Genomic DNA, 57,671 nt, shown 5'->3' with positions numbered 1-57,671 from the left:
TATTAAGTATTGATGAGCCTAATAAAATGGCAGATGAGGCAGAAGAGAAAGTAAAAGAAGGCTATCGATCCTTTAAGATGAAAGTTGGTAGAGAGGTAGAAAGTGATGTAGAAAGAATTAAAGCTGTAAGACAACGGGTTGGAGAACAAATTGCCATTCGCATTGATGTAAACCAAGGATGGGTGAATAGCGCAAATACTTTAAAAGCATTGCGATATTTGAAATCCATGGGCATCGATTGGATTGAACAGCCAGTCGTTGCAGATGATATTGATGCAATGGTTGAAATTAAATCAAAATCCAACATACCTCTTATGATTGATGAAGGCCTTTGCAATGTTCGTGATATGAGGGAAATTATTGCAAAAAAAGCGGCAGATAAAGTGAATATTAAGCTAATGAAATGCGGAGGAATTTATCCTGCGGTGAAACTAGCGACAATGGCGGAAATGGCCGGAATTGAATGTCAAATTGGTTCGATGGTGGAGTCATCCATTGGATCAGCTGCTGGTTTTCATGTAGCCTTTTCGAAAAAAATTATTACGAGTGTGGAATTAACGGGGCCACTTAAATTTAAAACGGATATTGGGGATTTAAAGGAAAGCTATAAAATTCCATTTATCGAGTTGAATGAAAAAGCAGGTTTAGGTGTAACAATTGATGAAGAGGTTTTATCTCAATTAACAACAGATTCTTGCATTATTGAATAAAGGTGGAAGACATGTCTGAAGTGTTAGAACAAGGTGTTTTAGGGGATATTCCCTATTATGTCAGAAGATTAACGGTAGAGGATTTACAACGGATTTTAGATCTCCAACAAGAAGTTGTTAAAGCACTGCCAAATCAAGAAACGTTAGAGCCTCTTTCTGCTGAGGAATTTTTATTTATTCTAAAGGGCAATGGATTAATGATTGGAATTTTCAATCATGATCGACTCATTGCTTTTCGTGCGCTCTTAATCCCAATTGTAGATGATCAGAGTCTGGGAAGAGATATTGGATTGACGGATGAAGCAGATTTGAAAAGAATATTATATCAAGAAATTTCAAATGTGCATCCTGATTTCCGTGGATATGGATTACAAAAAAAGATGGCAACGATTATCATGAACCAAATTGATACATCGAAATTCGATTATGTGCTAGCAACCGTAATGCCTTATAATATCCCGAGCATAAAAGATAAATTTCATCAAGGAATGCATATTGCTGCATTGAAGGCAAAGTACGGCGGGAAAATGCGATATATTTTCGTGAAATATTTGCACAAACACCTGCAATTGAGAGATGAATCAGTGTTCATTTCAATGGGGAATATTGAAGGACAGCAGAACCTATTACATAGTGGATATGTTGGAGTTGCATACAAAAAACAAGATGACGATTGGTTGATTGAATATAAAAAAGTTTCAAACGAGGGCTTGGAATAGACCAAGCCTTTTTAATTTTCATATATTTCTAGTATAAGGGTGAAAAGGATATCCAAACTAAGTGAAAAAGGAAGATGGATATGGAATTTCACGAGTTTGGGAATCTCCGAAACCCGAAGTTACTATTAATCCACGGAATGGCCGTTACTTGGGAAAGTTTTCATCCACTCATTGATGAATTATCAAAGCATTATTATTTAATTATTCCTTCTCTGGATGGACATAATGGAGATTCGTCATCTCATTTTGAATGTATTGATCAAGAAACAGAACAAATTGAAAATTATATATTAAGTCGATATACGGATTATGTACATGGGGCATACGGTTTTTCGATGGGTGGAACCATTTTATTAAAGTTGTTAGCGAATCAAAAAATACAAATAACAAAAGTGATTTTAGATGCAGCCTACTATCTTCCTTTAGGGATTTATTCGAAAACGGCAGCGATGATTTTATCAAAAATCCTGTTAGACTTACGAAATAATCAATTACATCCTAAAATGCGCTCGTTATTAAGTTATTACGATGTGGATGTTGAAAGCTTAAAGAAGGCTTTATATCCTCAAATTTCTCTCAAAAGTATTGAAAATTGCTTTCTAGAGTTATTTAAATTTTCTTTACAACAATCCCTTCCGAACTCGCCAGAGATGTATTATTGGTACGGCAGTAATGAAATCATCCCTGAAAAATCCATCAAATACTTAAAACAAGTTGTTCCAAACATAAAAGAAAAGGTTTTGAAGGATTTAGGTCATGGGGAATTTATTACAAAGTATTCAACTGAAGCGGTGAAAGAGATGAGAACAATATATGGGTGAGTATTTGTAAAAAAGAAAAAACAACAAAGTGTTGAAACTTGTTGTTTTTTCTTTGGAATCTATTTTTTTGGTGTAGATTAATGGATATTTTTTTTCTTGAAATTGCCGCCACGAACTTCTGCAATATCATTGAAAGTAATAAATGCATTTGGATCTTTCTGTCTGACAATGGTTCTTAATTTACTTTCTTCCATTCGGTTGATGACGCAATAAACAATTTCAACTGGCTCGTTGGCATATCCACCAATCCCATTTAAATAAGTAACGCTACGACCTAATCGATTGATAATCGCTTCTCCGATTTCTCGGGAATTTTTGCTTATAATTGTAACGGATTTCGCATCTTCAAGACCATTTTCGATGATGCTAATAACTTTTGAAGCGATATAATAGGCGATTGCTGAAGAAAGAGCTCCTTCAACGCCAAATACAAAACCGACGAAAATGAAAATAAATACATTGATAACTAAAATGATTTCACCAGTTGAAAAAGGTACTTTTCTACTAATTAATACAGCAAGCATATCCGTACCGTCTAAGGCACCGCCGTTACGTAATGCTAGACCCATACCAATCCCGAGTAATATACCACCTGAAATCGTGACTAATAAAGAATCCTGATTAATAATAGTTGGGATATGATGCATAATCGAAGTAGCAAATGATAATGTACCGATACCAATAACGGAATTAATCGCAAATGTTTTTCCGATTAATTTATAACCTAAATAAATAAATGGGATGTTTAAAATTGCTAAGAAAAGACCTAACGGAAGTGGGGTAAGCGTCGAGAGAATAATGGATATTCCGGTAATTCCACCATCAGATACGCTGTTTGGAATTAATACAGCTTCAAGACCATAGGCAGCAATAAATGCACCGATAACAATAAAGGCAATACTTACAATTCTATTCAATAAGGTAGGTTCATGACTTTCTTCATGCATATGTATAGGTTCCAATCCTTTCTCCTAAGAGTGCTTTTTAATTTTATCAAAATTTTGAAAGTCTTGCATCTACTAGCTCTAATAAATTTTTGATTAATTGAGAAGAAAATGTTATAAAAAAGAAAAAGATTTCCTATTTACTCTATCAAAGTAACTACCTTTGATAAGCAGGAAATCTCTTAACATTATTTTATTGGACAATAAGTGCAAGCGTTTAATCCAGGAATATCCTTTGTAAAGCAGCAACTTTTTCGCACTGGCGAATTGACGAGTTCCATCGGATTTTTTCCTTTTGTATATTCATAAAACCAAGATTTATTTGAAAAACGTTGCCATACTTTTGTATCCTCAAGTATTTCGATATCTTCAAAAGCTCGGTCTGCCAGCAGAGGATTTTGTAGCAATACATTATAATTCCACAACATATACCCGAAGATGTTCTCCCAAAGAGTAAGAGGAGAGATGGTTGTTGTTTGGCGAAGTTGTACAATAATTTGATGGGCTTGATACAGGATTTTTGAAATGACATATTCCCTTTCATTTTCTTCTACATAGCGGAAGTCTGTAGGAGTAATGTATGTTCCGAGCGTATCCATACCATATTCATGTACATGGAAGTAACGAACATCTTCTAATTTTCCGTCCCAAATTTCATCATAAGCAGTGAGAAAATAAAATTGGGTAGCAACGAATAATCCATAGCGACAGCTGAAATGGGATATAGCTGCAGCCTCTGTACTTGCTTGAGTAATTTCCATCATGAGCTTCAGAAAATCTTTTAGAAAAAATTCTTTATGTATATTTTCCAATGTAAATAAAGGGTTTTTCGGCTCTTCTGTAACAATACTATAGGAATTTAGGAAAGTAAGTTGTTCATATGTTAAAACGGGCATCGTATCACCTCTATGTTATTTCACTGTGTTTAACATAACATGTTTTTGCTGATTTTGTTTGGAGATGATATAGAAGGGGAAAGCCAAACGTCATTGGAGAAGTTTGGCTTTTTCTGATAGGTCTGATTTTTTTCCGATAATCGCTGTGTGATAGCTATGAAGTAGCATGCCTACGATAATAACCGCAAGACCGAAAAGTGCAATTGGATCTGGTAGAGGAACTCCAAGTATTATCATTTCTCCGATAATGACAAATACGACTTCCATCGATTGAGTGGCTTCAACTGCAGCAAGTTTTCCTTGATGATTTCGCACACGGTCTGTGGCAATAAAGAACAACGTCGTGGCGATTACACCGGAACTAACAGCGACAATTAAGGATTGTATGACTTGGTTCATGGAAGGGAGCCCCACTGTACAAATCGCAATAACAGCTAAAATAAACCAAGCTGGCAGCGATGCAATGGTCATACCAAGCACACGTTCAAACGTATCGATTCGACTGCCGCATAACTCCATCATTTTTCGATTACCAAGCGGATAACTAAAGGCAGCGATGACTACCGGAATCATTCCAAGCAGTAAGTGATTGAAAGTTACCTCTTTTCCTTGTGGTATTTGAATAAGCATAATACCGACTAGAATAATGCATGAAATGAATAAGGAAGTGAGCGGTATTTTTTGACGTATGATTTTGTTATCTACGACGGTTACAAATAACGGTGCAAGAATTACACCGGCAACAATCGTAAACTGCCACGTTCCCGACACAAGCCAACCAGGTCCATAAGCTGCTGCAAAGGTGAGTGGTGCGTAAAAAAGAACAAAGCCCACGAAACTCCAGAGCAACCATTTTGAAGTATTTTCTCTCATTTCTCTACGTAAATTTTCAAAACCAGTTCGGTAAGAAACAATGGCAATAAGGAAGGGAAGCATAAAGAAAAATCTTAGTGAAGAACTCCACAGCCAACTTCCTCCACTTAACTCCATGGACCGATTTAAAATAAAAGTAACCGCAAAAAATAAGGCTGCAAATATGCCAAGAGTGATTTCTTTCATTTTATTAATACCTACTTTCTTAGAGAAAACATCGAAAAATTCTATACTACAAATATATTAACAGAATATTCAAACATGATTTATTTCGTTTCTGCCTCAAAGAGTTTGACGATTTCGATGATAACTCTTGCAGCGAGTTCCATCGTTTCGGCAGACACAAATTCGTATTTACCGTGCATGTATTCTCCGCCAGCAAAAATATTTGGAGTTGGCAGACCCATATAGGACAACTGAGAACCGTCAGTTCCTCCACGGATCGGTTCGACGATTGGTTGAATATTTAAATTTTCCATTGCTCGTTTTGCAATGTCTACGATTTCTTTTACAGGCTCGATTTTTTCTTTCATGTTGTAATACTGGTCTTCTAATTCGACAGTGATGGCATTGTCACCGTATTCTTCTTTTATTCGCTGTTCAACCATTCGGAAGTATTCTTTTTTCGCTTCAAATTTGTTGCGGTCGTGGTCGCGAATAATATAAGAAAGAGTTGCTTCCTCAATAGTTCCATTAAAATTCATCAAGTGAATAAATCCTTCATAGCCTTCTGTTTTTTCAGGAACTGCTTCTTGAGGCATGAAATTATGGAATTTTATCGCCATCGTGATAGCATTGACCATTTTTCCTTTTGCAGTACCAGGATGAACACTGATTCCGCGAGTTGTTACTTTTGCAGCTGCCGCATTAAAGCTTTCGTACTGTAATTCTCCTAGTGGACCACCATCCATCGTATAAGCAAAATCCGCACCGAAAGCTTTGACATCAAATTTATGTGGCCCACGACCGATTTCTTCATCAGGAGTAAAGGCAACTCGAATTTTTCCGTGTTTAATTTCAGGATGATTTACTAAATATTCCATTGCCGTCATAATCTCTGCAATTCCAGCTTTATCATCTGCTCCCAGTAACGTCGTGCCGTCTGTTGTAATCAATGTTTGTCCGACATAATTTTTTAAATTTGGGAATTGGTTAGGGGATAGAGTGCATTCATCGTTTAATTGAATTTCTCCGCCGTCATAATTGTCAATTCGTTTCGGTTGGACATTTGTTCCAGAAAAATCTGGTGATGTATCAACATGAGCTAAAAAACCAATAGTTGGTACAGGCTTGTCTGTATTGGCTGGTAATGTGGCAAATAAGTAGCCATTCTCGTCCAATGTGATGTCTGTAAGTCCAATCTCTGCTAGTTCATCTTTTAGTACATTTAATAGATCCCATTGTTTTTTCGTAGAAGGGGTTGTAGAGCTTTCCGGATCAGATTGTGTGTCGATTTTAGCGTATCGAATCAATCGTTCAATAACCTTTTCTTTCATGACGCTGCCTCCTTATTAATACTGCCTCTATTGTATCATTTTTCCTTTTTTATGATGAGAAAAATGCTGTGTCAAAAATTACTTGTGTCAAAAATTACTATTGAAATTATTGAAACTATTTATAGCTACCCACCGTAGAATAGAAGAAGGATGGTGAATAGGATGACACAATTACTCATCACGACTCTAATATTTTCTATTATTACAACGATTCTTATCGTTCCAATTACTAGAAGATTGCCGAAAGAAGCTACATTATCATTTAAACAATTCTTGCAATCATTATTATTTGTATTCATCGGTAGTTGGATTATTTATTTTCTATTCGTATATTTGACGAAAATTGATGTGCATTGGACAATTTTCATTTATGCATTACCTGTTATATTGCTAATGGGTATATTGGCATCTGGTGGAGCAGAACGAAATATTAAAGGGATTCTGTTTTTAGCTAGTTTAATTGGATTAATATATATGCTTACAGCACCCATTTTTAATGCGGATGAAAAGTATGAGTCTGCAAAAATGGAGCAAAAAGTCGAAATTGAACCTTTTGATGAAACAAAAACACCTGCCAGCGTACCGCCGCATTTTGCGGAAAATAAAATGAAAAAAGCATTCGGACAGGTGCCTAATACAAGTTACTATGAGCTTGGGAACTTGCAAATTCAAAAAGTAAACGGTGAATTTGTTTATATTGCTCCCGTTGAGTTTTCAGGATTTTTCAAATGGTTAAATGGGGATACAACGCCCGGCTATTTTAAAATGAGTGCAACGGATTCCAATGATAATCCAGTATTTGTTGCGAAAGAAATGGTCTATGTACCGTCTGCCTTTTTCAATAAAAATTTAGAGCGCCATATACGTTTACAATATCCAACACTTATTTTCTACGGTGAGCCTCAGCTTGAGGTGGATGATGATGGTACACCTTATTATATCCGTTCCTATGGTGAATTCATTTCTGCCCGAAATGGATTTGATGTAAAAGGGATCGTCATGGTTGATGCTTATTCAGGAGAGACGAAAAAAATTCCTTTAGAAGAAGTGCCGAAATTTATTGATGGTGCTGTATCACCTGAAGCAGTGAGCCTTCAAAATAGTTATTTCGGAAAATATGTGCATGGATTTTGGAATAGTCTCTTTGGAAAAAAAGATGTGAAATTGCCTTCTGATGAAGGAACAGAAGCGAATGTGAGTCCAGTCTTTAATCAAGATGGAGAAATGTATTATTTTACTGATTTTACAAGTCCGAAAGAAGGCGTTGATTCGATGCTCGGTTATTCATTGACTCACGCGCGAACAGGTGAAGCGGTGTATTATACAGGGAATTTAGAAGAATCATACATGGATTCTCAAGGGGCATTAGCTATTATAGAGAAGAAGTTTATTGAAAAAGAGTGGCAAGGAGTAATGCCTATTCTTTATAACTTCTACGGTGAAGCAAGTTGGCTTGCTCCTGTGCTTGATTCAAACGGCTTCTTGCAAAATTACTTTATTGTATCTGCAGCGAATCCGGAAATATCCGTTTATGGGTCAACACCAAGTGAAGCACTAAGACAATACAAAACTGCTTTAACAAGAGGAGCAAGTACGGTGGAAGGATCGAGTAATGCAGAACAAAAAACGATTAAAGGGAATGTCCTTCGCGTCTATAAAGAGCGAGTAGGGGATTACACAATTGTGTCCTTCTTACTGCATAATGGTCAAAACTTTGTTGTCAGTTCTCAAAATGAACCGCTTTCCATTTACTTAAAAGAAGGGGACGAAGTGGTCATTCGGTATTTTGAAACTGGAGAAATGTTTTTACCGGTGAAAGAGTTGAAAATTGAAGGTGTAGTCAATATTGGCCAATAATAAAAATCCCGAGGCATTTGCTTCGGGAAATTTTATTGTTCAAGTTTTTCGTTTTTAGTTGATTTTTTTGAACGCTCCTTTATAAATTTGAGCATTTGTTGTTTTCTTAATTGTATTTGTTCTTCTTTAAATGGGTTCACTGTTGAAAAGAGCTTTCTTTGTTCTTCGAGCTGAAGGCGTTCTGATTTAAAACGATTTTTTGGTTCATGCTCAAAAATGTAGTCTAAATGAAAAAACTGCAGTAGTGCCACTTCTGGATTTTCTAAATTATATACGAATTTGATATTCCAGACGCTTGTGTAGGAAATATATTGATTTACATATTCCGTTGCATAGCGATATTTTTGTTTTTGGATTCTTCGTTCGATATTACGATGAATATTCCCTAAGCATAAGTTAATTTCTGCTAATGTACGATAGTAACTTTTTACATGTTTGATATGCTGTTGTTCAAGGGATAAAGTGACTTGTTTATCGTGTTTCATGAGCATCTTTCCTTTTAAATTACCTTAATCCTTTATGGAAAGAGTTTTTTTAAATTTGGATTGAAATGATTCAATGGGTTATTTCCAAGTAAATCCTTTAGAAGCTAAAAATTCTTTAATATGAGGGCGTCGCTGTTCGATTAAGAAATCCGCCATTTGTTTCGTCCAGTTTGCCAATTTTTGATTCGAACTTCTAGAAGCATAATATTTTTCCATGATTGCATCGTATTCATCTAACAGTTCATCATATTTTTCAACATTATATTCATTTTCGTGTAATACAGCTTCTACTGGTAATCTCGGTTTCGTTTCATTAACTTTCGTTGGTTTACCAATCGTCATTGCAAAGAGAGGGAAGACGTAATCAGGCAAGTTAAATAATTCGCTGATTTCTTTCGGATTGTTTCGTGCTCCTCCGATATAACAAATTCCATAACCTTCTGCTTCTGCGGCGATGACAAAGTTTTGAGCAAAAATTGATACATCGGCCACTCCAACTAATACATTTTCCGCTGTGTCCACAGTGATATCAACACCATGTTTTTTTCCAGCCGCTTCTAAACGTTTAAAATCTACGCAGAATAGAAAAGCGGCGCCTGCTGTTTGAAATTGAAATTCATTGTTTGATAGTTTCGCAAGCTTTTGCTTCTTTTCTTCATCTGTTACCCAAATTACGCTGTAAGCCTGTACAAAATGAGAAGATGCAGCCATTTGAGCAGTTTGAATTAAGTCAATAACCGTCTCTCTTGGAATTTCTTCTCCTGTATATTTACGAACAGAAGTATGGCTGCGTAATAACTCTTTTACACTCATGTTTTACACCCCTTATGTATTCATCAATAATAGCGTGAATTTCATCCTTTAAGGCTATATTAGTACACTTTCTTCTAGATGACAAAAATTTGAATTATAGAAGCCCCAATCGATTTACAGTACGTTGTTGAAAAAGAGTACTAGAAGATAAGCTCATTCATTAAGGTATTCCAAATTTTAAAGAAAAAGCACCTGTACCGTAAGCCGACGTGTTCTGTGGGGCACTTAATGATAGTAAGAAATAGATCGATTATTCATTCCTTTATTTTACCAGTTAATATATGGTTAATACTTTACAGTAATTGAACAATTATTGAACTTGTATCAATACATAAAATGTATTCATTATTGAAAAATGAATATCCTATATTGAAATAACGTTCCTAAAGAAGCGAGGTGGTATACATGAAAAGACGTATTTTCATCGTACTTCTCGTGTTATTGTTGGTAGCTTTCCATTTCAAACCAATTGTTGCAGAAGAAGAAATTGTTCAAGCGGATTTAGTAATTGAAAATGTTGAAGTATTTACTGTCGACAAAGTAAACGAGAAAGCAGAAGCCATTGCGGTGAAAAATGGAAAGTTTGTTTATGTAGGAGATCGGGAGGGCGTACAAGCCTATAAAGGTCCAAAAACGAAAGTAATGCATTTAGATAATCAGCTGTTATTGCCAGGATTTGTTGACGGTCATAATTATGCATATTTAAAAGCCGAGAAACTGTATTTATTGGACTTAACCCCTTACTCAAATTTTGAACAATATAAAAGAGCGATTTTAACGTATCGTTCACAAAATCCACAATTAAGGCAGCTTCGTGCTGTTGGATGGAATCAAAATGTGACGGAAGAAGCGAGTCAAAAGAGTGGACAAACTCCGAGAGAATTAATTGATCAACTTGTTTCAGATATCCCGTTTGTAGCTTTTTCAAATCATCGAGACGAGCTTTGGGTTAACTCAAAAGCAATCGAAATTTCAGGATTGGATGTAGAAACAGAAAAACAGGAACAAGGACAAATTGACCTTTTAGAAAAAGGCGAGTTGGGAGTAGTTCAAGGACAGTTCATTAAAGTAGTTATCCAATCTTTGCCTCAACCGGATTTTACAGTAGAACAATATAAGATAGCATTGTTGGAATTTCAAAAAGAAGCGGCAACATATGGAATTACGGCAGTATTTATTCCGTTCCGATACCATTCGGAAAATTTATTAAAAGCTATTGATGAACTTGATCAACAAGGTAAGCTGACGCTTTCCTATGAGTTAGGGTTATACGTAGATCCTTTTAAAGGATTAGAACAAATTGATTCGTTAAAGGAATGGAGAGATAAGTATCAGGGAGAGAATTATAGTTACCAAACGGTGAAATTGTATGGTGCAGAAGTTTTATCAAAAGATGGTTCATGGAATAGGGACAAGTTTTATCAACTGTTGGAATTGTTAGATCGGGAAGGTTTTCGAATACATGTGCAAGCAGATGGGGAATTAGATGAAATTGTAAAGGTGTTTGAATATGTTCGAGAGCATAATGGAAAACAGAATTTCAAGCATACTATTACCAATATCCCTTTTATGACGAGGGAAAATTTAACCCAATTTCGAAAGTTTGGTCTGATTCCATCTGTTCAGCCATCTCTCTTTTATCACACAATGGGAGTTAAAGAAAAGGTGGAAGAATTAAAAGATTTGCATCGAATGAAAAGCTATTTTGAGCGGGGATTACCAGTTGCATCTTCGAGTAATTATCCTTTTGGCGAGTTGAATCCACTATACGGAATTGAAACGGGAATGACTAGACTTCATGCAAAAGAAGAAAAAAATCTTAAACCATTATGGCCAAAAGAAAGTGCTACGTTGAAACAAATGCTTCGTAGTTACACCATCTATGCGGCAAGACAAATAGGAAAAGAAGAATGGATTGGGAAGATTCGTGTGGGGAAACAAGCAGACTTTATCATATTAGATAAAAATATCTTTAAAATACCTCCTAGTGAGATAAGTGAAGCGAAAGTCGTGTTAACTTATTTTAAGGGAAAAGAAATATATCGTGATAATTCTCATATCGATGAATGAAATAAAAAGAACCTCCCGTAGTTGTTAGGTGTATTACCTTTACGGGAGATTTTTTTATGCGGTTTCATCTTTCTCTCTTTTAAAAGCTGCGTTGATGGTTGGTTCTGTCCCGAGTTTAATGCGTTTAATGTTTTCTAAATGTAAAATCGTTGCAACCAATAACAGCAATATTACGATGATAAATGGCCAAATAGTTGGTTCAAACAGCAAAGAGTTTATAGCAAAAACGATATACAAAAAGAATACACCGATAATTAAATAGTTGGATAATAAGGAAACTATGACAAGAGCTATCATAGAAAGTAGACCAAATTTCCAATTGATTGCAAGGAAAATTCCGATGAGGGAAGCAGTTCCTTTACCGCCTCTGAAATGCATATGAATGGGAAAATTATGACCTAGAATTACTGCGGCACCTGTCAAATAGAGCAATATTGAGATTTGTTCAGTTTCAAATAGTGTATAGTGATCTAAAAAATATCTTGTTAAGATAATCGCAAAAACTCCTTTTCCGATATCAATGAATCCAACAAGTATGCCGTATTTCCAGCCCAGCGTAAGGGTAGCGTTGGAAGCTCCTGCATTGCCGAGTCCAGCTTCTTTTAAATTCACACCGGAAAGTAATTGTGCTGCATTTGACCCATGAATACATCCAATAAAATAGCCGACAATAAGAAATGTAATCACTGCAGTTATCATTCTATTGGACTCCTTTATAGAAAAGTGCATTTTAATATATTATACTCAATAAAATAAAAAATAGTTTCAAATTTTTTAAAAAATTAGTTGACAGAGTGGCATACTATGTTTTATAGTTAATCCAACGATGGAAATCAAATCAATACTCTTATCAAGAGAGGCGGAGGGACTAGGCCCTATGATGCCCGGCAACCGGCAAGAAAATTGCAAAGGTGCTAAATCCTACAGATCATATTGATCTGAAAGATAAGAGGAGGAAATGTACGTGCATACAACACCCTCTTCTTATATAAGAAGAGGGTTTTTGTTTTACTTCAATGCCTCCTCAAGAAATCCATCAATTATTTATTTAGGAGGAGAAAACGATGTCCGAATTCAAGCCAGAAACGTTATTACTTCACGGTGGCCAACAACCTGACCCTACTACAGGTGCTATTGCTGTTCCTATTTATCGCACAACAGCATATGCATTCAAAGACACAGAACATGCGCGCAAATTATTCGCTCTTGAAGAAGTGGGTAATATTTATTCTCGCATTATGAATCCAACTGTAGATGTATTTGAAAAGCGTGTTGCTTTACTAGAAGGTGGTACTGCAGCTGTTGCTTTATCTTCCGGTCAGGCGGCGATTGCATTTTCCATTTTAAACATCGCTAATGCAGGAGATGAAATTGTTTCAGCTGGTTCCTTATATGGTGGAACATACAACTTATTTGCAAACACATTGCCGCGCTGGGGAATTACTACAAAATTTGTAGATGAAAGAGATCCAGAAAACTTCCGCAAAGCGATTACGGACAAAACAAAAGCGATTTTTGCTGAAACGGTAGGAAACCCTAGTTTAAATATTTTAGATATTGAAGCGGTGGCAAAGATCGCTCACGATAATGGCATACCATTAATTATTGACAATACGTTCCCATCTCCATATGGATGCACCCCAATTGAATTTGGAGCAGACGTCGTAATACACTCGGCAACAAAATGGATTGGGGGACACGGTACAACAATCGGAGGAATTGTTGTAGATGGGGGTAAATTTGACTGGACACAAGGTCGATTCCCAGGATTCACTGAGCCCGATCTCACATATCACGGAATTCGTTACGGCATCGATACAGCAGGAGCTGCTTTTGCAACAAAATTACGTGTTCAATTATTACGTGACTTAGGTCCAACTTTAGGTCCAGATGCAGCATTTAGCTTCCTGCAAGGATTGGAAACTCTTCACCTTCGCTACGTGAGACACGGTGAAAACGCAGAAAGAATTGTGGAATTCTTGAAAAACCATCCATACGTAGAATATGTGAATTATCCAGGGGATGAAAACTTCCCATCTCACCACCTTGCGAAGAAATATTTAAAAAACGGTTACGGATCAATGGTAACATTCGGAATTAAAGGTGGTCGTGAAGCAGGTCGAGTGGTAATTGACAACGTGAAATTATTCTCTCACGTAGCGAATGTTGGAGATGCAAGATCGCTCATTATTCATCCTGCATCAACAACTCACCAACAATTATCTGCTGAGGAATTAAAAATTGCTGGAGTAGGGGAAGAACTCATTCGCTTATCCATCGGCTTAGAAAATGTAGATGACATTATTGCAGATTTAGATCAAGCTTTAGCAAAAGCTGAGGCAGAATTTAGTGTAAATAAGGCTTAATCATTCGTTCAAGCCCTCTAAGAACCGCTATTGAATCGCTAATAATAGCTGCTCATTTGCGGCTGTTAAAAAATAAAGCATTAAACGCTCCCCATAATAGTCATTAAGAGAAGAGGTTGCTCATGTGCAACATTAAAATCCTCTATGGTCCAAAAGATAAAATGCTCATTTGCAGTGAAAATTTAATAGGAAAGTGCTGCTCATTCGCAGCTGATCCAATTATTCAAAGTTTCTTAAAATAATTGATTGAGTAAGGCTGCTCATTTGCAGTAGATAATTCAAATTTTTCTCAAAGGCGTTTAATCGAAAGGCTACTCATTTGTAGCAAAAATAATTTAATACGATGTGAGTTGTATTCCCATTCGAATACAATTCACATTAATAAATAGGCTGATCTGTCATTTTGGTAGAACCAATCGTTCTCAATTCTAGACACCCCATTTTCGATATATAAAATTAATTCCTAGTAAATTAATTAGGTTACTTGAATTTTTTCGTTTAATCATTTATAGTGTATATAAGAGTTGATTGAATGCTATTGTATTTGGTATTTTCAATAATTCCCCCTAAATGTTTAAGGAAAGCCTTTAATGGCTTTCCCCTTTAAAAGGAGTTGAATCCTATGAAAAAGATTTATAGTGCCCAAAATTTTGCGGCTTATATCATATACGAATTAAATGACATGAATACTTTTGTAAATGCAAAATCATTGCAACATTTGCTTGAAATAGTAAAAAAACAGTGGGAAAGTGTTTTTGGATACAGCCCGTATAAAGAGCAAACCTATACGCTTTTAGCACACGGGTATATAGTAAAAGAAGTATACGATGCATATAAAGAATTGGGTGAACAACCAATTTTAGAACCTGCAAAAGAATGGTTTTTAACATATGGGGATTTCCAATTGATAAGAAGACCTTTTGCTGTTCCTGCCTTTTCAGCGGAAGAAGAACGATTGATGAGAAAGATTTTACGTAACTATCAAACTGCATTATTAGTGCATGCATCGTGATAAGATGAATGACTGGTCAGTACAATAATATAGTACTGGCTTTTTTATTTTAACGAAAAATGAATCAGTTATGCATTTATATGCCCTTCTGAAGAAAACAATTGTCCATCTTGGGTAGAATTCCCTTGAGTTCCTTTGAAATATACGTTAAAATTTCTGTATGTTTCAAAAAATATTGAATTTTTTATTATTTTCATCCGCTGAAGAAAGTGTTTGTGTAGTACGAATTCGCTGCACTCACTATTCAACAATGTAATTTCATGGAAAGAAAGATGGAGGCGAAAAGGAAATGGCAACAATCAAGGCGGCCATCTTAGGATTTGGCACAGTAGGTCAAGGCATTTATCATATATTGAATGAAAAGCGAGAAGATTTACGTAATAAATTAGGTGTCGAACTAGAAGTGGCAAAAATTTTAGTGCGTGACACTACAAAGGAGCGAGTTCCAGGAACGCGACATCTATTGACGGATAGTATTGATGATTGCTTATCTGTTAAGGGGTTGCAAGTTGTTTTTGAAGCCATTGTAGGAGAAGAACCCGCATACACATATTTGAAAAAAGCGGTTATGAATAAATGCCATGTTATAACAGCGAATAAAGTCATGTTTGCAAAATATGGACTTGAATTGCAGGAACTTGCGAAACAAAATGGCGTCTTTGTTGGATTTGAAGCAACAGTAGCAGGCGGAGTACCTGTAATTAAAACTATGAAAAATATTTTGCTTGTGAATGATGTTTCAAAAATACAGGGTATTTTAAACGGTACTTCCAATTATATTTTAACAAAAATGCGTGCGGAAGGATGGTCTTTCGAAGAAGCGTTGAAAGAAGCACAAGCACTTGGATATGCAGAGGCGGATCCATTTATGGATATTTCAGGTCAAGATGCTTTTAAAAAGCTCATGGTTTTATCTGCCCTGGCTTTTGGTGAGCAGCCGAACTGGAATGATGTAAAAGTAATAGGAATCGATGACATTACGCCGGAACAAGTGAAAGAGGCAACTGAAAAAGGACTAAGGTATCGTCACGTCGCAGAAGTGGAAAAGTTAGCAGACGGTACAATTTTTGCCCAAGTTGGACCAATGCTAGTTGATAAAGAACACCCACTTTATCCAATTGACGATGTATTTAATGCGGTTACGATGGAAACAAACTATATCGGAACGCTGACTCTTGTTGGCCCAGGTGCTGGAATGTATCCAACTGCAAGTGTGATGGTAGAAGATTACGCTGAAATTATCGGAAAACGTGCTGGTTTTGTGGTAACAATATAAATTAGTTGCTTCTGGAAATGCTTCTGAAAAACTTTCGGTTTAAGAGGCATTTTATTTTCTATAAATCTTAAAGATTATATTCAAAAATTCATATGATGAACTTCATCGTAAGAATCAACATTTATATTTTATTTTAAGCATTGAGAATTGTGCTATCTGAAATGATGTCTTAATTTTATGGTAGGGGATGAAGCCATTGAAAGGAAATATAATTGGAGAAAAAATGATCATCCATGTGGGGTTGGATGATCATTTTTTAATATGCTGCATTGACAACCCTTGTTAATCTTCATCTTTGACGTCAATATCTTCTGGTATCGGCGTGTTCCGCCAAAGTTCAATCTCTTCCTTTATTTGCTTTAATTGTTCGTGGTATGTTTCAAATTGAGCGCTATTGATGAGAAATTGTTCTCCATCATGAACTGCTTTAATACGCCCTTCATAAATGTAACGCAGGACCATTTCTTCAGGCATTGAAATATCTTTTGCCGTCTCGCTCACTGTTTTGTACACAACATGACCCGCCTTTCATTTATGATTTCCCTTAAAGAAAATTTCTGACTAATGGTAAGTTTATTTTACAATATTATTATGGGAATCGGAGAGTTTTTTAAATCAAAATTCCGATGTTGCCAATTAAAAATTATGATAGCATTACAGTAAATTGTATTTTGAGTGGGAGGATATGCAATGAACATATTGCCATATATCTTTGTATTGCTTGCAGCGATGTTTTGGGGAACCGTTGGGACAACCCAAACTTTTTTACAGGAAGGCATTTCACCGATTGCTGTTGCTGGAGTACGATCAGCGATTGGAGGAGGGGTATTACTCATTGCAGTCCTCGGGATGCGAAAAATCAACTTAAAAAAATGGTCTTGGAAATGGACGATTTTAGCTGCATTGACAATTGCTTTATTCCAAAGTTTATTTTTTACGTCTGTTCGTTACACAGGAGTTGCTGTTGGGACGGTCGTTACGATTGGAAGTTCGCCGGTGTTTGCAGGAATTATTGAATGGTTGATTTTTAAACGTCGCCCAAGTCGAGTTTGGGGAATTGCCACGTTGCTGGCGATTATCGGTTGCATCCTGTTATTTGTTAATCGTGGAGAAACGACGATTCATCCTCTAGGAATCTTACTTGCCCTATGTGCTGGGTCGATGTTTGCACTTTATACGAATAGCAGCAAGCAATTAACTGAAAGGGAAGAGACGTTACCGAGTGTTGCGTTAACCTTTACGTTATCCGCTATATTTTTACTGCCTTTTTCTCAAAATGGTGTTTCGTGGGTGTTAAATACGCAAAATCTTTGGCCTATGCTCTTTATGGGGCTCTTTGCCACGAGTTTAGCTTACATATTGTATTTAGCAGGTCTTGAGAAAATCAGTTCTTCTTCTGCGGTGACGTTATCGTTAGCGGAGCCTTTAACGGCAGCGTTACTCGGTGTGTTTTTAGTTGGAGAATATTTAAGCCCTACTAGTTGGATTGGCGTAATGTTACTGCTTGGGGGTATATTGGTGCTGACTCTTGGTAGTAGAAAATCGATTAAACAGATGAAAGAAGTAAATTTACAACAGCAAAATGATGTTGTATCTAAAGAGACTACTTAAGGGGGACCTTGAGTAGTTTTTCTTTTCTTTTTGTTGTTCTTCAGAAATTCTTAAGATTTTCCCTAGCAATTTTGTAAGAAACATACTTTATGATAAAACTATAAGAAAAAGAGATGAGGAGATGCGAATGCAACTTACTGTACTTGTAACAGACGATGATCAGGACATTCGTGACGGCATCGAAATTTATTTAAAAAACGAAGGATACAATGTGTTGAAGGCAAAAGACGGAAAAGAGGCTCTCGAAATTCTTTCCAAAAATGAAGTGCATCTGATTATCCTTGATATCATGATGCCGAATTTAGATGGCATTCAAGCAACGTTTAGGATTCGGGAGGAACGAAATATCCCGATTATTATGCTCAGTGCGAAAGCGGAAGACACAGATAAAATACATGGACTTTCAATTGGTGCAGATGACTACATTACAAAACCTTTTCATCCGTTAGAGCTGATAGCTAGAGTAAAATCTCAATTAAGACGATATACCCAACTTGGTACGTACAATGGAGCAACCAATTCGAAAATCGAAGTAAATGGTTTATCAATCGATCGTGAAGCAAAAGAAGTTCGACTCAATGGAGAAATTGTCAAGCTCACCCCGATTGAATATAAAATTACCGAGCTATTGCTCACGAATGCTGGTCGCGTCTTTTCTATACAAGAAATATATGAACGGGTTTGGAACGAAGAGGCGTACAATGCGGAAAATGTCGTTGCTGTACACATTCGAAAAATACGGGAGAAAATTGAAGCAGATCCAAAAAATCCGAGATATTTAAAGGTTGTGTGGGGCATTGGTTACAAAATTGAAAAATAAGTTAGAAGTCGGTTTGATGGGAGCAAGTCTCATTGCATCGATTATCGGCATCATATTGATTATTAGCTTTACGATTCGATTTTTAACAAAAGAATGGAACAACATTATCACGTTCTTTGTCAAGATCTTTTGAGGAGGAAATGTTATGAAAGAAAAAAGTAAAATACTCCTCTCTCTTTTTCTTATATCTTGGACTCTTTTTTCAGTTTTCTTATTAATTACTTATGGATCGCAATATATCGGAAAATCTTACTTTGATTCGAATTCCTTTAAAGGAAATTTAGAAAATTTTAAAAGTGAAATAGGGCGATATGTATTAGATCCGTTTGATGTGGAAGAGGCAAAAAAGCAAATTACTGTAACAAAAGAGGAAATTGAATATCACCGAAATTATTTTGGGTCGCTAACCGATCAAGTGGAAAATATTAAATATCAATATCAAGAACGAATTGAACAAGCTGCTGACGATCCGGAATTGAAAGAATTGCTTCTACAAGAACGGGATCAAAAAATTGAAGATATTAAGAAAAACTTTCAGGATGATAGTCACGTAGAAGAAAAAATTCGAAAGCAAAAAGAGGCAATTATTCACCGGTACGCTGTTTTAGAGAATGAAAATAAAAAGGCGTTTTTAGATGAGTATAATTACTTTGCTTACAGTTTACGAAATATTGAAACGGGAGAAACCTTTCAATCTGGCGATGTGAATGCGGAAGCGGTGTTTAAAGAGAATTTTGGAGATAAAAATTCATATTTAGTCGTAAACAGTTCAAGAACGATTTCCCCAAATGAATATGACTACACAATTATGAAACCAGAGATGACGATTGAAGGAAAAGTATCTCGTTATGAAGGTACTATCATCATTCCAAAATCGATGATGCAGAATACTCAATTTAAAGAAGATTATCAAGTGTTTATGACTGTAAAAATAATACTTTATAGCATTTGGGCTACTTCTTTATTGGCGATTGTTGGGTTGATGACGGTAGCGAAGCCGTCCTTTAGAGACTTTTTATTTGAAAAAAGCTTAAAAGAATACTTTTTAAAAATGCCGATTGACTTACGTATTGCAGCAACGTTATTTGCAATACTGATTACGTCTTTAATATTTGACATTACAGGTAATTTCATCCGATTCAATTATTATTACATGAATCATGAATGGATTCAAATCGGCATTCATTTAGCAATCGACTTAGTATTAATTTATATTTTTACAAGCATTAGTATTTTGGGAGCACTATGGACTTGGGAATCCGTGAACAATGAAGAAAATATTAAATATGAGTGGAAAAGATCATTAGCTTATCGTTTATCTGACGGCATCCAAGATTTATTTTTATCTCGGTCAATCGGAATACAAGCTTTGGCAATTTTAACGGTTGCATTTTTGGCAGGATTCGGGCTTGCAATTGTTTTCATAGAGCCAATTTTTCTATTAGTTTATGCAATACTGTTTATCTTCATTGCATTACCAGCCTTGATTCTCTTTTTACGAAATGCAGGGTATTTGAATCGAATTATGAAGCAAACGAAAGATATGGCAGAAGGACGTTTGACGAGAGAAGTACAGGTAAAAGGGAAATCACCACTTGCACAACATGCACAGAATTTAAACGAGTTGCAAGAAGGGGTTCGGAAATCTTTAAGCGAACAGGCGAAAAGTGAACGATTAAAAACGGAATTAATTACAAATGTGAGCCATGATTTGAGAACACCACTCACATCAATTATTACTTATACAGATTTATTAAAAAACCCCAATATTACAGAGAATGAGCGAAAGAGATATATCGAAATATTAGAGAAAAAATCCCACCGTTTAAAAACGCTTATTGAAGATTTGTTTGAAGTGTCGAAAATGTCTAGCGGGAACGTGGAATTAAAAAAAGAACGAATTGATTTAACACAGCTATTACAGCAGGCGATTGGTGAACATAAAGAAGCTTTTGAAAAAGCGAATTTAGATCTTCGCGTTATGTTACCAAATGAGCCCCTTTATGCCTATGTAGACGGACAAAAATGGTGGCGAGTGATTGATAATTTAATTGTAAATGCATTGAAATATTCATTAAAAGGTACTAGAGTATATATTACATTGAAAAAGGTAGATTCAGTTGCTGAATTAGCTGTGAAAAATATTGCAAACTATGAATTAGGTGATAACGTAGAGGAATTAACAGAACGTTTTAAACGAGCGGATGAGTCGCGTCATACGGAAGGTTCTGGCCTAGGACTTGCCATCGCTCAATCGATTGTGGATATGCATAATGGAAAATTGAGAATTAGCGTCGATGGTGATTTATTTAAAGTTGTTGTGACGGTGACTGCAGAATAATGGAGAGGTTGCGATTCGCAACCTTTTTCTTTTTTTATTTCGTTCGTCAATTCAGTTGGAATACTTTAGCGGAAGAATAAATAATGTAGTAAGGGTTATTGAAGATGGAAACCAAAATGGAGTTATTACGTTTTTTAAGTGATGGACATTTTATAAAGTATCGTGTATTGTAAATTGAGTGAAAAGAGAGTAAGGGGAATAACGTCTTATGGAATTCATTGAATTATTAAAAGCACTCATCCTCGGGTTTGTAGAAGGGATGACGGAGTTTGCTCCTGTCTCATCTACAGGCCATATGATTATCGTGGATGACCTATGGTTAAAGACGACGGAATTTTTAGGACAGGGGTCCGCAAATACATTTAAAATTGTTGTTCAGCTTGGTTCCATTTTGGCGGTCGTTGTCGTCATGTGGAAACGTATGTTAAGTCTTGTTGGTTTATACAAAATCGATGGACAAGAATATTCGAAACGTTTTAATTTAATGCACGTAATTGTGGGAATTATTCCAGCTGGCGTGTTTGGCGTATTGTTTGAAGATTTTATCGACGAACATTTATTTACAACCGAAACGGTCATTGTCGGGTTAGTTTTAGGTGCTTTTTGGATGATTATTGCTGATAAATTTGGACCAAAACGACCAGCAGTTACATCACTAGACAAATTATCTTATGGTAAAGCATTTAAAATTGGATTAATTCAATGTCTTTCTTTATGGCCAGGCTTTTCCCGCTCTGGTGCGACGATTGCCGGTGGGGTGATGATGGGGCTTGACCATAAAACGGCATCGGACTTTACGTTTATTATGGCTGTTCCAATTATGGCAGGAGCTAGTGGATTATCTTTAGTAAAAAACTGGGATCAAATTAATCCTGATCATTTTTGGTTTTATGCTGTCGGATTTATTAGTGCATTTATCTTTGCGTTAATTGCTATTAAATTTTTCTTAAAATTAATTTCTCGTATTCGATTAGTACCTTTTGCTATTTACCGTTTAGTGTTGGCAGCAGTATTGATTGCGGTATTATTCGTAATGTAATGAAAATATCCTTTCTCATTAAGTGGGAAAGGATTTTTTTTAATTATTATGACTAAAAATAAGTGTAGAATGTACAATTTTGTGTTGTAATGTCATATCCACACGAGTTGTAATGTCATATCCACACGAGTTGTAATGTCATATCCACATGAGTTGGAGTGGCATCCGCACAAGAAGAGAGTGTATCCACACGAGAAGGAGTACTATCCGCACAAGAAGAGGAAGTATCCACACGAGTTGGAGTGGCATCCGCACAAGAAGAGAGTGTATCCACACGAGAATGAGTACTATCCGCACAAGATGAGGGGGTACCCACACGAGAAGAAGTGCTATCCGCACAAGATGAAGTATCCACACGAGAAGGAGTGCTATCCGCACAAGATGAAGGTGTATCCACATGAATGGGAGTGCCAACCGCACAAGAAGAGGGTGTATCCACACGAGTTGGAGTGGCATCCGCACAAGAAGAGAGTGTATCCACACGAGAATGAGTACTATCCGCACAAGATGAGGGGGTACCCACACGAGAAGGAGTGCTATCCGCACAAGATGAAGTATCCACACGAGAAGGAGTACTTTCCGCACAAGAAGAGAGTGTATCCACACGAGTTGGAGTGGCATCCGCACAAGAAGAGGGTGTATCCACACAAGTAGGGATATCATCCGCACAAGATGAGGGGGTACCCAAACGAGAAGGAGTGCTATCCGCACAAGATGAGGAAGTATCCACACGAGAAGGAGTGCTATCCGCACAAGATGAAGGTGTATCCACACGAGAAGGAGTGCTATCCGCACAAGAAGAGGGAGTACCCAAACGAGAAGGAGTACTATCCGCACAAGATGAGGGGGTACCCACACGAGAAGGAGTGCTATCCGCACAAGATGAGGGGGTACCCACACGAGTAGGAGTGCTATCCGCACAAGATGAGAGTATATCCACAACCATTCACACGAGTAGTGGAGTCATCCACACAAGAGTGAGCAATATCCACACAACCAACATTAAAAATATTGGAAATTGCATCTTTTAATCATTAAATAAGTTAAATAAACCGCCGATACCGCCTTCACCTTTATCTTTTCCTCCTCCGCCTTGGGAAACAGGAGCTGCTGCGAATACGCGGCTTGCAAGTCTCGAGAATGGTAATGATTGAATCCAAACAGTACCAGGGCCTCGTAAAGTTGCGAAGAAGATACCTTCCCCACCGAACAGAGCAGTTTTAATGCCACCAACAGCTTCAATGCTATAATCCACTTCTGAAGTCATTGCGACAAAGCAGCCTGTATCGATTCGAAGAACTTCACCTGGCTGTAATTCTTTTTGATGAATGGCACCGCCTGCATGAATAAACGCCATGCCATCCCCTTCAAGTTTTTGCATGATGAATCCTTCTCCACCGAAGAACCCAGCGGAGATTTTCCGTTGAAATTCGATGCCGACGGAAACCCCTTTTGCCGCAGCTAAAAAAGCATCCTTTTGACAAATTACTTTACCATTTAATTTACTTAAATCCATTGGGATGATTTTACCTGGATAAGGAGCTGCAAAATATACCTTTTTTTTCCCCATGCCAACGTTTGTGAAGGTCGTCATAAATAAACTTTCACCCGTTAGAAGCCTTTTCCCAGCTCCCATTAATTTCCCCATGAATCCTCCACCGCTTTTAGAAGATCCATCACCGAAAATTGTTTCCATTTTTATGCCATCATCCATCATCATTAAGTTCCCGGCTTCAGCAATAACTGTTTCATTCGGATCTAGTTCCACTTCAACGTATTGCATATCATCGCCATATAATTTGTAATCAATTTCATGATTATTCATGTCCTTGCCTCCTTTAGCATTTACTTAATATATACGATATTTTCATACGTTTCCCTTTGGATAAAGTTTCAACTAGTTCAAGACATTTTATGAATTGTTGAGAAAAAAAGGGATTATCGAGAAAATGTTGAATAATAGTACAATAAGTAATTAAAAATATAAGGAGGGTGTTATGGACTTAAAAAACTATATAAATGGCCGTTGGATTGAACAAGATTTAGAAAAAGTTGCAGTCATTAACCCAGCAACAGGTGAGGAATTAGCGAAAGTCCCTCTTTCAACGAAGAATGAAGTGGAAGAAGCTGTTCGTTCAGCAAAACAAGCTCAAAAAGAATGGGCTCTCATTCCAGCTCCTAAACGAGCTGAATATTTATATGAAATTGGTTATAAATTAAAGGAAAAGAAAGAGTATCTAGCTCAAATCCTCACAAAAGAAATGGGGAAAGTGATTGAAGAAGCCCGTGGCGAAGTGCAAGAGGGCATTGATATGGCTTTTTATATGGCGGGTGAAGGCAGACGATTATTTGGTGAGACGACTCCCTCCGAATTACCAAATAAATTTGCAATGAGTGTAAGAAGTCCCGTCGGCGTTGTTGGCATTATAACACCTTGGAATTTCCCCATTGCCATTGCTACGTGGAAGTCATTTCCTGCGATTGTTGCTGGTAATACAGTTGTTTGGAAACCTTCTACCGAAACCCCTCTCATGGCGTATGAATTAGGAAAAATTTTTGAAGAAGTTGGCCTGCCTGAAGGAGTTGTGAATATTGTATTTGGGTCAGGTTCTACGGTTGGTACGGCACTTATAGAACATCCAGATGTAAAAGTGATTTCTTTTACAGGTTCAAACGAAACAGGACGCAAAGTCGCAGAATTAGGTGGCCGACATTTGAAGAAAGTCTCCCTTGAGATGGGTGGTAAAAATGCCATTATCGTAATGGATGATGCAGATTTAAATTTAGCTGTGGAAGGAATTCTATGGAGCGCCTTCGGTACAACAGGACAAAGATGTACCGCTTGCAGCCGAGTCATTGTTCACAAAAATATGAAAAATGAATTAGAAGAAAGGTTAGTCGCAGCACTTAGTAATTTAACGATTGGCAACGGTCTTGATCCGGATGTGAAAGTCGGACCAGTTATAAATCGGGCAGCTTTAGAAAAAATTTATCATTATGTAAAAATCGGCAAAAATGAAGGCGCAAGATTATTAACTGGTGGAGAAATTATTACAACACCACCATATAACCAAGGATTTTTCTTTGAACCAACCATATTTACAGATGTGAAACCTGATATGACCATTGCTCAAGAAGAAATTTTTGGACCGGTATTAAGCATTATTGAGGTAAATAGCTTGGATGAGGCTATTGAAGTCAATAACAGCGTGAAGTTTGGTTTATCCAGTTCCATTTACTCTCAAGATGTAAATCGAATTTTTAAAGCGCAACGAGATTTAGATACGGGGATTGTGTATGTGAATGCAGGTACAATAGGTGCTGAAATTCATTTACCATTTGGGGGAACAAAAGGAACGGGGAATGGCCATCGAGATTCCGGTCAAGCCGCTTTAGACGTATTTACAGAATGGAAAAGCATCTATGTAGACTATAGTGGCAAGCTTCAGCGTGCACAAATTGATACAGATAAATAAAAAGAAAAGGGGATGTTTGGAATGAAAGTAGTAGTGTTAGGTGCAGGACTAATGGGGAGAGAAATTGCGAGAGATTTAAGTGCAAGCGACAAAGTAGAAAAAGTTTATTTAGCAGATTTAGATATTGAAATGGTAAATGATTTTATCAATGAAGCAAATTTACAAAAAATCGAAGCAGTGTATTGTAATGCTGAAGACGAACAACAATTGCGTGATATTATTTCAAAAGGAGACGTGTGTGTTAACGCATTGTTCTATGAGTTTAATGAACGTGTAGCAAATGCTGCAATTGATGTTGGCGTACATTCTGTTGATTTAGGGGGACATATAGGGGAAGTAACAGAAAATGTACTGAAATTAGATGAACAAGCAAAAGAAAAAAATGTAACGATTATTCCAGATTTAGGTTTAGCACCGGGAATGATTAATATTCTAGTTGGATACGGGGCTTCGAAATTGGATAGGGTAGAGTCCATTCAACTATATGTTGGGGGAATTCCGGTAAAACCTGAACCTCCATTAAACTATACTCGCGTCTTCTCCCTTGAAGGTGTCATCGACCACTATACGGAGCCAGCTAAAATTATTCGTGATGGACAATTGGTGAAAGTGGAGTCACTCTCAGGAGTAGAACCTATTTACTTCGATCAATTTGGAACATTAGAGGCATTCTATACTTCTGGTGGAACTTCAACATTATACAAAACATTCCCGAATGTGAAAACTCTTGAGTATAAAACAGTTCGCTATAAAGGGCATGCTGAAAAGTTCCAGTTATTGAGAGAATTAGGATTCTTCGATCGAGATAATGTTGTCAATGTAGATGGTGTCGAAGTGAAAGTACGCAGCGTTGTTCGAGAAGCGCTAAAGAAAAAATTGTACTTAGGTAAAAAACAAGATGCGGTAGTGCTACGAGCAATTATCGTTGGTGAAAAATCTGGTGAGCAAGTCACATACGAATATGAAACGATTTTAAAACGCGACGAAAATTCAGAAGTGACGGCAATGGCACAGGCAACAGCTGGTACGATTGCTTCCGTAGCGATTATGATTGGTGAAGGAACAATTTCACAACGTGGTGTGTTCCCACCAGAAATGATTGTACCAGGTAAAGAGTTTATTGAAAAAATGAATAAACGCGGCGTTATAATTAAAGAAACGTCTCATCGTTCATCGATTGTAAAATGGTAAAAACGTGTTCTAAAATTATTTATCTGAATGTTCTGTATAAAGAGCGGATGGAGAAAAGAACGAGTTTTCCCATTCGTTCTTTTGCTTTTTTAACAAGACTTGGATGTCCACTAGTACGTGAAGTGTAATGCTTCACGTTTTTTCTTTTTCTTATTTAATAGCATAAAAAATAAAAGTGGCAAAATTGAAAATTCGTTTAAAATGATGTAACTATATAGAATTTTGGCAGTCTAATCGATAAAAAGAAGAAAAAGGAGTGAAATGGGATGAATAATAAAACCAAGATCTTGGCAAGTGGATTCATTCTACTCGTTTTTGGGGTGTTTCTGAGCTTCATATTGCTCGGAAAAAAGGTTGAAGTAAATGCAGCTTCCGTCGTTTTTTATGGGCAGCCTTATGATGTTCATCTTTCCCATGCATTAGATGAACAGGCAATTCAACGCGGCAAAGTGTACGTTACTGATGAAGATGGAAACAAAGTGGACGCAACGGTTACATTAAGCAAAAACCAACGCACATTAACGGTTGAAAATTTAAAAATAGGCAAATACATTCTTCATATGGAAGATAAATCCTTCCGAAAATCTTCGGTAAATTTAAAGAATCAAAAAATTGAATTTGAAGTGATTGAAAAGTTGGAATCCATAAAGTCCGTTAAAGAATTAGAGGAATACTTCCAAGCATTGCTTAATAAGCATAATCAAAACGGAGTTAAATGGGAATTTTTTGAAGAAGAACGTGTTGAGATGAAACAATCAACTGAAGCAGATACTGCTTCAAGTGGAGGAAACCATTCGACAACGAATAATCAAGTCGAAGGAATTGATGAGGGCGATGTCGTTATTACTGATGGCAAATATATTTATGCAACTGTAGAACAGCAAATTAAAATTGTTGATGCACAAAATCCGAAAAACTTAAAACAGGTTGCAACGATTCAACTAAAAGGCAACGGCTATCCTCATCAGTTAATGAAAGAAGGAAATTATTTAATCATCTTATTGGATGAATTTGTAGAAGATCCACGAAATAGCCATAAAGAATATTATGGCGGAAAAACGTTTACAAAAGCAGCGATTTATGATGTCAGTGACGCTTCCAAGCCAAAACTAGTAAAGGAATTTGGTCAAGAAGGTTACATGAATGGTGTTCGTAAATATAACGGTGTACTTTACATTGTTTCAAACTATACACCAAATTATTGGATAATGAAAGATGCAGAGGTCGAGCTAAGACCATACATTGTTGAAGATGATGAATCCAACCCTTTGGAAATTGAGAAAATCTCGATTATTCCAAGCTCTACAGAACCATCTTATTCTATTATTTCAGCGATTGATTTGAACAATTTAACATCTAAAGAAGTAAATACTAAAGGATATTTAGGAAGTAGTTCTACTCTATACATGTCTAAAAATGCATTATATTTAACAGCTTTTGATTATGGAATGGCAGTGCCTTTGCCAATCGATTTAAGAGTGACGACTTCTGATTCTGAAGCAGAAAAGTCAATAGCTCCTATACAATCAGGTGAGCCAAAAACGAACATTTATAAATTTGCAATTGATGGAACAAATATTGAATTTACTGGGACAGGTACAGTGAAAGGGAATGTATTAAATCAATTCTCTATGGATGAACATAACGGATATTTCCGCATTGCAACAACGGAAGGAGTTGCTTGGGGTAGTCAAGCGAATTCCAAAAACCATCTATTCATTTTAGATGAGAACTTGAAGAAAGTCGGAGAAGTTACAGGTTTAGCGAAAGGCGAACGCATTTATTCCGTTCGTTTTATGGGCGATAAGGCGTATATTGTGACATTTAAAGAGACAGATCCACTCTTTGTAATTGATACGGCAGAACCGAGCAATCCAAAAGTATTAGGTGAATTAAAAATTCCGGGCTTCAGCAACTATTTACATCCGCTTGATGAAAACCATTTAATTGGAATCGGTTATGATACAGAACAACGGATGGATTCATGGTCGAAGGAACCGTTTACTGTAACAAAGGGAATGAAAATTTCTTTATTTGATGTATCTGATTTCGCGAATCCAAAAGAACAAGATATGGTTATTATTGGAGGACGCGGAACTTATTCGGAAGTGCAATATAATCACAAAGCACTCTTTAGAAATGAAGCGTTAAATTATTATGGATTCCCAGTGATATTGTATGAAGAAGGAAAGAATGACGATGTGAAATATAAAGGATTGGGTGCGTTAGTGTACGAAATTACCACGGAGAAGGGGATTCAGTTAAAAGGAAACTTAATTACACCTGCGAAAGCCAATGAATTGTATGAAGATTGGGAATCAAGCATATCTCGTTTAGTGTATATTGATGATGCCTTGTATACAATATCACCGAAAGAAATAAAAAGCTATGATTTGAAAACTTTTGAACCAATTGGACAAATGAAAATCAAATAAGTTCAAAAAATCTGCTCTGGTTGAAGAGCAGATTTTTTATTAAGAAGGGAATATTACAAGTAAATCAACTTGAGTAGATAAGTAATCAGAACAAGCAGAGGAAATATCCACATGATAGAATAGACAATCTGCACGAGAGGGGAAAGTATCCACACAAGTAGAGGGATATCCACACAAGCGAAGTATAAATCCGTACCAGTGCGAGTCCTATCCACACGAGGAAGGTAAACATCCGCACCAGTGCAGTCCTATCTACATGAGTGGGAGATGCATCTGCACAAGTAGATAGTACATCACACATGGACACAATCTACCAAGTTGTTTCTACATAAATACAAAAAATCCCCAAGCTTCATCATTGCTAAGGGGATTTTTCATATTCAATGAACGTTTAATATTTCGCTTACCGTCACACATTCATAGCCTTCTTGTTGCAAATATGCTAATACGCTTTCAAGCCCGTCTGCTGTTGACTGATGAATATCGTGCATTAATATGATTGCTCCATCGTGCAAGTTAGCTTTTATGATTGGCAATAATTTATTTGAATCGCGGTATTTCCAGTCGTAAGTATCAATTGTCCATAAAATAACAGGTACATCAATTAAACTTTCAACGTATGAATTAGTAGCACCATAAGGAGGTCTAAATAGAGTAGGATATTCTCCAATCACATCATATATCACTTGACTTGTGTATTCGACTTGCCAAGAAACTTGAGTGGTGCTTTGTTTCGTTAATACTGGATGGTTATATGTATGGTTACCAATTTCATGACCTCGATTTAACACTTCATGTACGATATCTTTATGGTTTTCCACTTGTTTTCCAAGCATGAAAAACGTTGCCTTTGCACCGTACCTTTCAAGGGTGTTTAAGATTTGCATCGTCACTTGTGGATGTGGTCCGTCATCAAAAGTTAAAGCTACTTTTTTGCGGTCTGTTTTAGGAGTCACAATAGTTACATTGCTTTTCACTTCGCTTTGGAATGCGGATGCTAAAATAGGATTCAAGTAATAGATTGGGATATTAATCGTTGCAGAACCTGCATGTTCTTCAGCAAGTTCTCCTTGGTTAAAGTAAAATATAACCGATTCGCTCGTTATGGCAAAGCGATTGAAATGATTCCAATTAGGTACTGTTGTTTGCACTAGTTTTTCATCGATTATTTCTTTACCGTAATATTCCTTTAGTTCAGCTTGAATGAATTCAGCTAACAAACCTAAATGCCCGATATCTTTGTTTAATAATGTACTAGAATCGATTAACTCTCCGGTTTCTTTATTAAATACAATGGTTTTATAGGTTTCTTTATATGAAACTCGGTTCAGCGATAGCCGTTTCTTTAATACGATTGAGTAAAACTGATTGTTAAATAGGTGAATTTCTGTGGAGATGTCTAAGTCACCAATCGTTTTTACTTTATTTACATGATTTTTCTCGTTTAGTGAAGTGATATAATCTCGCTTCGAATCTTTTATGTATTTAGTAATCTGTTCATTCACCAGCTCAAAAGGTGTTTTTGGGTAATCTATCGAATATGGTATTAAGCTATTCATTGACGATTCGGAAACGATTCGGATTTCCGGAAATTTTGAATCTGTTTCATCAATTAGAGAGGGAATCTCTGGATATTTTGTTATAGCAGAAACGGTTGGTTTTTGGAATTTAAACTGTCCCGTAATGGAAATTGTAATAACAATAATCGTAGTTAACGCAATGATGGAACCGATTAATATTAAGTCAATCCATGCGCGGCGTTTTGACTTCCGCTGTCTCATCTATGGCTCTCCTCTCTAAAGTTATCAAAAGGTGGTTTTATTTAAGTTGAAAAAGATATGTACTTGAGATTTGCCTTTCCGTTCGGTATGATGCAAAGAAGAAAGGGAGAATAAAGCAATGGTAAATGAAAAGAATGGTGAATTGGCGTTAGATTGCTTATTGTTAGCGGGACAAATTATGATGGAAAGCGGTGCTGAGACTTATCGAGTAGAGGATACGATGCTCAGAATGGCTCGCTCCCAAAATTTAGACGCCCAAAGTTATGTAACACCTACGGGGATTATTCTTTCCCTTGGTAAACAACAAAAAACAAAAATTATTTCCATTTCAAGCCGTATTACAGACTTGCATAAAATTGCGAAAGTAAATAATGTTTCTAGGAAGCTTACACTTAAAATAATAACATTAGATGAAGCGTATGACGAGCTAAGAATGATACAAAAAACAAATTATTTTTTACCAATTTGGTTGCAAATTTTAATGGCTGCCGTATCAAGTGCTTGCTTTTTAATTTTATTTAAAGGGACTTGGTTTGATATGCCAGCAGCTTTTATAGCAGGGGGCACAGGTTACCTTGCATTATTGGCCATTCAACATTTAACGAAAGTGAAATTTTTCTCTGAATTCTTCGCTTCTTTTGTCATTGCGCTCGTGGCATTTTCTACTGTTAAACTTGGTTATGGAAATGAAATCGATAAAATTATCATTAGTGGTGTGATGCCACTCGTTCCTGGGGTATTAATTACAAATGCTGTTCGAGATATGATGGCGGGTCATTTAACCGCTGGCATTGCGAAAGGGACAGAAGCTTTTTTAACGGCTTTTGCTATCGGTTCGGGTGTTGCAGTGGTTGTGGCATTTTATTAAGGAGTAATGGATATGGAATATGTAATTCAGTTGATTTTTAGTTTCCTTGCAACAGCGAGTCTTTGTGTGATTTTTAACGCTCCGATTAAAGCGATTCCTTATTGCGGATTAGTCGGGGCTGTTGGATGGATGATTTTTTATAGTGCCTTGCAATTACAATTAACAGAAGTATTCGCTTCTTTTTTAGGGGCTTTCGTTGTCGCAATCTGTGCACAAGGATTTGCAAGAAGATTAAAATCTCCGATGATTATTTTTATTGTTTCAGGGATTATTCCTTTAGTACCTGGTGGGCTTGCATATAATACATTGCGTTATTTTGTGGAGCAAAATTATACTTTAGGATTGGAAACCGGAATTCGTGCGTTTTTAATTTCAGGGGCAATTGCTATGGGGATTGTTTTTTCTGAAGTTATATTTCAATTATTCGTTCAATTTATGAGGAATAGTCTGACTTCTATGCAATCTTTTAGTCGAAATAAAAGACGACAATAAATGCATTATTTAAAAAGGCTACTCAAAACACTAAGGAGTAGCCTTTTTTATTTAAGAAGATAAAAGCTGAGGTATATTGTCTGCTGTAACAGGTTTACTGATTAAAAATCCTTGTATAGCATCGCATTCATATTGTTCTAACAGTTCTTTTTGTTCATTTGTTTCTACACCTTCAGCTAACACTGTCAAGTTCATGGATTTTCCGAAATGAACAATGCCCTTAATTAAGCGTTGCGTTTTTTCGGATTGCGTAAGTGAATGAACAAAAGTTTGGTCGATTTTTAATGTATTAATTGGTAAAAGTTGCATGTATCGGAATGAAGCATAACCTGTTCCAAAGTCGTCCAATACAAAGGTAATGCCTTCCTCTTCTAATTTACGCATTTGTTGAATGATGGATGTTTCCGCTTCAGCTTCTAATGCAAACTTTTCTGTAATTTCGATTTGTATGAGATGAGCAGGACAACCTGTTTTCGTCAATGTATCTAATATGAATTTTGCCATGTTTTTATCCCTAAATTCTCGAACAGATAAGTTAATCCCTACTTTTAATTCGAGGCCTTGTTTTTTCCATTTAGCTGCTTGTTGACATGCTTCTTCAATCACAAAAGAACCGATATCGTTAATTAAACCAGTTTCTTCAGCAATTGGGATTAATTCGTCGGGACTAACTACGCCAATTTCTTCGTCATCCCATCTCACAAGAGCTTCGACCGCATAAATTTGTCCTGTTTTTAAATCTACTTGCGGCTGATACAATACCTTTAAATTATGCTGATCGAGCGCCATTAACAAACGTTTTTCAATGATGGATTTCCGATTTAATTTTTTATGGGCAGCTTCAGAAAGAGATAATATATTATCTCCACCAGCTTCGCGAACATTAGCAATCGTTGCAAGAGAAGCGTTCATTAATTGAGTAAAGTTCGATTGATCTTGCGGAGAACGAGTAATTCCACCGCTGATTGTAATCGGCATTGCACGATTGCCAAGGTAAATTGGATTTTGTTTTAAATAGGATAAAAATCCTTGGATAAACCATTCGCCAAGGGGAGTAATCACAACAAAATCACTTTCGTTTATGCGAGCGAGTAAACTATCCTGGAAGTAAATTTTTAAGCGTTTCGTGAACTCTAAAATAAAGTTGTTGTCCAGCTCAACATGATGAAGTTCCTTCAACGTGTAGAATTTATCGATACTCAAATAAACGAAGTAAAATTGTTGTTGCTCTGCAATCATTTCTTTTACAACGTTTTCTAAGCGATGGACATTCATTAAACCAGTTTCTGCATCAACGTAAGCAATTTTTTCGAGTTTATGTTGCAATTCTTTTTCATTTGTAATATCTTGCTCTATTAATGTGTAGCGATATTTTTGTTCACTATGAGAATAAGTGGGAATGGCAGTTAAATGAACCCAATAAGTTTCACCGGTTTTTTTCATTTTTTGTACATCGCCTTGCCAAACTTTCCCTTGAGAGATAGTATTCCATATAGTATCTGCTATTTCATGGCTTTCTTCTGTATCAGGGAATAGTTGCCAAAAGCTTTTTCTTAACACTCGTTTTGGCGTCCATTTACTTGTTTTTAAGAATAAAGGATTACAGCTAACAATAAATCCTTCATAATCTAACGTAACCATCATAAAGGATGAGAGAAGCCCACTCTTTAAATCAGATAGTTCTTGGTCCGATTCTCCTAATTGAGAAAATTGTTGTTCTGGCAAGCAATAAAAAACAATGCAACGATTGTTGTTAATCGTGCATGGAATAACGATTACGTCTGCTTTGATAAGCGTTTCATTTTGATGAATCAGTTGTATATGATTTAATCGAATGTATTCTTGAGCATTCAGTATGCGCTGCCAAGTATTTTCAGATAAAGTAGAAAATAATCGTTCTTTTAATGAATCAACACTCTGAAAGTCCTGTTTTGTGTAACCAAAATATTGTTCACATATGGTGTTCCAAGTGATTGTATCTGCACTTACATTTAATGCAAAAGATGGGAAGGGAGCTTTCAGTAGCAAGTTTTCATCATGGCTTTGCGTTATATTAAGGTTCATCCTAATTCCGTCTCCTTGCATACCGTAATTTTATACCATATTTATTATAAATTATTTTGAAGTCAATAGTCACTATTGTAGGACTATCAATTTTTTGACATTAAACAATGATACTAAAATGGGCCTATAAAAATAGTAAATTGTTACAATAATAATTCTATATTATAAAAAGGAAGTTCATGCTATGCAACATTTAAAAGGAATTATATTAATCATCATAGGAGCAATGCTGTGGGGGGCAACAGGGCCACTAACAGAGTGGATTTTAAAAGATTCAGGTATGACGGTGAATTTTTTTCTTACTGTTCGATTGCTTGTTGCTGGAGTAGCGATTTTATCATTTTTACAATTTACCAATAATTCAGTTATGGCTGTTTGGAAAACAAAATATTGGAGTCGCCAACTTGTTATATACAGCGTAGCCGGTATGCTTGGGCTACAATTTTCTTTCACAATGACCATTCAAAGTAGCAATGCGGTTTTTGCAACACTATTGCAGTTTCTAGGGCCACTTTTTATTCTTGCTTATACATCTATTAAAGTTCGAACATGGCCCCCTAAATACCAAATATTAGGTGTTCTTGGTACGCTGCTTGGTTTATTTTTGTTACTAACAAACGCGAAAATTGATCAGTTATTGGTTAGTCGTGAAGCGCTTTTTTGGGGTCTTGTACTAGGAATTACTTTCGCTATTTATACGTTATATCCTACACGTTTAATGGCAGAGTGGGGGGTTTTACTTGTAGTTGGTTGGGGAATGTTGATTGGTGGAGTCGTGTTAGGAATGGGATCGTTTATTTGGCAAAGCGATGAATGGGGGTTGCTCTTCGATATTAAATTATTGATTTCTATGTTTAGTATCATTTTCTTTAGTACCGCAGCTTTTGTTATGTTTTTAAGCAGCATGAATTATATTAGCCCGGTATTAACGAGTATATTATCCACAATGGAGCCGCTCACTACAATGGTTATTTCGATGATTGTATTTTCAACAAGATTTGGTCTATGGCAAGCAATTGGAATACTTCTTATGTTAGCATGCGTAACGTGGATTTCAGTAGCGAGTGAAAAAGCGGAAAAATACAATAAAAATTAGCATGGTGAATATTTAGTAAGAATTCCATAATAAACTGTTTCTCAAATATTTGGAAGCAATGCACATTGATTAAAATTGAATTGGCGTTGTTTTATAGATTGGGGTGGGTTTGTGAAAGTTGTTTTGAGTTATTTAAAGCCATATAAATGGTTTGCGCTAATTGCCTTAGGATTAATGTTGTTAGAACTTGTAGCTGAATTGGCACAACCGATCATCATCGCCAAAATTATTGATGAAGGTATTGTCTTAAAGGATTTTCATGTGATTTTCTTATGGGGATGCATGTTGATAGGAATTGCATCTTTAGCCTTTTTATGCGGAATTGTAAATACATATTTCGCTGCACATGCGGCACAAAGTTTTGCTTTGGATTTACGAAATGCTTTATTTAGAAAAATTCAATCATTCTCCATGACAACTTTTTTGAAATATCCAACATCCAGTTTGATTACAAGGCTCACCAACGATGTTCAACAAGTACAAAGCATTTTATTTATGAGTCTGCGCATTATGATTCGTGCTCCTTTAGCGGTTGTACTGAGCCTTGTAATGGTGTTTTTCGTTAATGCCAAGATGGCGATGATATTAATGATTGGTACACCGATTCTCGCTATTTTTTTATATATAATTGTAAAAAACGGGAGTCTTTTATTTGGACAAGTACAACGTCGAATGGATCGAGTGAATCGTGCGCTTCAAGAAAGTTTACAAGGGATTTATTTAGTGAAAGCTTATATGCGAAATGCCTACGAAACGGAAAAATTTAACCGGATAGCCGAAGATTTAAAACTGGATACGATGAAAGCTCTACGAATGATGGAGTTAATGATGCCCATCATGAGTTTTGTGCTGAATGTGAGTTTACTGCTTGCTATTTGGTATGGTGCACGAGAAGTAAGCATGAACGAGGCGCAAGTGGGGGAATTAGTGGCAGTTGTCAACTACGCTTTACGTATTACTGGATACTTCGGAATGTTTGCCTTTATTTTAAACGGGTTTACTCGAGCTAAAGCTTCCAGTGAACGAATGGCGGAAATATTAGTCATGGAAGAGGGGCTGGAAGAAGAAAAAAGCGGGACGGAAACACCGAAAGAGGAATTCGGAACGGTTCGTTTTAAAGGCGTTTCCTTTAAGTATCCAAATACAAAAAAATTAGTCCTTCAAGATATTTCTTTCGAAGTAAAGCAAGGAGAAAAATTGGCGATAATGGGGACGACTGGCTCTGGCAAAACCACGTTACTTAGTTTAATTCCCCGTTTTTATGAACCCAGTAAAGGAGAAATTGTAGTTAACGGAAGAAATATTTCCGATTGGTCATTGAAGGATTTACGTAACATGATTGGTTATGTTCCCCAAAAGGCATTGTTATTTACAGGTTCGATTGAAAACAATGTAAAGTGGGGGAAAAGAATGGCAGAACATCGTGAAGTCGTGGCTGCTACGACAAAGGCACAAATCCACGATACGATACTCAATTTTCCTGAACAGTATAAAACAAGGGTTGGCCAAAAGGGCGTCAATTTATCCGGTGGCCAGAAACAGAGATTATCGATTGCAAGGGCGATTATTCGAAAGCCGCAAATTTTAATTTTAGATGATAGTACAAGCGCTCTCGATGTAAAGACGGAAGCTGCTTTATGGGATGCCTTAAAAGATACAGAGGCGACGATGCTCGTTGTGACTCAAAAAATCCATACAGCAAAAGGGGCAGATCGCATTGTATTGTTAGATGAAGGAAAGATTGTTGCTATCGGTACACATGACGAATTGATGAAAAGTAGCAAGCTTTATCAACAAATCGCCAGCACCCAAGAGGAACAGGTAGGTGATGAATGATGGAAATGTTCAAAAAACCTTTTGGATACGAACCGATTTTGACGAAAGAAGATTTACGCAATGCGGAGAAAAAACACAAAGGTCCTAGAGCAAGCGATTGGAAAAGAACGCTCCTTCGTATTTGGCAATTGGTGGATGAGCAAAGAGGATTGTTGATTGCAGTTTTCATCATGGTCATCATCAGTTCGATTGCCGGGTTATTAGGACCTTTTTTGATGGGATATATCATTGATCATTTTGTTATTCCGAAAGAATTTCAACGTATGGTTCCGTTGATTGGTGTGCTGATTGGTGTGTACATTGTTTATGCAGTGACATTATTTATACAAAACTATTGGATGGTAGGCATTGCACAAACAACGGTATACAAAATGAGGACTGGTGCTTTTAAACATTTGTTAAAGCTCCCAATCTCTTATTTTGATAAAAGGCAGCATGGAGAAATTATGAGCCGTTTGACGAATGATATTGAAACGGTGAGTGCTACGTTAAATACATCTTTTATTCAAGTGTTTTCAAGCTTTTTAACCCTTGCCGGCACAATCATCGTGATGCTCTATTTAAGCCCGTTATTAACACTCATTACAATGATCGTCATCCCGCTTATGTTTATAGCAATGAGATGGATTACGAAAAGAACAAGCAAGTTGTTTAAAGCGCAGCAAGCAGCTCTCGGAGATTTAAACGGGATGATTGAAGAAACGATTTCTGGTCAAAGTATTGTGAGGGCTTTTTCTCAAGAGGACCACGTGAAACAGGATTTTTATATGAAAAGTAAACGTCTAAAGAACGTTGGATTTTGGGCGCTTGTATATTCAGGTTATATTCCAAAAGTCTTTAATTTTCTAAACAATATGAGTTTTGCTATTATCGCCGGAATCGGAGGAATTTTTGCTTATTACGGGTGGGTAACAATCGGAACTATTGTGATTTTTACAGAATACGCCCGGCAATTTACCCGACCATTAAATGATTTAGCGAACCAAATCAATACCGTATTATCAGCAATTGCAGGGGCTGAACGAGTATTTTCGATTATGGATGAGGAGATGGAAGAAGACCGAGGAAACCTACCTGATGATTACCAAATTCGAGGTGAAGTAGAGTTTCGAAATGTGTCTTTTAAATACGAGTCAAAAAACAAATCTGATACATTGCACAATTTGAATTTCCGTGTTCAACCAGGTCAAACGGTGGCGCTTGTTGGGCCTACTGGAGCCGGGAAGACGACAACGATGTTATTGATTGCCCGCTTTTACGATGCAAATAGCGGTGAAATTCTCATTGATGGAAAGAATATTTGCGATTATAAGCGGCAAACGTTGCGACGACAAATGGCTTTTGTGTTGCAAGATCCCTTTTTATTCGAAGCGTCTGTTCGAGAAAATATCCGTTATGGAAGGCTTGATGCAACCGATGAAGAAGTGGTGGATGCAGCAAAAAAAGCCAATGCTCATGATTTCATTATGAAGTTGTCAAAAGGCTATGACACGGTGTTAAAAGCGGATGGTAGTGAAATTTCGCAAGGTCAAAAACAATTGTTATCCATTGCAAGAGCATTTTTAGCAAATCCTGCAATTTTGTTATTGGATGAAGCGACAAGTAGCATCGATACTGTAACGGAAAAGAAAATTCAAGAGGCATTAGAGGAGTTAATGAAAGGACGAACTAGCTTTGTCATCGCCCATCGATTAAATACCGTTCGTCATGCAGATATCGTGTTTGTGATGAAAGACGGAAGAATTGCAGAATCGGGGTCTCAGCAAGAATTAATCGAAAAAGATGGAATTTATGCAAATATGTTAAAACAATCAAAAGGAGGGGGAGTTTAGAAAGGTGTAACTTTCTAAACACTCGCCCCGTAACTCAATCAATTTTTTACAAAAAAGCTTTTTGCAGCTCGTTCACTTTATTAGTTATGTCCCAGCCTCGTAACCTGATTTCAAACATTTCCATAATTTTATTTTCAGCACCTTTTAGATGTTACGTCAAATTTTAAAAATCCTTTTAACAATCGTCTTTAAAAAACTTTTCTACTATATATTCGAATCGAGAGTATCCACGAAAGAACATAAAGAAGCCCAACCGATAATATTATGCCAAGATAAAACAGGGAATTATCCAAAGATAGTACCGTTTGGACTAGCTCTCTTACTCTATCATTCAAATTAGGTATAAAGCTTAGGGTAACCATATAAACAACAAACACACCACCAAATCCAATTAATAAATATTTACTGTTAAATAGATAAGAAAATGGGAAAGCAAATGAAATTAAACCCATTACAATGCTCGTAATGAACAATAATATTTCCCATTGCATGATTTCTCTATGAATCATCCAATTTCCTATAAAAATAGTCAGCAGAGTAAGAAAAATAAAAATTAGCGCACCAATATACTTTGAACTGACAATTTCCTTTCGTGTATATGGTAAAGAATTTAAAAGCAGATTAGCTGACGATGTTTCATCCGTTTGAAAAGCATTCATGATGATTACAATACAAAAAACGATAGCCACCCAAGAAGTAGAAACATTTACAAATAAATAGACAAACAAAAATAACAACATGAATGGCAATGTTTTCTTCTGTAATATCATATCTTTACGAATAAGATTTAGCATCTCTCTTCCCCTTTCTTTGTATATAGCATAATATCCTCAAGTGTCGGTTTCTCTATAATGACCGTATCACCAAAAATATTTTTTGTACGTTGTTTATTCGCTGTCAATGCTCGGAATCCGTGATTAGTTTTATGAATTCCGATAAATTCTTGTTCTGTATCACGATCTAATAGATTCGTTCCTCCTTTTACTATTGCGAATTCCTCTTCGATTTTATAATACTCTTTTGTAAAGATATGTTGCCCATTATGAATAAAGGTTATATAATCTGCTATTCGATCTAAATCTGTCGTAATGTGCGTTGAAAAAAGGATTGTTCTTTCTCCATTCTGCATAAGGTTGTGTAGGATATTTAATAATTCACTGCGAATGATTGGATCTAATCCCGATGTCGGTTCATCCATGATAATTAACTCAGCATGGTGGGATAATGCGATGGTTAATGAGGCTTTCATCTTCATCCCTTTTGAAAAGGTATTTAAATTTTTCTTTAAAGGTAGTTCAAACATATCTACATATTGATTAAATAAGGTATCATCCCATTTACGATAGGCAGGTTTAATAATTTTCTTCATTTCAGCCAATGTAATATTTTCATAAAAAATGTTACTATCGAACACAAAGCCGATTCGTTGTTTTATTTCTTTTTCATTTTTTTTATAATCCATACCAAAAATAGAAATTGTTCCACTATCCGGTTTTAACAAATTCATTATCAGCTTGATGGTTGTGGATTTTCCTGCCCCATTACCACCAATAAACCCTGTAACAAAGCCTTTCTTAACTGAGATAGATAAGTCTTTTAATTCAAATCCTTTAAAAGCCTTATATACATGCTGTAATTCAATTACATTTTCCATCATGTATCCTCCTTATATAACAATGTAAGAAGTTCTTTTAATTCTTCTAATTCTATCCCTACTTCTTTACTATTTTGAATTGCAGACAAAAGTTGTTCTTCAATGACTTTCATTTTCCTTTCCAGAATCATTTCATTATTTTGTTCACATACAAACGATCCTTTTCCAACTATTGAGTAAATAAAACCATCATTTTCAAGTTCTTCATATGCTCGCTTTGTTGTAATGACACTTATATTTAAATCCTTCGCTAATTGACGCATGGAAGGTAGCATCTCGCCAGCTTTTAGTTCATTCGTTAAAATTTGTTTCTTAATTTGATCATAAATTTGCTTATAAATCGGTTCTTTAGATTGGTTCGAAATTATAATTTGCATGCAAAAACCTCTCTCGAAAAAATGTATATATTATATATATACATTTTATACATTATTAAATTGGCAAACAATACCTTTTAGGGTATTTCCTTAATAGTCTTGCACATTTGCGTAGAATTGATCTTATGAAAAAATGGGTGAAATTCGTCCAAGCTATATATCTCAAGGGGAGTTGAAAAACGCCCGAAACTTTAACGGATACAACTGCACTCGGCCGTCTCTACATGACTTTTCAAACGGCTACTTTTAGAAATATTTGACGTTTTATTAACGAAGAATGGATGAAGCGATGAAACTTGAGAGAAAAGGTGAAAAAGAGCGAATGACGTAATTTATGGGAATGTGATGCAGCTTGTTGCAGTGGGCGAATGCTTTGTCTAAAATGTTAAAAGTAAAAGAAATAGATCGGAGTATTAAAGATGAACATTGCCTTTATGACTACATCGTTACCTATAGATGAAGAAACATATCAAGAAATTCAAAATTTATCTCGATTTGCAACAGAAGTGGACCAATGCCCTTATTCCTATGCTTTAAATCTACCTTTATTAAATAAAACATATAGCAGGGGATTTTGCATCCTTGCTTACGATGAAGAAACAAATGAGTTAGTTGGTTTTATTACGGCGGTAGATCGAATTGGTTTGGATACATATGAATGGACCATGCTAGTTGATCCTATGTACAGACAAACAGGCATAGATGATGCATTACTTAGTTTATTATCAAAAGCTTTTAAAGATCGACACGCTGTTGGAGAATTAGTAGTTGTCCTAGAAAATGACCTATACGGAAGAAAAATCATTGAAAAATACGGATATACATATAGCTTTTCGGAAGCGACTTTTGAAGCGCAAGCGGAAATGGTTGAAATGAATGATTCTATATATATAAGACCGTATAACGAATCTACGGATTTGGAACCCCTTGTTGAAATATTTAGAGAAACATTTGGCGACCTCAGGGAAGAAACAATCGAACTCATTGAATTGAATACAAAAGTTCCAGGAAGAGTGATTTGGGTTGCAGAAAAGGATGGGGAAGTTGTCGGAACTGTAACTACTTCAAAGGAAGAAATGAACCAGTGGATTACTTCCTTAGCAGTACATCCCCTCCATCAACGAAAAGGGATTGCGACAGCTTTATTGAACTGGGTGAAAGACTTTGCTTATCGAAGCGGAGCAAAACAAATTTTCCTTCAAGTAGAGATGGAAAATGAACAAGCTTTATCAGTTTATCAAAAGGCTGGATTCCAGAAGACAATTCAAATAGATTTTTATGCGTATGGGGAATCTTGATTGCCTAATGAATATAAGTCCACAATAAAATTGTGGGCTTCTTTTCATGTCATTTCATAAGTACCTGTGAATCATTTGAATTTGTTATAATTGTTTTCATGAATGATAGAAAGAGGATGAAACCAGTTATGGAAAAGAATCAGGAAATTTCATCATTAAAGCTTATGTGGCAGATGACTCGTCCACATACGTTAACGGCAACTTTTGCGCCGGTCATTTTAGGGACGGTAATGGCACTGTATGATACAAAGATCGATTGGTTGCTATTTCTGGCGATGATGATTGCGTGTTTGGCACTTCAAATTGCGACAAATTTATTTAATGAATATTACGATTTCAAGCGAGGGCTGGATACGGAAGAATCGGTTGGCATTGGTGGAGGAATCGTTCGCCACGGCTTGAAGCCAAAAAATGTATTGGCGGTAGCGATTCTTTTATATGTGTTTGCTGGGATTGTTGGTGTATATATTTGCTCGAATTCTAGTTCGTGGTTAGTAGTCATCGGATTGTTTGGAATGGCGGTAGGTTATTTATATACTGGTGGTCCGCTGCCGATTGCCTATACCCCTTTTGGTGAGTTATTTGCAGGAGCTTTAATGGGAACTGCTTTCGTGTTAATTGCCTATTTTATTCAAACAGGTGATGTCACGCTGCTTTCAGTACTCCTTTCCATTCCATCAGGGATATTAGTAGGCGGAATCAACATGGCTAACAATATTCGAGATATTGAGGAAGATAAAAGAGGCGGAAGAAAGACGCTTGCCATATTAATCGGTAGAACCAATGCAGTGAGATTACTAGCAATCGGTTTTATTATCTCCTATCTTTGGATTGTCGGATTAGTGGTGACGGGAAGTATCAGTCCTTGGGCGCTAGTAGTGCTGTTAAGCGTAAAAAAACCTATAGACGCTATTCGAGGCTTTCAAAAGGGCGAAAGCGAAATGCAATTTATGCCTATTGCCATGAAATCAACAGCCATGACGAACACAATTTTCTGCTTTTTATTATCAGCTGGGTTGTTACTAGGATATATATTTTAGTGGGATAAATGAAGGTTTATGTTAAAGCCTTGCCCATTCGAACGAATCGCTTCCTTTTGGAGGCGATATTTTTTTAAAAAATTTTTATCTTACTAAAATAATATTGTAAATTTAGTTTACAAAAATCCGAACTATTTATTGAATAAAAACAAGTCCTAAATAAGGGAAATAGAGAATATAGGGAAAGTTGCGTTTTTTATTGTAATAAAGAAATGCTGGAATTTCAGTTGGTGGAGCAGATGTACTTGAATTAGATGGATTATTTTTCAGTTTGAGGAAACACTGATTCATGATTGTTATTCTCGTGGGGGAATAATAGCCAAATCCATGACAATAATAGTCATTCTATAAAGCATAATAGTCAATCAAACAAAAATTGCTCTTGAAATTTATGATAATAGTCAAAATCGAATCAGTTATAGCCAAACTACAGAAGATAATAGTCACACTCTTCAACTTATTAGTCAATCATCTAATAGTCGAAATTTAGCCAATAATAGTCAAGCTACTAAGGATAATAGTCAAATCTAACAAAATAATAGCCAACAAAGAGTGAGCTAGAAAATTAACTTATCCGCTCTTTGTTGGCGTGCACTCCTCATATTATTTAAATAATTCATCAATTTCTTGAATTTCTTCTTCACTCAATAATACTTTGGCTGTTTTTAAATTGTTCAATACTTGCGCAGCACATTTTGCTCCTGGAATGATGGCAGTTATGGCTTCTCGTGTCAAATACCAAGCAAGAACGACATTTGCAACCTCTACATCTTTCGATTGGGCGATTGTGCGTAATCGTTCCACTTTTTCTACGATTTTCTCATACGTTTCTTTTTGGAAGAACTGAGATTTTTGACGATATTCAGGTATTTCAGTATCCTTTGTATATTTTCCTGTAAGCAAGCCAGAAGCTAAAGGAAAATATGGGATAAAAGCAATCTGGTGTTTTAGTGTGTATGGAAACAGCTCTTTTTCAGCATCTCTATGAATTAAGTTATAGTGTTCTTGAACCACATCCACATAGCCATCTTTATTCGCTTCCTGTAATAGTGCTAATGAAAAGTTAGAAACACCGATTGCTCGAATTTTTCCTTCATCCTTTAATTCTTTCAATGCTCCAACCGCTTCATCCTTTGGTGTATGCTCATCGGGAAAATGAATGTAAAGTAAATCAATATAGTCTGTTTTTAAGCGTTGCAAACTTTTTTCCACTTGTTCTTTTAAAAATGAAGGAGAGTTGTCTATAACTCGTTGGCCATCAACTATTGTAGCTCCGACTTTTGTTGCAATGATCAGTTCATCTCGGTTGCCCATTTCTTTTAAGACCTCTCCAATGAGTTCTTCTGAACGGCCTAATCCATACAAATATGCCGTATCAATGAAGTTGATTCCGTTTTTGATGGCAACACGAACAAGCTCTTTTCCTTCTGCTTCACTTAGATGAGGGTGAATATTGTGTCCACCGACTGCATTCGCTCCTAATCCAATAGGGTTCACATAAAGCTCCGATTTTCCTAATCGCACATATTTCTCCACAAAATCATGCCCCCTTATTACTTATTAATTTACAGGGAGTTGGTTTTAATTACAAGAAATTCACAAGATTAAGAGAAAATAAGCAGTAACAGGGAATATTAACTGCTGAACTAAAGGGGATTATGTCGATATAAGAGTGTAAAATTGTTGCATGTTGAATTACTGAATGCCAATAGATATTTGAATTGGAAAAATAGGTATATTGAGGATTCGATTTGGATTTATTGTAAACAAGGTTATCAAAAAAGAAAGTAGGTTTGACGGTTCTTGTAAAAATTTGCGTATAATTTCTCGTTACTCCGTTAGATAAAGTCAAAATAGCGATAAAAATGGATTAGGCATATTACCAACTGCTTTTTTATAAACTAAGGTTTACAAAAAGAAATGGAACTGTCGAAAACAATAGAATGGGTATGTTTCAAAACAAAAATAATATCTTAATCATGATATTTAAATAAAATAGAAGATAACATTAACAATAACGAAAATGAAATGAATATTAATATCAACCAAGTTAACAATCCAACTTTATTGAGATAAGGAGCTGTCGAAATCTAAATGTTATTCAAAGAAAGTATATAAAATGAAAAGATATGCAGTAAATCAATTAAGTTTATATATTAATAAAACAATATGTCGCATTACTCCGAGTAATCATTAGTATAAAATGTATGTGAATTAAAGTGTCGAATAATATTGAAAAAAATTAAGGACTGATAATTTCCTTTTTATGTCATAAAATTAGTTGCTTAAGGGAAGAAAAAGTCACAGTCGACAAAGAAAGAGTTTAAAGAAATTGAATCGACAATATTTCCTAGGAAATTTCGATATTTTTCACCAAACAATAAAGGCAAAAAATAGATTCGATTCAAACGGGTTATCATAGCCAATACAAGGTGCATTTGGTAGAATAATGAATAACATCATTCAATCGTTCTATTTACAGACAGTTGTTCATTAAAAAAATTTGACGAAATCAAATAATGTGTCAGTAATAAAAGTAAATGAATTAAAGCGTTTTTGGAAAAAACGAACTGATAAAAAGCTTACAGTAGAGGATATCCAAAAAATTCATCATTCACTAGAACAATTTGTTAATATTCATCAACCTTCTTATAAAATGAACATGGATCAAGCAACTACTAATCATTAATATCACAGTATATTGAAAGGAAATAACAATGGGAAAGCGCTCAAAACGGCAAAACAGCATAGAATTTATGAAAGAAAATAGCAGATTGTTTTCTTGTCCGATTTGTAATAATGAAATGGATGTCCATAATGACGGAGAGGTTTTCTGTAGTAATCGTCATAACTTTACGATTGCAAAACAAGGATATGTGAATTTTTTGACAAAACCTGTCCGTTCTATGTATACGAAAAATTTATTTGAATCTCGTAAAGTTGTAATTGATAGCGGTTTGTTCAATGAAATGCATAAACAAGTAGCAACTATCATTGGAAATTCAGTTAAGACAATTTTAGATACTGGATGCGGGAAAGGTTCCCATTTGGCTCGTATTTGTGAGCAATTAAATGATGAGGTAGTTGGTGTAGGGGTTGATATTGCTAAAGAAGGAATTATTACTGCGGCAAAATATTATGACCGGAAAATTTGGTGCGTTGGAGATTTAGCAGATAGTCCTTTTCGTGAACAATCATTTGACGTAATATTGAATATTTTATCACCAGCAAACTATGGTGAGTTTAAACGCCTGTTAAAGCAAGGGGGAAAATTGATTAAAGTAGTTCCCCAATCCGAATATTTAATGGAATTAAGAAAACAAGTATTTGCAAACTCAAAAAAAGAGCTTTATTCTAACGAGCAAACTGTCTTTCGATTTCATGAGCAATTTATGAACGTGTCACAACAAAGAGTTACTTATAAAGTGCCTATTGAAAAGGAACTAATTCCTAAATTAATTGAAATGACTCCTCTAGGATGGCATGCAGAAACCCATGATATATCTTTAGAGGAATTGACGATTGATTTGGATATATTAGTGGGAGAAGTGTAAGTTTGTGATGAGATTGAAAGAAAGGGATGTTTTCTTTAAAATAAGAATGAATAAAAAAATTTAAGGGTAGGAATCAACAGTGTTATACGATTTCGGAGCTAGAGTAGTTAACGTGTTTTTAACAATAAATGGATCAAAAGCGAAGGTATATGGTAAGGAAAATTTACCAAAGGATGAGGGATACATCATTGCGTGTACACATAATGGATATATTGATATTTTAAACCTAGGTCTTTCTATATATCCTAGACAAATACATTTTATGGCAAAAAAACAACTATTTGATATTAAAGTGTTAGGTTGGTTGATTAAAAAACTGAACGCTTTTCCTGTCGATCGTGAAAATCCGGGACCGAGCGTGATTAAAATACCTCGTCAACTTCTAAAAGAAGGAAAAATTGTTGGAATTTTTCCAAGTGGTACTCGTACAACAAATAACACAGAGTTAAAACAAGGAGCGATTACTATTGCTCAACTTACAAAATCGAAAATTGTTCCAGCAGCCTATATTGGTCCAAAAAATATAAAGGAAGTAATAAAAAGACAAAAAGGGTATTTAATATATGGTAAACCTTTTACCGTTCCTGCTGGAAAAGAAGCGCGAGATGAATACACTGCCTTTTTAGAAAAAGAGCTTCAAAGGTTAACAGAAGAAATAAAACGAACAAATGGAAAATAATTAGCACTTTCCGTCAACGGAAGGTGCTTTTTCAAAAGGGGTTGTTATGATGAAACGTGTACTTTTCGTATGCTTAGGAAATATTTGCCGCTCGCCAATGGCTGAAGCAGTATTTAGAGACTTGCTAAAAAAGAGAGGATTAGAAGATAAAATCGAAGTGGATTCTGCTGGAACAAGTTCATGGCACGTGGGAGAACCGCCGCATTACGGTACTTCCAACAAATTAAAAGAATATAATATTTCCACAGAAGGAATCACTGCGCGGCAATTGAAAAAAGATGATTTTGAAAAGTTTGATTATATTGTTGGTATGGATGAAAGTAATATAAGGGACATATGTAGAATATTAGGTCAAACGGAACATCCAAAAATTTTCCGTTTTCTTGATTTAACTTCACACAAAAAAGACGTTCCAGATCCATATTATACGGGGGATTTCCAAGAGACATATGACTTAGTTGTAGATGGTTGCGAAGCATTATTGAGCAAAATAATAGAAGAGATGGAAGATTAAAGGTTGATATTATAAAGGCATTTTACAAAAAAATCAAGTAGCGATTATTTTCATCAAAGAAATCATGGTGTATAATGATACAGTCGTATTTGTTAGAATGAAATTTTACTGATATTTTGAATAGGAAAGAGAGTGAATCCAATGGGTCGCAAATGGAATAATATTAAAGATAAAAAAGCAGAAAAAGATAAAAACACCAGCCGAATTTATGCAAAATTCGGTAAGGAAATTTATGTAGCTGCAAAAAAAGGTGAACCAGACCCAGAATTAAATCAGGCATTAAAGGCAGTATTAGAAAGAGCAAAAACATATAATGTACCTAAACATATTATTGATCGTGCCATTGAAAAAGCGAAAGGTGCTGGCGGAGAAGATTATGATGAACTTCGTTACGAAGGCTTCGGTGTTGGTGGAACAATGGTGATTGTTGATGCGTTAACAAACAATGTGAACCGTACCGTTTCAGAAGTCCGTGCTGCTTTTGGCAAAAACGGAGGAAATATGGGGGTAACAGGTTCGGTATCATATATGTTTGATTCTACTGCGGTATTTGGAATTGAAGGTAAGTCAGTAGATGAAGTATTAGAAATTTTATTAGAAGCGGATATTGATGCACGTGATGTGTTTGATGAAGAGGGAATCACAATCGTTTATGCGGAGCCAGATCAATTCCATGTTGCTCAAGAAGCATTCAAAGCAGCAGGTATTGAAGAGTTTACAGTAGCTGAATTAACAATGCTTCCACAAACTGAAGTAAAACTAACTGGGGAAGACAAAGTGAAATTTGAAAAAATGATTGATGCATTAGAAGATCTTGAAGATGTACAACGTGTATATCATAACGCAGATTTAGAAGATTAATATTCAATAAAGGAAAGACCGTAACATGTTGAGTGTCACGGTCTTTTTCCATTGTCAGTTTTTGGGGAACTGGACTTTCAAAGAAAAATTCCACGTTTCTAAAGTATAATTTTGGAACTTTATAATCGTTTAAACGTAAGTACTAAGAGAAAATCTTAAGGTGATGATATGAAAAAAAGTTTTTTAATAATATTAGGAATTTTAATAGTGAGTAGTGTATCTTTATTTACTTGGTCCTATAAAACCATGAAACAGCCAATACCGGTTGCAGATGGTACTTATGAATATGCGATTTTATTAGGAGCGAAAGTAGAATCGGATGGAAGACCAAGCTTAACTTTGCAGTATCGTTTGAAAGAGGCGATAGAGTATTTGAAATCCTATCCTCATGTAAACGTCATCGTTTCTGGTGGGAAAGGGTTGGACGAACCGATTAGTGAAGCTGAAGCAATGTACACATTTTTAGTGGAATCAGGAATTGAAGAATATCGAATTATCCGTGAAGAACAAGCAACGTCTACATACGAAAATTTGCTATATTCAAAAAAATTACTGCCAACCAATACAAAAAACGTTACGCTTATTACAAGCGATTTTCACTGTGCACGTGCAAAAATATTAGCAAATAAACTGGACTTAGAAGTGGACATAGTTGCATCAAAAACACCGAAAATTGTTGAGCAGAAGTTACAAATTCGTGAACAGTTTGCACTCATAAAAACATTAATCCTTGGAAAATAAAACTTCCAACCGAATTGTAATGATAGGAAAATGCTCGCAATTACATCATTCTTTATTGATTTTTTTATAAACGAAAATAGATTTGTATAGGAATTTTCAGGAAGTGTTAAACTTGAGTAGGGGTGAATGAACGATGACAAAAAAATTATGGTTTCAAGTGGGAATTGGATTATTAATTGCCTTATTAATTATTAAATATGTAATAGAAATTCATTGGATTTTTAATCCCATTGTAATTATTATCAAAACAATTTTTATTCCAGTGTTATTAAGTGGCGTCCTTTTTTACATATCAGAGCCTTTCCAACGTTGGCTAGAAAAAAAGGGGCTTCCTAGATGGGCAAGTATTTCAACGATTGTATTAGTATTAGCAGGATTAGTAACGGGATTATTGTTAATTATCGGAAATCCGATTGCTGAACAAGTGAACCGCTTAGTGCAAAATTCTCCAAATATTGGCGATAAAATAATGGAAGCAACGGATTTTATTCTAGAAAACAAAGACAATTTACCTCCTCAAGTTGAAAACTTCGTTGATTCTGTAACAAGTTCTATTCAAGACATTGTCGTTGTAGGTAGTAAAAGCATTGTAAACTTTGTTAGCGGTACTGTTTCTACAATTTTTACTTTAATTTTGGTACCATTCTTTTATATTTTCATGTTAAAGGATCATGAAAAATTTGCACCAAATATTTACAAGATTTTTACCGGCGAGCGTCGTATATGGGTAAAGAATACGTTAGAAGACATCAATGAAGCACTAAAAAACTATGTACAGGGACAAGTACTTGTGAGTTTAATTTTAGCAACGATGATGTTTATTGGGTACTTAATTATAGGACTTGAATATGCTTTATTACTTTCAATTTTTTCCTTTTTCATGAATATGATTCCGTTTATCGGTCCATGGATTTCGTTGGCGCCAGCAATTCTTGTCGCCATTATTCAAGATCCAGTCTTGGTGATTTGGGTATGTGTAATTACCCTTGTTGCGCAACAATTGGAAAGCAATTTAATTACCCCAAATGTTATGGGGAAATCTTTAGATATCCATCCGTTAACGGTTATTACAGTAGTATTAGCTGCTGGTAATATAGGTGGTTTTATTGCAATTATGATTGGAATTCCAACTTATGCGGTATTAAAAGTAATTGTAAAGAATATCTATGAGGAGCGGAAGAAAATTAAAGAAGCTGCAACGAAAACGTTATAATATAAAACAGTATACACCTAAAGAGAAGCTGTTTTTTTAAATCTTGTATTGTATACTTAGATAAGGCATTTTATTAGAGAGCGATTATTAGAAAAAGGGGATTTTGTATGAGCGGAAAGAGAGCTGCTATCATTCTCGTAAGTATTATGCTTTTAGTTAGTATTTTGGTGATCGTTGCCATTTCAATCTTTTATGCCACTTATCAGCCAACTATAAACCAAAGTATGATACCTTTTGAATTGAGTCATTCCAATAATACAATATAAAAAACACGAGCGTTTATAGCTCGTGTTTTTTATGTGCGCCCGGCATGTACATGAACTATAGGGTGTAAGTCCCGAACCCCGAAGACAGAAGTAGAGGTTAGCCAAGAGCAAGGGTGTCCGTGGTGACGCGGAATCTGAAGGAAGCTGGAGGCAAAACACCGGTCCGAGGAACACGAACCTCATATAAGGCTAGGTATGATTGAGTGAGTTTGCGTAACAAAACAAAGCTCTTTCTGTCGAAGGTCATATCGAGTAAATGAGGCGGATAGATGGTGTGAAAGTGCATGTACTTACCTGGGGAGGTCTGGCGGATAGGTGAAGTTCGCTTCATAACCTACTTAGTGATAAGTAGCTGAACCGTCAGAAGTCAGCAGAGGTCATAGTATTAGTTGGTCTAGAACAACTGAGAAGGACCGAACAATTAAGAGAGAATAGCCCTTGGCATTCAGTGAGTCATGATGAACACAGAAAACGTAGTACCTCACTTGAGGAAGGAAGCGGTGAATCCCGTGGGAGACCTCTTGGAGGGTGGAGTGACCACTGGCATAAGAAGACAAGCTATTCACGGAAGTTATGAAAACTTGCGTCAATTATCTTAATTGAACCGCCGTATACGGAACCGTACGTACGGTGGTGTGAGAGGACGGGAGCTAATCACTCCCTCCTACTCGATTTAGAAGAATAAATCCAATATGAAATAAACACAACCAGCAATTACTGCTGAAATTGGCATTGTAATAATCCAAGTTAAAACAATTTTACGAGCTACTCCCCATTTAACACCTTTTACACGTTGAGCAGATCCCACACCCATAATGGATGAAGAGATAACATGAGTTGTTGATACCGGTAAGTGAATTAAGGTTGCTCCAAAAATAACAGTAGCAGATGCTAAATCGGCTGCAGCGCCATTAACAGGTCGTATTTTCATAATTTTTGTACCAACCGTTTTAATGATTTTATATCCTCCGATGGAAGTTCCTAATCCCATTGCAAGCGCACAGGCAATTCGTACCCAATCTTGTACATCGTTATCTGATTGGATGCCGGCAGCGATTAAAGCCATTGTAATGATTCCCATCGCTTTTTGGGCGTCATTCGTACCGTGAGTGAAAGCCTGTAATGCTGCGGTAAAGATTTGCATCGTACGGAATCCTTTATTGGTACGATAAAGGTTTAAATTTTTAAACAACAACTTGAATATTGACATGAATAAAAATCCGACACCAAAAGCGATAAATGGAGAAAAAATTAACGCCTCTAAAATGCCGATAAAACCTTTATAATTGAGAATATCAAATCCCGCTGCAGCAATTGCTGCTCCAGCAATGGAACCAATTAATGTATGAGAAGAGCTAGACGGAATTCCAAAATACCAAGTAAGTAAGTTCCATGTAATCGCAGAAATAAGTGCTGCTAAAATAACGACAGATCCCGTTGTATCATCTGGCGTTTGATTCAGTGAAAATGGGTCTACGATATCGCTAGCAATTGCTTTTGCTACTCCTACAAAAGAAATTGCTCCAAGGAAGTTCATAATAGCAGCAAGCATTACAGCTGTACGCGGTGGCAGTGCACGGGTTGAAACAGACGTAGCAATCGCGTTTGCTGTATCGTGAAATCCGTTAATAAAGTCAAATGCGAGCGCAAATATAACGATTAATATTGTGATGATTAAAATGGCATCCATATCTAAAACTCCGCTCCGTTATTATGCATTGCGCATGATAATTGTTTCTAGTGTATTTGCTACGTCTTGGCAATGGTCAGCGATATCTTCCAATTGGTTGTAAATATCTTTATATTTAATTAAACGGATTGGATCTTTTTCATTTAAGAATAGTTGTTTAATGGATGAACGGGATACTTCATCACATTCTCGTTCATAGTCCTTGATTAAAATAATATGATTTCTCATTGAAGTTAAATCTTTTTTATTTAACAAGTCGATTGCTGATACAATTTCATCTGCACTTCTTGTTATGTATTTTAAAAATGTGCGCATTGACTCGTCTAATTCTGGAATGGAGAACATCTCTAAGTGAGCAAAACATTGCTCTATACCATCTAATACATCGTCCATTTTAATAGCTAATGCTAAAATATCTTCTCTTTCGATTGGTGTCATAAATGACTTATTTAACATGACGATAAGTTCGTGTATTAAATTGTCACCATCCGTTTCAAATTTTTTAACTTTGATACTTAATTCCTTTAAATCAGCAATTGAATCGATATTAAAGTCGTTAGCAAAGTGAACTGCATCTCGCATGTTTTCAGCAATTTTATGTAATGACACAAAAAATGGATCTGATTTTTTTGGATTAAACATGAAAGTAATGCCCCCTGATATACGTTAGTTTTAAAACCTTTATTATGATAGCAAAAAAAATTCAAAAACTATAGAATGTAAATGCGGAAAATAACAAAATTTACATTCCTGTAATATTTATTTGGTAAGAATTAGTTATTGTGGAGAAAATAAGGAATATAAATAAGCATATTAATTGGCAGTGCCATATTAATATGCTTATTATGGATTGACTTTATGATAAGTATTCTTCAAGTTCCTTTTGCAAAAATGGCTTTGCTGATAAGAATTCAATAAAAGCTTTGTATCTTTCTAATTCGTTTTTGCCCGGTTTCTTTCCAGTATAAAAACCACGTATCAATATATTTTTAGGTGTATGCTCCATATCGATAAATTCCATTAACTGTACTTCATATCCGACTAATTTTAAAATTTCTGCACGAATTGAATCGGTTGCGAGAGCGGCAAAACGTTCTTTGATTAATCCGTGTTGTGTCATGATTTCTAATTGCGGGGCGTTTAATTGACGATTCAATTCATGTTGACAGCATGGTACGCTTAAAATAACTTTTGCTCCCCACTTTACAGCTCGAGCCAGTGCCATATCTGTTGCCACATCGCAAGCATGTAATGTTACAATCATATCTACAGATGTCTCTTCATCGTAATCATTTATATCTCCTACAATAAATTCTAAATTGTCATAATGTAAATCTTTTGCAATATTATTACATTCTTCGATTACTTCTTTTTTTAAATCTAGTCCTGTAACTTTAAGATCTAAACCTTTTTCGATTTTTAAATAATGATATAAGGCAAAGGTTAAGTAAGACTTCCCAGAGCCAAAATCGATAATCCGAATTTGCCGATTTTTCGGTAAGTAATTTAAGGAATCGTCAATAAATTCGAGGAACCGGTTGATTTGTCGGAATTTGTCGTATTTTTGTTTTTTGACTTTTCCATCAGGAGTTTGAACCCCAAGCCGCACTAAGAATGGATAAGGAGTTGTTTCATTCAGCAAGTAATTCTTTTTACGGTTATGGGCTAAAGACAGCTCTTTTTTTATTTCTGCTTGTTCTTCTTTCCAAAAGACTTTATTCTTTTTAGATAATTGTATTTGAATTAAGCGATCGGTGAATTGCCCGTGAAATTGTCTAAATTGCTGTAGCAACTCATCTAAATAAGGATGGAAATTTTCTAATAGGATATTTTTATGTTTTAATATCCTTTCATATTGATATTCCAGTTGAACATGGTATTGTCCTTTTATTTCAACTGGCTTTAATTTAACTCTTTTCAATTCATCTGATTTTTTCCTTGGCTGACTAATGGTTGCAGATATTAGTTTTTTATTAAAAATATGCTCAAGTAATTGTTGTTTCATATCAGTAAATTCCATGGATATCAAACCTTCTTCGTTTTAGGATAATCGACAATAGTTTAACACATAATACATTATTGTTATAGAAAAGGTCGAGAAAATTGTAAACCGTGTTGACGGAAAATCATTTTAAAACGGAAAATTATACAAAAAGAGAATTTTCCAAAAAAATATTATATCCAAAAACCTATCCCTATGTTAAAGTATTGTTATAAAAGATTTCTTAGAAATCGACATTATTTTCTCTATTTCGACATATTTTAGTATGTAACAACAAGGAGGAGAATTTTATGAGTGAGTATGCTTTCCAAATGTTAGCGATCATATTATATATGATTGCAATGTTATTAATTGGTTGGTATGCATTCAAAAAAACATCTAACTTAAAGGAATATATGTTAGGTGGGCGCGGATTAGGGCCAATTACAACCGCTCTAAGTGCTGGAGCAGCCGACATGTCAGGTTGGTTATTGATGGGGTTACCTGGTGCCATTTATGCAGCAGGTTTAGTAGAAGCGTGGATTGCGATTGGTTTAACAGTTGGACAATATTTAAACTATGTTTTAGTCGCACCGCGTTTACGCGTTTATACGCAAATTTCTAAAGACTCTATTACAATCCCGAGCTTTTTAGATAACCGACTTCGTGACAATACGAAATTGCTTAGAATTGCATCAGGAATCGTTATTCTTGTATTCTTCACGTTCTATGTATCTTCCGGTATGGTTTCTGGTGGTAAGTTTTTCCAAAGTTCCTTTGGATTTGATTATCACACTGGGATGATTGTTGTAAGTGCAGTTGTTATCATTTATACATTATTTGGTGGATTCTTAGCGGTAAGTTATACAGACGTAGTACAAGGAACGATTATGTTCTTCGCTTTAATTTTAGTTCCTCTTGTAGGCGTTTTCATTACAGGAGGATTTGGTGAAACTGGAAGCGCTATCACTGCTGTAAATCCTGAACATTTAAGTTTATTACCGTCAACAGCAGTTGTTGCAGGAATTATTTCTTCTGTTGCTTGGGGTCTTGGATATTTCGGACAACCACATATCATCGTTCGCTTCATGGCCATTAATACTGTAAAAGAAATGAAAAGTGCCCGTCGCATCGGAATCGGTTGGATGATATTAAGTTTGGTTGGTGCGATGTGTACGGCTCTTGTTGGGCTTGCTTACTTCCAACAAAACGGAATGACACTTGATGACCCAGAAACGATTTTCATTGTAATGGGACAAATTTTATTCCATCCATTTATTGCAGGTGTTTTACTTGCAGCCATTTTAGCGGCAATTATGAGTACGATTTCATCTCAATTAATCGTTACTTCTTCAGCATTGATTGAGGATATTTATAAAGCGGTGTTCAAAAAAGATGCTTCCGATAAGCACTATGTGACAGCTGGACGTTTAGCAGTATTAATTGTATCTGTTGTCGCAATGTTTTTAGCTTGGAATCCAAATAACTCAATTTTAGATTTAGTTGGATTTGCTTGGGCTGGATTTGGTTCATCCTTTGGTCCAATCATTCTCCTTGCTCTATATTGGAGAAAGTTAACAAACATTGGTGCATTAAGTGGAATGGTTGTAGGTGCTATTGTAATATTCGTTTGGGGTCAATCTGCTACTCTTTCAGGTATGATTTATGAAATGGTTCCTGGATTCTTCTCTAACTTAATTGTGGCGGTTGTTGTCAGTATGATTACGTATAAACAAAATCCAGAAATTGAAGAAGAATTCAATCAAACATTAGAGGTTTTAAAAGCGGAAAAGCAAAAATAATGAGTTATTAAGGAAGGGTCCGTCTGAAAAGTTATGTTGAGACGGACCCTTTGCGACGAGGATAGTGGAAACTTGTTTCGACTACCGCAGGAGCAAAGATTTAGCAAAGATTATGATTATGAATAAGTAAGGGTGTCTGGAAAGTTTTCGACTTTCAAGACACCCCATTTCTTTTTCTTTCGCAGGGTATACTGTATAATAACGGGATAAGACCCATTGTTCGGAGGGCAGGATTATGACTCAGTTAAAAGAAGTAGAGATGATTAAAGAGAAAGCAATTTTAGTGGGTGTCAACTTAAATGACCCAAATTTCGAATATTCAATGGAAGAATTGGCAAATTTAGCGGAAGCCCTTGACGTCGAAGTGGTAGGGCAAGTAATTCAAAATTTAGAGCGCATTAATCCATCTCATTATGTAGGAAAGGGAAAAGTAATAGAAATTAAAAATTTTTTTGATGAAGTTGGTGCAAACTTAGTCATATTCAATGATGAACTATCTCCTTCGCAAATCCGAAATTTAGAAAATGATTTAGATTGCAAAGTGATTGACCGAACAACATTAATTTTAGATATATTTGACCGCCGAGCAAAAACAAAAGAGGCTAAGTTGCAAGTAGAATTGGCACAGCTGCAATATATGTTGCCTAGATTAGTTGGATTACATTCTTCTTTATCAAGACAAGCTGGAGCAACAGGTGGGGGTCTTCGAAATAGAGGGCTTGGTGAGACAAAACTAGAGCTCGATCGACGGAAAATTGAAGACCAAATTTCAAAGTTGCGA

The 57,671-nt window shown here is 35.9% G+C and carries 53 protein-coding genes and 1 riboswitch (2 of these 54 cut by a window edge); of the genes, 35 read left to right on the top strand and 18 right to left on the bottom strand.

Annotated elements, in window-relative coordinates; all coding sequences use genetic code 11:
• The 3 genes from NST98_RS11730 to NST98_RS11720 all read left to right on the top strand — a co-directional run.
• Positions 1–710, top strand: partial view of a mandelate racemase/muconate lactonizing enzyme family protein gene (locus NST98_RS11730; protein ID WP_340715736.1) — the 3' portion only. Its footprint begins 406 nt before the window's first position; the window shows 710 of its 1,116 coding nt (coding positions 407–1,116); its start codon lies beyond the left edge, outside the window; the stop codon is at positions 708–710.
• Positions 711–721: 11 nt separating this feature from the next.
• Entirely contained in the window at positions 722–1,429 is a 708-nt protein-coding gene (locus NST98_RS11725) for a GNAT family N-acetyltransferase (RefSeq protein WP_340715187.1), read from the top strand.
• A gap of 80 nt (positions 1,430–1,509) precedes the next feature.
• Positions 1,510–2,250 (top strand): alpha/beta fold hydrolase, encoded by a 741-nt coding sequence (locus NST98_RS11720; protein WP_340715186.1) that lies wholly within the window; start codon positions 1,510–1,512, stop codon positions 2,248–2,250.
• Between the two features lie 77 nt (positions 2,251–2,327).
• Here the strand turns inward: NST98_RS11720 and NST98_RS11715 are convergent, their stop codons facing one another.
• From NST98_RS11715 to pepT, 4 genes are all read right to left on the bottom strand, one after another.
• On the bottom strand, positions 2,328–3,197 hold the full coding sequence (locus tag NST98_RS11715) for a YitT family protein (RefSeq protein ID WP_340710143.1): 870 nt from the start codon (positions 3,195–3,197) through the stop codon (positions 2,328–2,330).
• 185 nt (positions 3,198–3,382) lie between these two features.
• A complete protein-coding gene (locus NST98_RS11710; RefSeq protein ID WP_096549858.1) occupies positions 3,383–4,090 on the bottom strand; it encodes a Fe-S oxidoreductase in 708 nt (235 codons plus the stop codon).
• 90 nt (positions 4,091–4,180) lie between these two features.
• The gene (locus NST98_RS11705) at positions 4,181–5,149 is read right to left on the bottom strand and encodes a DMT family transporter (RefSeq protein WP_096549857.1); all 969 of its coding nucleotides are present in this window, start codon (positions 5,147–5,149) and stop codon (positions 4,181–4,183) included.
• A gap of 80 nt (positions 5,150–5,229) precedes the next feature.
• Positions 5,230–6,459 carry a peptidase T gene (gene pepT / locus NST98_RS11700; protein ID WP_340715185.1) on the bottom strand — a complete coding sequence of 410 codons (1,230 nt, stop codon included), beginning with the start codon at positions 6,457–6,459 and terminating at the stop codon, positions 5,230–5,232.
• Between the two features lie 162 nt (positions 6,460–6,621).
• Between pepT and NST98_RS11695 the strand changes: the two genes are divergently transcribed.
• Positions 6,622–8,316 (top strand): hypothetical protein, encoded by a 1,695-nt coding sequence (locus NST98_RS11695; protein ID WP_340715735.1) that lies wholly within the window; start codon positions 6,622–6,624, stop codon positions 8,314–8,316.
• 32 nt (positions 8,317–8,348) lie between these two features.
• Here the strand turns inward: NST98_RS11695 and NST98_RS11690 are convergent, their stop codons facing one another.
• Together NST98_RS11690 and nfsA are read right to left on the bottom strand one after the other, a co-directional pair.
• Positions 8,349–8,807 carry a hypothetical protein gene (locus tag NST98_RS11690; RefSeq protein WP_340715184.1) on the bottom strand — a complete coding sequence of 153 codons (459 nt, stop codon included), beginning with the start codon at positions 8,805–8,807 and terminating at the stop codon, positions 8,349–8,351.
• A 72-nt stretch (positions 8,808–8,879) separates the two neighbouring features.
• Positions 8,880–9,614: an oxygen-insensitive NADPH nitroreductase gene (nfsA, locus tag NST98_RS11685; RefSeq protein WP_016837656.1), complete on the bottom strand. Its 735-nt coding sequence runs from the start codon at positions 9,612–9,614 to the stop codon at positions 8,880–8,882.
• Between the two features lie 405 nt (positions 9,615–10,019).
• Here nfsA and NST98_RS11680 point away from each other — a divergent pair, with 405 nt between their 5' ends.
• Entirely contained in the window at positions 10,020–11,684 is a 1,665-nt protein-coding gene (locus NST98_RS11680) for an amidohydrolase (RefSeq protein ID WP_340715183.1), read from the top strand.
• A 54-nt stretch (positions 11,685–11,738) separates the two neighbouring features.
• Here the strand turns inward: NST98_RS11680 and NST98_RS11675 are convergent, their stop codons facing one another.
• The gene (locus NST98_RS11675) at positions 11,739–12,383 is read right to left on the bottom strand and encodes a glycerol-3-phosphate acyltransferase (protein ID WP_016837658.1); all 645 of its coding nucleotides are present in this window, start codon (positions 12,381–12,383) and stop codon (positions 11,739–11,741) included.
• A 145-nt stretch (positions 12,384–12,528) separates the two neighbouring features.
• Positions 12,529–12,636: riboswitch (SAM riboswitch) on the top strand.
• Between the two features lie 112 nt (positions 12,637–12,748).
• On the opposite strand from NST98_RS11675, the gene NST98_RS11670 reads away from it, so the two are divergent.
• The 3 genes from NST98_RS11670 (at position 12,749) to NST98_RS11660 (ending at position 16,338) form a co-directional block, all read left to right on the top strand.
• Complete coding sequence (locus NST98_RS11670) at positions 12,749–14,050, top strand: O-acetylhomoserine aminocarboxypropyltransferase/cysteine synthase family protein (RefSeq protein WP_340715182.1); 1,302 nt, start codon at positions 12,749–12,751, stop codon at positions 14,048–14,050.
• Between the two features lie 622 nt (positions 14,051–14,672).
• A complete protein-coding gene (locus tag NST98_RS11665; protein ID WP_096549851.1) occupies positions 14,673–15,062 on the top strand; it encodes a hypothetical protein in 390 nt (129 codons plus the stop codon).
• Positions 15,063–15,351: 289 nt separating this feature from the next.
• Positions 15,352–16,338, top strand: a complete 987-nt coding sequence (locus NST98_RS11660) for a homoserine dehydrogenase (protein WP_016837661.1) — start codon at positions 15,352–15,354, stop codon at positions 16,336–16,338.
• A gap of 282 nt (positions 16,339–16,620) precedes the next feature.
• Here NST98_RS11660 and NST98_RS11655 read toward each other — a convergent pair whose 3' ends face one another.
• The gene (locus tag NST98_RS11655; RefSeq protein ID WP_016837662.1) at positions 16,621–16,851 is read right to left on the bottom strand and encodes a hypothetical protein; all 231 of its coding nucleotides are present in this window, start codon (positions 16,849–16,851) and stop codon (positions 16,621–16,623) included.
• Positions 16,852–17,028: 177 nt separating this feature from the next.
• On the opposite strand from NST98_RS11655, the gene NST98_RS11650 reads away from it, so the two are divergent.
• The 7 genes from NST98_RS11650 to NST98_RS11620 all read left to right on the top strand — a co-directional run bounded on the left by NST98_RS11650 (position 17,029) and on the right by NST98_RS11620 (position 23,180).
• Positions 17,029–17,949, top strand: coding sequence for a DMT family transporter (locus tag NST98_RS11650; RefSeq protein ID WP_340704802.1), 921 nt, complete (start codon positions 17,029–17,031; stop codon positions 17,947–17,949).
• Between the two features lie 127 nt (positions 17,950–18,076).
• Positions 18,077–18,769, top strand: a complete 693-nt coding sequence (locus NST98_RS11645; protein WP_096549848.1) for a response regulator transcription factor — start codon at positions 18,077–18,079, stop codon at positions 18,767–18,769.
• Positions 18,747–18,902, top strand: a complete 156-nt coding sequence (locus NST98_RS11640; RefSeq protein ID WP_172597806.1) for a hypothetical protein — start codon at positions 18,747–18,749, stop codon at positions 18,900–18,902. The genes NST98_RS11645 and NST98_RS11640 overlap by 23 nt, the downstream gene beginning before the upstream one ends.
• Positions 18,903–18,914: 12 nt before the next feature.
• Positions 18,915–21,110, top strand: a complete 2,196-nt coding sequence (locus NST98_RS11635; RefSeq protein WP_340715181.1) for a sensor histidine kinase — start codon at positions 18,915–18,917, stop codon at positions 21,108–21,110.
• Between the two features lie 208 nt (positions 21,111–21,318).
• Entirely contained in the window at positions 21,319–22,149 is an 831-nt protein-coding gene (locus NST98_RS11630; protein ID WP_016837667.1) for an undecaprenyl-diphosphate phosphatase, read from the top strand.
• A gap of 158 nt (positions 22,150–22,307) precedes the next feature.
• Positions 22,308–22,433, top strand: a complete 126-nt coding sequence (locus tag NST98_RS11625) for a hypothetical protein (RefSeq protein WP_340715180.1) — start codon at positions 22,308–22,310, stop codon at positions 22,431–22,433.
• A 249-nt stretch (positions 22,434–22,682) separates the two neighbouring features.
• Entirely contained in the window at positions 22,683–23,180 is a 498-nt protein-coding gene (locus tag NST98_RS11620; RefSeq protein ID WP_340715179.1) for a hypothetical protein, read from the top strand.
• On the opposite strand, the gene NST98_RS11615 is transcribed toward NST98_RS11620, so the two are convergent.
• Complete coding sequence (locus tag NST98_RS11615) at positions 23,177–23,974, bottom strand: TIGR00266 family protein (RefSeq protein ID WP_016837669.1); 798 nt, start codon at positions 23,972–23,974, stop codon at positions 23,177–23,179. The genes NST98_RS11620 and NST98_RS11615 overlap by 4 nt on opposite strands.
• A gap of 172 nt (positions 23,975–24,146) precedes the next feature.
• On the opposite strand from NST98_RS11615, the gene NST98_RS11610 reads away from it, so the two are divergent.
• From NST98_RS11610 to NST98_RS11600, 3 genes are all read left to right on the top strand, one after another.
• A complete protein-coding gene (locus NST98_RS11610; protein ID WP_340715178.1) occupies positions 24,147–25,625 on the top strand; it encodes an aldehyde dehydrogenase family protein in 1,479 nt (492 codons plus the stop codon).
• 21 nt (positions 25,626–25,646) lie between these two features.
• Positions 25,647–26,816, top strand: coding sequence for a saccharopine dehydrogenase C-terminal domain-containing protein (locus tag NST98_RS11605; RefSeq protein ID WP_096549845.1), 1,170 nt, complete (start codon positions 25,647–25,649; stop codon positions 26,814–26,816).
• Between the two features lie 266 nt (positions 26,817–27,082).
• Positions 27,083–29,251: a beta-propeller domain-containing protein gene (locus NST98_RS11600; protein WP_340715177.1), complete on the top strand. Its 2,169-nt coding sequence runs from the start codon at positions 27,083–27,085 to the stop codon at positions 29,249–29,251.
• 380 nt (positions 29,252–29,631) lie between these two features.
• Here the strand turns inward: NST98_RS11600 and NST98_RS11595 are convergent, their stop codons facing one another.
• Positions 29,632–31,032: a polysaccharide deacetylase family protein gene (locus NST98_RS11595; RefSeq protein WP_340715176.1), complete on the bottom strand. Its 1,401-nt coding sequence runs from the start codon at positions 31,030–31,032 to the stop codon at positions 29,632–29,634.
• Positions 31,033–31,150: 118 nt separating this feature from the next.
• Between NST98_RS11595 and NST98_RS11590 the strand changes: the two genes are divergently transcribed.
• The gene (locus NST98_RS11590; RefSeq protein ID WP_340715175.1) at positions 31,151–31,900 is read left to right on the top strand and encodes a threonine/serine exporter family protein; all 750 of its coding nucleotides are present in this window, start codon (positions 31,151–31,153) and stop codon (positions 31,898–31,900) included.
• Between the two features lie 12 nt (positions 31,901–31,912).
• Complete coding sequence (locus tag NST98_RS11585; RefSeq protein WP_340715174.1) at positions 31,913–32,392, top strand: threonine/serine exporter family protein; 480 nt, start codon at positions 31,913–31,915, stop codon at positions 32,390–32,392.
• Between the two features lie 51 nt (positions 32,393–32,443).
• Here NST98_RS11585 and NST98_RS11580 read toward each other — a convergent pair whose 3' ends face one another.
• Positions 32,444–34,456 carry a GGDEF domain-containing phosphodiesterase gene (locus tag NST98_RS11580; protein WP_096549841.1) on the bottom strand — a complete coding sequence of 671 codons (2,013 nt, stop codon included), beginning with the start codon at positions 34,454–34,456 and terminating at the stop codon, positions 32,444–32,446.
• A gap of 184 nt (positions 34,457–34,640) precedes the next feature.
• Here NST98_RS11580 and NST98_RS11575 point away from each other — a divergent pair, with 184 nt between their 5' ends.
• From NST98_RS11575 to NST98_RS11565, 3 genes are all read left to right on the top strand, one after another.
• Positions 34,641–35,552, top strand: coding sequence for a DMT family transporter (locus tag NST98_RS11575; RefSeq protein WP_340715173.1), 912 nt, complete (start codon positions 34,641–34,643; stop codon positions 35,550–35,552).
• A 111-nt stretch (positions 35,553–35,663) separates the two neighbouring features.
• The gene (locus NST98_RS11570) at positions 35,664–37,388 is read left to right on the top strand and encodes an ABC transporter ATP-binding protein (protein WP_340715172.1); all 1,725 of its coding nucleotides are present in this window, start codon (positions 35,664–35,666) and stop codon (positions 37,386–37,388) included.
• Positions 37,388–39,220: an ABC transporter ATP-binding protein gene (locus tag NST98_RS11565; RefSeq protein WP_340715734.1), complete on the top strand. Its 1,833-nt coding sequence runs from the start codon at positions 37,388–37,390 to the stop codon at positions 39,218–39,220. The genes NST98_RS11570 and NST98_RS11565 overlap by 1 nt, the downstream gene beginning before the upstream one ends.
• A gap of 188 nt (positions 39,221–39,408) precedes the next feature.
• Here NST98_RS11565 and NST98_RS11560 read toward each other — a convergent pair whose 3' ends face one another.
• From NST98_RS11560 to NST98_RS11550, 3 genes are read right to left on the bottom strand one after another with little or no spacing between them, the layout of a single operon-like run.
• Positions 39,409–40,014 carry an ABC-2 transporter permease gene (locus NST98_RS11560; protein ID WP_096549837.1) on the bottom strand — a complete coding sequence of 202 codons (606 nt, stop codon included), beginning with the start codon at positions 40,012–40,014 and terminating at the stop codon, positions 39,409–39,411.
• Entirely contained in the window at positions 40,008–40,874 is an 867-nt protein-coding gene (locus tag NST98_RS11555) for an ABC transporter ATP-binding protein (RefSeq protein WP_340715733.1), read from the bottom strand. The genes NST98_RS11560 and NST98_RS11555 overlap by 7 nt, the downstream gene beginning before the upstream one ends.
• Entirely contained in the window at positions 40,874–41,251 is a 378-nt protein-coding gene (locus tag NST98_RS11550) for a GntR family transcriptional regulator (RefSeq protein WP_340715171.1), read from the bottom strand. Before NST98_RS11550 ends, NST98_RS11555 begins: the two co-directional genes overlap by 1 nt.
• Before the next feature lie 434 nt (positions 41,252–41,685).
• Here NST98_RS11550 and NST98_RS11545 point away from each other — a divergent pair, with 434 nt between their 5' ends.
• Together NST98_RS11545 and NST98_RS11540 are read left to right on the top strand one after the other, a co-directional pair.
• Positions 41,686–42,549: a GNAT family N-acetyltransferase gene (locus NST98_RS11545; RefSeq protein WP_340715170.1), complete on the top strand. Its 864-nt coding sequence runs from the start codon at positions 41,686–41,688 to the stop codon at positions 42,547–42,549.
• 116 nt (positions 42,550–42,665) lie between these two features.
• Positions 42,666–43,589, top strand: a complete 924-nt coding sequence (locus NST98_RS11540; RefSeq protein WP_340715169.1) for a 1,4-dihydroxy-2-naphthoate polyprenyltransferase — start codon at positions 42,666–42,668, stop codon at positions 43,587–43,589.
• Between the two features lie 603 nt (positions 43,590–44,192).
• Here NST98_RS11540 and NST98_RS11535 read toward each other — a convergent pair.
• Positions 44,193–45,125 carry an aldo/keto reductase gene (locus NST98_RS11535; RefSeq protein WP_340715168.1) on the bottom strand — a complete coding sequence of 311 codons (933 nt, stop codon included), beginning with the start codon at positions 45,123–45,125 and terminating at the stop codon, positions 44,193–44,195.
• Between the two features lie 967 nt (positions 45,126–46,092).
• On the opposite strand from NST98_RS11535, the gene NST98_RS11530 reads away from it, so the two are divergent.
• From NST98_RS11530 to NST98_RS11495, 8 genes are all read left to right on the top strand, one after another.
• Positions 46,093–46,278 (top strand): hypothetical protein, encoded by a 186-nt coding sequence (locus NST98_RS11530; protein ID WP_340715167.1) that lies wholly within the window; start codon positions 46,093–46,095, stop codon positions 46,276–46,278.
• 28 nt (positions 46,279–46,306) lie between these two features.
• The gene (locus tag NST98_RS11525) at positions 46,307–47,143 is read left to right on the top strand and encodes a putative RNA methyltransferase (protein WP_340715166.1); all 837 of its coding nucleotides are present in this window, start codon (positions 46,307–46,309) and stop codon (positions 47,141–47,143) included.
• 112 nt (positions 47,144–47,255) lie between these two features.
• Complete coding sequence (locus tag NST98_RS11520; protein WP_340715165.1) at positions 47,256–47,822, top strand: lysophospholipid acyltransferase family protein; 567 nt, start codon at positions 47,256–47,258, stop codon at positions 47,820–47,822.
• A gap of 49 nt (positions 47,823–47,871) precedes the next feature.
• Complete coding sequence (locus NST98_RS11515; RefSeq protein ID WP_016838364.1) at positions 47,872–48,336, top strand: low molecular weight protein-tyrosine-phosphatase; 465 nt, start codon at positions 47,872–47,874, stop codon at positions 48,334–48,336.
• Positions 48,337–48,477: 141 nt separating this feature from the next.
• Complete coding sequence (locus tag NST98_RS11510; protein ID WP_016838363.1) at positions 48,478–49,197, top strand: YebC/PmpR family DNA-binding transcriptional regulator; 720 nt, start codon at positions 48,478–48,480, stop codon at positions 49,195–49,197.
• A 207-nt stretch (positions 49,198–49,404) separates the two neighbouring features.
• Positions 49,405–49,938, top strand: coding sequence for a YdcF family protein (locus tag NST98_RS11505; RefSeq protein WP_340715164.1), 534 nt, complete (start codon positions 49,405–49,407; stop codon positions 49,936–49,938).
• Positions 49,939–50,071: 133 nt separating this feature from the next.
• On the top strand, positions 50,072–51,151 hold the full coding sequence (locus tag NST98_RS11500; RefSeq protein WP_340715163.1) for an AI-2E family transporter: 1,080 nt from the start codon (positions 50,072–50,074) through the stop codon (positions 51,149–51,151).
• A 721-nt stretch (positions 51,152–51,872) separates the two neighbouring features.
• Positions 51,873–52,016 carry a hypothetical protein gene (locus NST98_RS11495; RefSeq protein WP_172597780.1) on the top strand — a complete coding sequence of 48 codons (144 nt, stop codon included), beginning with the start codon at positions 51,873–51,875 and terminating at the stop codon, positions 52,014–52,016.
• Positions 52,017–52,090: 74 nt separating this feature from the next.
• On the opposite strand, the gene NST98_RS11490 is transcribed toward NST98_RS11495, so the two are convergent.
• From NST98_RS11490 to NST98_RS11480, 3 genes are all read right to left on the bottom strand, one after another.
• The gene (locus NST98_RS11490) at positions 52,091–53,107 is read right to left on the bottom strand and encodes an inorganic phosphate transporter (protein ID WP_096549826.1); all 1,017 of its coding nucleotides are present in this window, start codon (positions 53,105–53,107) and stop codon (positions 52,091–52,093) included.
• A gap of 21 nt (positions 53,108–53,128) precedes the next feature.
• A complete protein-coding gene (locus tag NST98_RS11485; RefSeq protein ID WP_016838358.1) occupies positions 53,129–53,749 on the bottom strand; it encodes a DUF47 domain-containing protein in 621 nt (206 codons plus the stop codon).
• Positions 53,750–53,963: 214 nt separating this feature from the next.
• Complete coding sequence (locus NST98_RS11480; protein ID WP_340715162.1) at positions 53,964–55,127, bottom strand: class I SAM-dependent methyltransferase; 1,164 nt, start codon at positions 55,125–55,127, stop codon at positions 53,964–53,966.
• A gap of 272 nt (positions 55,128–55,399) precedes the next feature.
• Between NST98_RS11480 and putP the strand changes: the two genes are divergently transcribed.
• Both putP and hflX read left to right on the top strand, forming a co-directional pair.
• Positions 55,400–56,890, top strand: coding sequence for a sodium/proline symporter PutP (gene putP, locus NST98_RS11475; protein ID WP_340715161.1), 1,491 nt, complete (start codon positions 55,400–55,402; stop codon positions 56,888–56,890).
• A 235-nt stretch (positions 56,891–57,125) separates the two neighbouring features.
• Positions 57,126–57,671, top strand: partial view of a GTPase HflX gene (hflX, locus tag NST98_RS11470; protein WP_340715160.1) — the start only. Its footprint extends 738 nt past the window's final position; 546 of the gene's 1,284 nt are visible here — the first part of the coding sequence; its start codon is at positions 57,126–57,128; its stop codon lies off the right edge, out of view.

It is taken from the genome of Ureibacillus sp. FSL W8-0352, from assembly GCF_038004345.1.
Classification (GTDB): Bacteria; Bacillota; Bacilli; order Bacillales_A; family Planococcaceae; genus Ureibacillus; species Ureibacillus thermosphaericus.
This window is presented reverse-complemented; position numbering and strand designations above follow the sequence as displayed.

Bases quoted from the DNA above. Each gene is read 5' to 3' on its own strand.
- NST98_RS11725 (WP_340715187.1), top strand. From the start codon at position 722: ATGTCTGAAGTGTTAGAACAAGGTGTTTTAGGGGATATTCCCTATTAT.
- NST98_RS11720 (WP_340715186.1), top strand. From the start codon at position 1,510: ATGGAATTTCACGAGTTTGGGAATCTCCGAAACCCGAAGTTACTATTA.
- NST98_RS11715 (WP_340710143.1), bottom strand. From the start codon at position 3,197: ATGCATGAAGAAAGTCATGAACCTACCTTATTGAATAGAATTGTAAGT.
- NST98_RS11710 (WP_096549858.1), bottom strand. From the start codon at position 4,090: ATGCCCGTTTTAACATATGAACAACTTACTTTCCTAAATTCCTATAGT.
- NST98_RS11705 (WP_096549857.1), bottom strand. From the start codon at position 5,149: ATGAAAGAAATCACTCTTGGCATATTTGCAGCCTTATTTTTTGCGGTT.
- pepT (WP_340715185.1), bottom strand. From the start codon at position 6,459: ATGAAAGAAAAGGTTATTGAACGATTGATTCGATACGCTAAAATCGAC.
- NST98_RS11695 (WP_340715735.1), top strand. From the start codon at position 6,622: ATGACACAATTACTCATCACGACTCTAATATTTTCTATTATTACAACG.
- NST98_RS11690 (WP_340715184.1), bottom strand. From the start codon at position 8,807: ATGCTCATGAAACACGATAAACAAGTCACTTTATCCCTTGAACAACAG.
- nfsA (WP_016837656.1), bottom strand. From the start codon at position 9,614: ATGAGTGTAAAAGAGTTATTACGCAGCCATACTTCTGTTCGTAAATAT.
- NST98_RS11680 (WP_340715183.1), top strand. From the start codon at position 10,020: ATGAAAAGACGTATTTTCATCGTACTTCTCGTGTTATTGTTGGTAGCT.
- NST98_RS11675 (WP_016837658.1), bottom strand. From the start codon at position 12,383: ATGATAACTGCAGTGATTACATTTCTTATTGTCGGCTATTTTATTGGA.
- NST98_RS11670 (WP_340715182.1), top strand. From the start codon at position 12,749: ATGTCCGAATTCAAGCCAGAAACGTTATTACTTCACGGTGGCCAACAA.
- NST98_RS11665 (WP_096549851.1), top strand. From the start codon at position 14,673: ATGAAAAAGATTTATAGTGCCCAAAATTTTGCGGCTTATATCATATAC.
- NST98_RS11660 (WP_016837661.1), top strand. From the start codon at position 15,352: ATGGCAACAATCAAGGCGGCCATCTTAGGATTTGGCACAGTAGGTCAA.
- NST98_RS11650 (WP_340704802.1), top strand. From the start codon at position 17,029: ATGAACATATTGCCATATATCTTTGTATTGCTTGCAGCGATGTTTTGG.
- NST98_RS11645 (WP_096549848.1), top strand. From the start codon at position 18,077: ATGCAACTTACTGTACTTGTAACAGACGATGATCAGGACATTCGTGAC.
- NST98_RS11635 (WP_340715181.1), top strand. From the start codon at position 18,915: ATGAAAGAAAAAAGTAAAATACTCCTCTCTCTTTTTCTTATATCTTGG.
- NST98_RS11630 (WP_016837667.1), top strand. From the start codon at position 21,319: ATGGAATTCATTGAATTATTAAAAGCACTCATCCTCGGGTTTGTAGAA.
- NST98_RS11615 (WP_016837669.1), bottom strand. From the start codon at position 23,974: ATGAATAATCATGAAATTGATTACAAATTATATGGCGATGATATGCAA.
- NST98_RS11610 (WP_340715178.1), top strand. From the start codon at position 24,147: ATGGACTTAAAAAACTATATAAATGGCCGTTGGATTGAACAAGATTTA.
- NST98_RS11605 (WP_096549845.1), top strand. From the start codon at position 25,647: ATGAAAGTAGTAGTGTTAGGTGCAGGACTAATGGGGAGAGAAATTGCG.
- NST98_RS11600 (WP_340715177.1), top strand. From the start codon at position 27,083: ATGAATAATAAAACCAAGATCTTGGCAAGTGGATTCATTCTACTCGTT.
- NST98_RS11595 (WP_340715176.1), bottom strand. From the start codon at position 31,032: ATGAGACAGCGGAAGTCAAAACGCCGCGCATGGATTGACTTAATATTA.
- NST98_RS11590 (WP_340715175.1), top strand. From the start codon at position 31,151: ATGGTAAATGAAAAGAATGGTGAATTGGCGTTAGATTGCTTATTGTTA.
- NST98_RS11585 (WP_340715174.1), top strand. From the start codon at position 31,913: ATGGAATATGTAATTCAGTTGATTTTTAGTTTCCTTGCAACAGCGAGT.
- NST98_RS11580 (WP_096549841.1), bottom strand. From the start codon at position 34,456: ATGAACCTTAATATAACGCAAAGCCATGATGAAAACTTGCTACTGAAA.
- NST98_RS11575 (WP_340715173.1), top strand. From the start codon at position 34,641: ATGCAACATTTAAAAGGAATTATATTAATCATCATAGGAGCAATGCTG.
- NST98_RS11565 (WP_340715734.1), top strand. From the start codon at position 37,388: ATGGAAATGTTCAAAAAACCTTTTGGATACGAACCGATTTTGACGAAA.
- NST98_RS11560 (WP_096549837.1), bottom strand. From the start codon at position 40,014: ATGCTAAATCTTATTCGTAAAGATATGATATTACAGAAGAAAACATTG.
- NST98_RS11555 (WP_340715733.1), bottom strand. From the start codon at position 40,874: ATGGAAAATGTAATTGAATTACAGCATGTATATAAGGCTTTTAAAGGA.
- NST98_RS11550 (WP_340715171.1), bottom strand. From the start codon at position 41,251: ATGCAAATTATAATTTCGAACCAATCTAAAGAACCGATTTATAAGCAA.
- NST98_RS11545 (WP_340715170.1), top strand. From the start codon at position 41,686: ATGACTACATCGTTACCTATAGATGAAGAAACATATCAAGAAATTCAA.
- NST98_RS11540 (WP_340715169.1), top strand. From the start codon at position 42,666: ATGAAACCAGTTATGGAAAAGAATCAGGAAATTTCATCATTAAAGCTT.
- NST98_RS11525 (WP_340715166.1), top strand. From the start codon at position 46,307: ATGGGAAAGCGCTCAAAACGGCAAAACAGCATAGAATTTATGAAAGAA.
- NST98_RS11515 (WP_016838364.1), top strand. From the start codon at position 47,872: ATGAAACGTGTACTTTTCGTATGCTTAGGAAATATTTGCCGCTCGCCA.
- NST98_RS11510 (WP_016838363.1), top strand. From the start codon at position 48,478: ATGGGTCGCAAATGGAATAATATTAAAGATAAAAAAGCAGAAAAAGAT.
- NST98_RS11500 (WP_340715163.1), top strand. From the start codon at position 50,072: ATGACAAAAAAATTATGGTTTCAAGTGGGAATTGGATTATTAATTGCC.
- NST98_RS11495 (WP_172597780.1), top strand. From the start codon at position 51,873: ATGATGAACACAGAAAACGTAGTACCTCACTTGAGGAAGGAAGCGGTG.
- NST98_RS11490 (WP_096549826.1), bottom strand. From the start codon at position 53,107: ATGGATGCCATTTTAATCATCACAATATTAATCGTTATATTTGCGCTC.
- NST98_RS11485 (WP_016838358.1), bottom strand. From the start codon at position 53,749: ATGTTTAATCCAAAAAAATCAGATCCATTTTTTGTGTCATTACATAAA.
- NST98_RS11480 (WP_340715162.1), bottom strand. From the start codon at position 55,127: ATGGAATTTACTGATATGAAACAACAATTACTTGAGCATATTTTTAAT.
- putP (WP_340715161.1), top strand. From the start codon at position 55,400: ATGAGTGAGTATGCTTTCCAAATGTTAGCGATCATATTATATATGATT.